Source organism: Paenibacillus mesotrionivorans (assembly GCF_046098205.1).
Lineage (GTDB): Bacteria > Bacillota > Bacilli > Paenibacillales > NBRC-103111 > Paenibacillus_AR > Paenibacillus_AR mesotrionivorans.
In genome coordinates, this window is record NZ_JBJURJ010000015.1 from 57,672 (window position 1) to 115,342 (window position 57,671).

Consider the following 57,671-nt stretch of genomic DNA (forward strand, 5'->3'; position numbering starts at 1 on the left):
GTATATGGAGTTTGCTTATATCAATAACGGCGTTATGGAAATCGATAAAGTACAGCATATGTCCCGGATCCGCCCATAAAGGCTAAGGGGGTATGTGACCAAAGGAGCGTGTTCACATGGGGGACGCAATTGTGATTACGTCCGGTAAGGGAGGCGTCGGCAAGACCACCACCTCCGCCAACATCGGCACCGCGCTTGCCCTGCAGGGCAAAAAAGTCTGCATGGTGGATACGGATATCGGACTTCGCAATCTGGATGTGGTAATGGGTCTGGAAAACCGCATCATCTATGATCTGGTAGATGTGGCCGACGGCCGCTGCAGGCTGAACCAGGCGCTGATCAAGGACAAGCGGTTCGCTGAGCTGTATCTGCTTCCCGCTGCCCAAACCAAGGATAAGAATGCCGTGACGCCTGAAGCAGTCCGCAAGATTGTCCTGGAGCTGAAGCAGGAATTCGAATATGTGATTATCGATTGCCCTGCGGGCATCGAGCAAGGATACAAAAACGCCGTAGCCGGAGCGGACAAGGCCATTGTCGTCACCACCCCCGAGAATGCGGCGGTGCGGGACGCGGACCGGATTATCGGGCTGTTGGAGCATGACGGCATCCGTTCGCCCAAGCTGGTGATTAACCGGATACGGCCCAATCTGATGAAGAAGGGCGACATGCTGGATATTGATGAGGTGTGCCAGGTGCTGGCCATCGATCTGCTGGGGATTGTCCCCGACGACGAGCATGTCATTAAAGCCGCCAATATGGGCGAACCGACAGTTATGAATCCCGCCTCCAAAGCGGCCATTGCGTACCGGAACATTGCCCGGCGTATCCTGGGGGATACCGTTCCGCTTCTGCAGCTGGATGATAAAGTGAGCCTTTTGGGCAAAATGAAGAAATTCTTCGGAGCAGGTTGATCGAGCATGCTGGCCAAACTGAAGCGTTATGACTGGTTTATTGTATTTCTGTTGATTTTGTTTGTGGTAATCAGCTGCTTTCTCGTTTACAGCGCCACTGTGGATATTGTCAAATACGGCCCGAATTTCTGGAAGAAGATACCGGTGAATGCCGCTATCGGCTTTATGGTGTTTTTTACCGTATCGTTGGTGGATTTCCGGCTTCTGATCAAAGCGGCGCCTTACGGATATATAACAGGCGTGCTGCTTTTGGCTGCGCTTTTTGTATGGGGGACCGAACGGGAAGGTGCGGTAGGCTGGTTCAGCCTTCCGGTCATTGGTGACTTCCAGCCTGCGGAGCTGATGAAGGTGCTACTGATTATCGCCATCGCCGCCTATGCCGCCCGCAAGAAGGGGGAGCGCCTGGAGTTCATGCGGGACGTGCTTCCCATCGGGCTTATTGCATTTTTGCCGTTTATGCTGGTGCTGGTTCAGCCCGACTTGGGCAATGCCATGATCTTCCTGGTCATTCTGCTGGGGATGTATTGGATCAGCAACGTCAAGTATACCCATGTGCTCATCGGCACCGCTTTGGTGGTTATGTTGGTGGGCGGTTTTGTTTATACCTTCAAGACCTATCATGAGGATATCGTCAAAATGGCCGGCACCAAATACAATCACTGGGTAGCCCGGATCGATACTTTTATTGATCCGGACAATGTGGACCCAGCCGTAGGCGGATACCAGTACTTGCGCTCCAAGATTGCCATCGGCTCCGGCGGCCTGAGGGGCGACGGTTATCTGCAAGGCAATTCGGTGCACAACAACTTTGTGCCGGTAGCGTATACGGACGGCATCTTCGTTGTGGTGGCCGAGGAATTCGGATTTATCGGGTCCTCGGCGCTCCTGCTGTTGTATTTCATCCTGATTTACAGGATGATCCTCATCTCCATTCAGTCCACCAATCTGGCGGGTTCGTATATGATTGTGGGCATTGTGTCCATGTATGTGTTCCAGATCTTCCAGAACATCGGGATGTTCCTGGGGCTGATGCCGCTGACGGGGATTACGCTGCCCTTCATCAGCTATGGGGGAACGTCTCTTTTGATCAACATGCTGTCCCTGGGCCTGGTGATGAGCGTCAAGCTCCATCAGGAGAAGGAGTCCATGTTCGGCGCAGAGGAATAGTCCGCGTGTAATAGAGAAGCTGTGCGGTATAATGCCGTACAGCTTCTTTTTGCTGCCGCGGGGCATTGGATAAGACAGTTCACAATGCAAAAGTGCAGCTATTTATACGATATTTTCGATTACGGCCATGACATCCTGCAAAAGTGCAGCTATTTTCGTTGCCGGACCCCTAATTGCCCCATTCAGCCTAGGATTAAATGCACATTTGCAGGATAAGCCGGTTATAACAGGCCATTCGCAGTAATGAACTGCACTTTTGCATTTCCCCCTTTCCAGGTTAAGGAGGAACGTCCCCTTCCGGCTTCCCAATGCACATACACGGCTCCCCAATGCACATACACGGCACGCCTTTGCACATAAACCTGCAGGAATGCGCTTACTTTCCACAGAACCAACCGATCCTCCAGACTATGAACGGATCCTCCATGTACCCGGAGCCCCCATCTATCCGCTCCCCTCCGCTGTAACCCGCCCCATCTATAGCCGTAACCAACCGATTCCTCTCATCCCACCCTTATTCGTGAAATCACGTATCGGCTCATTCCGCCGAGGAATGAACTATTGTCCGCCGGCTGCTGGGGCAGGTAAGATGACGGTACACAAAGCAAAGGAGGTTCGCGGCAGTGGCACAAGCTTACACTGAAATGGAGCAGAACAACCCACCCTCAGCCGCCGTCAAAGCCAAATCCGGTCAAAACCGCTATCTCACGAATGTGCGGAAGCATTGGATGCTCTATTTGATGGCGCTGCCCGGCGTGCTGTATTTTATCATCTTCAAATATGTACCCCTGGGGGGGAGCATGATCGCCTTCCAGGACTATCAGATTATGAAGGGGATCACAGGAAGCAAGTGGATCGGCTTCGACAACTTTACCTTCCTGTTCACGTATCAGGATTTCTACAATGTATTGAGAAATACGGCCGTTATCGCTTTCTACAAGCTGGTTTTCGGCTTCCCCGCTCCTATCATTCTGGCGGTGCTGTTCAATGAAGTCCGGCACATGCTGGCCAAACGGGTGATGCAAAGCCTGTTTTACCTGCCCCACTTCCTGTCTTGGGTAGTGGTCGGCGGCATCGTGTTCGAGCTCCTGTCCAACAAAGGTGTGGTCAACATATTCCGCGGTTGGATGGGAATGGAGCCCCTCCTCTTCATGCAGCAGGAGCGTTTCTTCCGCCCCATCGTGGTGCTGTCCGGCATCTGGAAGGAAGTCGGCTGGGGAACCATCATTTATCTGGCGGCAATCACGGGCATCAATCCGAATCTTTATGAAGCGGCTGTTATGGACGGCGCCAACCGCTGGAAGCAAACGGTTCATATTACGCTGCCTACCATGTTCCCTACCATCCTGACGCTGTTCCTGCTGAATATCGGCAATTTCCTGGAGCTGGGCTTCGATCAAGTGTATAATCTGCTGACGCCGATGACGTATTCGGTAGGCGATATCATCGAAACCTATGTATACCGGGCAGGGGTTCTGCAGGGCCAATACAGCGTGACGACAGCCATTGGCTTATTCCAATCGGTCATCGGTTTTGCCCTCTTGTGGACATTCAACCGGCTTGCCCGAAAAACAGAACAGGGGTTATGGTGATGAAGCAAACAAGCGGAGAAAAAATCTTTCAGGCGTTCAACTATCTGTTTCTGGCATTGGCCTCGGCCACGATGCTGTTCCCGCTGTTGAACCTGCTGGCTGTGTCCCTCAGCTCTCCCATTGCCGCTGATTCCAAGCAGGTCTTCCTGTTTCCGGTGGAATTCACCACCGCCTCCTGGGAGCGGATTTTTCAAAACATGGGGTTATGGACATCATTTGGGGTAACCATCTATATTACTGTGCTGGGCACCTTCCTGAGTATGCTGTTTTCGGTGGTTATGGCATACCCGCTGTCCCGCAAGGAGTTTCTGCTTCGTAAGCCCATCATGTTCGGCATTATCGTTACCATGATTTTCAACGCGCCGATGATTCCCTTCTTCCTGGTGATCCGGGAAATGGGCATGATGAACTCGCTCTGGGCCTTGATCCTGCCGGGCCTGATCAGCACCTTCAACATGATTATCATCCGTACCTTCTTCATGGGCATCCCCGGTGAGCTGGATGACTCTGCACGGATGGACGGCTGTACCGATGCCGGTATTCTGTTCCGCATCTATCTGCCGCTGTCCAAGCCGGTTATGGCTACCGTCAGCCTGTTCTATGCGGTAGGCTACTGGAACACCTTCCAGAGGGCGGTGCTGTTTATCCGGGATCCGGACAAATGGCCGCTGCAGATGAAGCTCCGGGCATATCTGACCTCGCCGGAGGAGCTGGCCTCCGCCAGCCTGCTGGCAGGCGATTACGATTTTAACACCACCACATTGAAAGCGGCTACGATTCTGTTTGCTACAGTGCCGATTATTCTGGTGTACCCGTATTTGCAAAAATATTTTGTCAAAGGCACCATGCTGGGCTCCCTGAAGGAGTAGTGCTTCACGGCTATAACAGCAAGAACGGTATTAGGCCGTTATAGCGGCTTGATATAGGAACAGATTTCCCACGGCATCTTCAATTAAAAAGGGAGGATTTATACATGACAAAACGTTGGCTTGGTAAATCTGTGCAGCTGACCGGACTGGCTTCGCTTCTGGCCGTAACGGCCTTGGCCGGATGCTCCGGCAAGGAGGACGCGGCCGGAGATCCGGGAGCGGCAGCCCAAAGCGGCAAAAGCGTACAGGTTAAGGTGTTTAAGAGCCACATGGGCGTAGGCACCATTCCCGATGCGAATAATCCCCATGTGAAATATGTGGAAGAAAAAACCGGGGTGCAGTACCAGCTGATGACCACCCCGCCGGGCTCCGAACCCACGGAATATCTCAATCTGCTCATCGCCTCCGCAGACATGCCGGATATTCTGCGCCCCATCGGCGGAATCGAGCAGACTCTGATCAAACAAGGCGGCGCTCTTGCACTGGATGACCTGCTTCCCAAATATGCGCCCAATGTATGGAAGAACATCCCCCAGGAAGCATGGGATGTAGTCCGTTCCGCTTCGCAGGACGGGAAAATTTATTACGTGCCCAAGGTATTCCTGGTGCCCGAACGGGCTCCGCTGATCCGCAAGGACTGGCTGGACAAGGTAGGACTGCCGCTGCCCAAAACCACAGCGGAATACAAGGAAGTGCTGAAGGCCTTCCGCGACAAGGACCCCAACGGCAACGGGAAGCCTGATGAGCTGCCCACCTCGGGCCGGGAGTTTGGCAAGTGGATGGACCACCTGTTCGCCATGTACGGCGTTGCCATGTGGGAAGGCAGCCCGGAGTGGGATGAATACAACGGCCAGATCCAATATGCCGGCGTGACTCCCAACATGAAGGCCGCCATCAGCTTTATCCGTGAGCTGTATGCGGAGAAGCTGCTGGACAACGAAACCTTCCTGAACAAAGGCGACATCTGGACAGCCAAAATCAACAACAACCTGGTGGGCAGCTGGTACCATCTTCCGGCCAACCTGCGCGACCGTTTTACAGCTATGCAGAAGAGCGCCCCTAATGCCTATATAATCGGTATGCCGCTGCCTAAGGCGGAGGGTTTCCAGGCCTTCGTCACCCAGAAGAGCATGGGCGAGCCGGAATGGATCATCCCTACCTCGGCCAAGGGGAAGGCGGAAGCGTCCCTGAAGCTGCTGGACTTCTTCTATGACACCAATAACGCCGAGTTTACCCGCTTCGGCATCGAGGGTATGCAGCATCAGGTGGTGGACGGCAAGAAGGTAATACTCCCGGCGGAGGACAGCCGTCCCTTGGGTCTTGGTATGCGCAACCTGACCACCAAGGATGACATGGATATCCGGATCAAGGAAACCATTCCGGAGAATATGCAGAAGATGGTATCCGACATTTTTGAGATCAGCACCGCGGACGCCCGCCGTATTGCAGGTGACGGCCTGCCCAACACCGTATACGAGGGTTTCCCGGACATCCAGTCCCACAAGCTGTTCCAGGAATATCTGACCAAGATCGTAATCGGCGAATGGCCGATTGAGAAATTCGATGAGTTTGTGGACCGGTGGAAAAAAGCCGGCGGCGAAACCGTCACCAAACGGGTTCAGGAATGGTATGCAAAAGTAAAAAAATAACATAACGGGTCTGTCCGGTGGGGAATATTTTCTCCTTCGCCGGGCAGATTTCCAACATACGGAAGGGAATGTATACTGTTATGAAAAAAAGATACGCCATCTGCGGCGTCAGCGGCCGTGCTTTGGGGATGTTCGTCAAGCCCATCTGGAGCACCTTCTCCGCAACCTGTGAGGTTGTGGGTCTGCTCGATGTGGACCCGGTGCGGTTCGATACCTACCGGACCCGGTTCCCCGAGCATGCGGACATCAACACCTACGGGGAGGATGAATTCCACCGGATGGTGGAGGAAACCCGCCCGGATTGCATTATCGTGGCAGGCCGCGACGATACCCATGCCCGGTACATCATCGCTGCTCTGGAGCGCGACCTGGATGTGATTACCGAAAAACCCATGGTCATCTCCGGGGAGCAAGCCCGCCAGGTGATGGAGGCGGAGAAGGCCAGCAAGGGCAAGGTGACCGTAACCTTTAACTACCGCTACGGCCCCGTTCACACCAAGATCAAGGAGATTGTGGCCAGCGGCAAGCTGGGGCGGATCACCTCCGTGGATCTCAACTGGTATTTGGACACCTTCCACGGCTCCAGCTACTTCAAACGCTGGAACCGGCAGCGGGAGCTGTCCGGCGGCTTGTCCGTGCATAAGAGCACCCATCATTTTGACCTGGTGAACTGGTGGCTGGACCAAAAGCCGGTAGAAGTGTTCGCTTACGGGGCGCTGAACTATTACGGCGCGGAAGGGGAGGCCAACCCCAAGAAGGAGGATGGGCGCTTCTGCGGCATCTGCGACTACACCAGCCAGTGCGAGTATTATTCCCGCTGGAATTCACGCAGCAAGAATATACGCGTTCCGGACGACCATCTGGGCAACATGGAAGCGGTGAAGAATGTATTCCCCTTTTCCGAATACCGTCCCGACCGGTGCATCTTCGATTCCGATATCAAAATTGAAGACACCTATACGGCCACCATCCGCTATAACGGCGGCGCTCTGCTGAGCTATTCGGTTAATTTCTCGCTGCCGTATGAAGGCTACCGGCTGGCCATCAACGGCACCAAGGGCCGCCTGGAGACAGTGGAATACCATATGCCTGCGCGGACTCCGTTCCCGACGCCGGTGCAGACTATCGACTACTTCCCGCTGTTCGGCTCCAAGGAAACCATCCATGTGGTGCACCGGGAAGGCGGCCATGGCGGCGGCGATCCGTTGTTGATCGAGGATCTGTTCCTGGGTGAGGATCAATACCGCCCCTACAAGATTTTGTCAGGGGCAGAGGACGGCGCTTATTCCGTAGCCACAGGCGAGGCCGTATGGCGCTCCGTCAAGGAGCACCGCCCCATCACCATTGAAGAGGTCCTGGGCGGGCATGGCTCTAAGGAAGCGGTAACCAGCACGGCAGGCAAAGGAGCGGCGGACTAATGACCCAATACTTCGATCCCCGTGAAAGTATGGCGGGAGAAAGCGCAGGCACCAGCATTCCCCATGTGCTGGAGACCATGGCGCAGCGTTATATCGGGGCCAACCCGCCTCATGGGCCCGTCTATCGGGTGACACGGAGGTCGCCCATCCACAAGCTGGAGAACCACATGTACACCTTTCCGCTGGCGGCGATGTATCCGTCCATGCGAGAAGGCCAGCTTGTGTATGCCTGGGCCAAACTATGGAGTGCAGAAGGGGAGGAATTCATCTTCCACCTCCGTCCCTCCGGCCCGGTGCGGCTTTATCACAATGGCCAGCAGCGTGTGGGCACCTCCCCCGAGGAGGAGTCCGCCGAGCTGCCGGTGCTTAAGCTGAAGGTAAACCTGGTGAAGGGCTGGAACCATTTTGTGCTGGAGCTGGGCAAAAACAGCGCCGGCGGCGCAGGAGCCGAATTCGGCACCGGCAACCGCAAGAACAAACCCCTGCATTTCCTTACTCCATCCTTGGAGCGGGAGGGCGAGGAGGGCTGGATCTACACGGCACCCCTGGATCAGCCCCTGAACCGCATTCCGGCCGCTGCTGAGCCGGAAGGTCATATCCACTCCGGGTGGCTACCGGAGCGTCAGGTTCCCGCCGGGAGCGGTGAATCTGCCGGGCGTAATACAAACCCCTGCCCGCTGGACTCCCTCTTCGGCAGTCGGCCGGGGCTTACCGCATATGCGTGGACCAGGCTGGTGAATCCGGCGCTTCAGCCCGCCCGGATCGCTGTAGCAGGCACCGCTTACGGTCCCCTGGAGCTGGAGTGGAACGGGAACCTTGTATATACGTCCGGGCAGCCGGGGGAGTTTGCCCTGGAGCTGGACGCTGCCCCCGGAAGCGGCGAGCTGGTAGCCCGCAGCACCTGCGGGAAGCTGTGCTGGGGCTTTACCCTCTCGCTTCTGACACCGGGGGCGGAGCTGGTACAGCCCTGCCGGGTGCACGGTTGGAGAGGGAACTGGCTTTATCTCGGTCCTTTTACCCCGGAGGCGGTTACCAATATAACTCCCTATCTGGCTATGGATACCGTAGCCCCCGGAATCGACGGGCCCTGCTTCTGGATGGCCGGGGAACCCGGGGCCCATGTGCGGCCCTTCCTGGAGAATGAGCTGTTCGGCCGCTGGAATTATCCCTTGGGCGTAACTCTCTTCGGCCTCCTGGAAACCTCCAGGCAGCTGGGCCGCGGTGATCTGGCGGATTATGTGGCCCGGCACGTGGAATTTGCCACCTCCACCTACGCCTATTCCCTCTGGGACCGGGAAACCTTCGGAGCGGCCGGCTTGAATAATCAGCTCTCCCATGTGGACAGTCTGGACGATTGCGGCTCCTTCGGGGCATTATCCATTCTGGCCTCCCGCCTCCGCCCCATTAAGGGAGTGGAGCAGGCGGCGGACGACATCGCCCGCTACATCATGGAGGAGCAGGACCGGATGCCGGACGGGGCGCTGTACCGCAAGGCAGGTGTATCCATCAGCATGCGCAACACCATGTGGTGTGACGACATGTACATGAGCGTGCCTTTCCTGTGCCGCTATGCGGAGCTTTCCGGGAACCCGGCTTATGTGGATGAAGCGGCCAGACAGCTCTTGCTGTATAAGAACTACCTGTATATGCCGGAACGGCAAATTATGAGCCATGTGTTCAATGTGTCGGAGAACCGGCAATCCGGTACGGCCTGGGGCCGGGGCAATGGCTGGGTGTTCTTCTCCCTGGCAGTGCTCCTGTCGGTGCTGCCTTCGGATCACCGGGATTATCCGGCGGTGCTGGCCTTCTACCGGGAGCTGGCGGAGGGGTATCTCCGGCTCCAGGGCCCTAACGGGCTGTGGCACCAAGTGCTGGTGGACCATGAATCCTATGAGGAGTCCTCCTGCACCTCCATGTTCATGTACGGCTTCTCTTTGGGCGTCCGGCATGGCTGGCTGGAGGAGCCGGAGCGTTATGCCCTGGCGGTACAGAAGGGCTGGCTGGGTCTGTGCAGCCGCACTATTGACCGCCACGGCAATCTCTACGGAGTCTGCAAGGGCTCCAGCTGGTCCCACTCCCATTCCTACTACAAGCATGATCTGGGCTGGAATCTCAACGATACCCACGGCATCGGCATTGTGCTGTTGGCCGGCATTGAGGCGGAGCGGATGAGGGAGTATCTGCGGGGATAGTCCCGTTCCTGCTCAGAATCGTCCGACGGAGTGTTTGGTAAATCCATATTCACTGGACAACATTCACTACCGGGATAGGCTTGGCTTGGAAGCTCAAACACGTTTTGTCGGCCTTGATTTGATTCGATTCTAAGGTGTCAAGGCCGCCAAAAAAACTCGCCCTCAAGCCAACCTATCCCTCCCGTTTCATGTTGATGAATATGGATTCACCCTTTTGCTTTCGTCGGACAGACCCCAAGGAGCGTGTCACGGGTGAGCGGCCGCGTTATAATGGGAAGAGGCACCCATGGTGCGGCACCTGCCGCACCGAAGAACGATGAAGTATCGAAGAAGGCCCTCAAATCGGCTGTGCCGATCTCGAGGCTTCAACAACACATCCGGCCTGCGGCCAGGACCGTGTTGCTTCAGGGTAGCATCCTGACTATAAGGTGGGCTTAAACCGTGACACAATCCTTCAAGAATTGGGTGAAAAGCAATTTTGCCCATACCCAGGCACGGCTCGTGCTGGTACAGACCGTAATCGTTTTCATCATCATTCTGGCGGTGAGCCTGACCTCCTACTACACCTCCAAATCGGTGCTGCAGGAGGAGCTCAGCGAGCCGCAGCGGCAGATGCTGCAGCTGAACATGAGTGTCATTGACGAATCCATCAAGGAAAGCGACAAGGTAGCCGTCCAGGTGGCGGTGAACAGCCGGATTTATGAGTTTCTGACCGCAGAGGTGCAGAACTCCTTCGCCAATATTTCCGAGCTGTATCAGCTTTTGTCCACGCTCATCGGCAATTCCCAGTATATCAAAAGCCTCTACGTATATGATTTGAACCGGGAAAGCTTCCTTGCCCTTCCCCAGGGCTACAGCTCCAGCAGGCTGACCTTCGTAGATTCGGACTGGGTCAGCGTCCAGCATGAATTCGGGGACCGCATGACCCTTATTAAGAAACGGCAGGTGCCGGAGGGAGCGGGGAGCAAGGGTTCGGAGATCACCCTGTTCCGCAAGATTATGATTCAAGGCCAATTCAAGGGAATTGTCGCCGTCAACCTGAAAAGCGACGACCTCTTCGCCCGGCTCAACCCGCCGGTGCTGAACAACCTCAACCGGATGCGCTACATCATTAACCAGCAGGATGAGGTGCTGTATTCCGCTTCCAATTACCAGGTGGACCAGGAGGCGATCCGCGAGGGTATCCGTGAAATCTCCGTGGACGGCACTTACGAGCTGCCGTATCAGGGGCGCAAGCTTCTGGTGAATCAGCTGGAATCCCCGGAGACGGGGTGGCGCTTCGTATCCATCATCGAGCAGGACAGCCTTCTGGCCAAGTCCAAAACAGTCCGGGATGCCGTGCTCCTGGTTTCCCTGGCGGCCATTCTCATCGGCCTGGTTACGATCTTTTATATCAACGCGGCTGCCTATCGTCCGATTCGGCGCTTGAAGCAGCTGTTCAATACCTACGACGGCAGCAGCAGCCGCAAAGGCGGTAATCCCGACGGGATTGACCTGGAGAAGCTGGCCGGAGAGCTGCTGAGCAACCATGCCCATCTGGCCCAGCTGATCCGGGAAACCATGTCCGAGGCCTCCTCCAAGCTGCTGTACGACATCTACATGGGCAATCTCACAGGCAAGCGGGATATCCGGGAAAAATGGGGGCGGTACTTCGGGGATTGGTCGGAGGCAGCCGTGACGGTTGCCATTCTGTCCATTGACCGGTTCGAGGAGTTCGAGCGGACCTTCCCCGCCGGTGACCGGTCGCTCCTGAAGTTTGCGCTGGCCAACATTGCCGCCGAGCTGTCCGAGCCCCAATGGAGAATCGTCTGCGCCGATTTCGGCTACGACAAAACCGCCATCCTCCTCCAGCCCAAACACCTGGAGGCGGAGTCCAAGACGGAGCATATTCTGGCGGAGGCCATCGAGGTGGTTTCCCGGCTCCTGAAGTTCAGTATATCTGCCGGCATCAGCACCCCCCAGACGGATGTTACCCGGCTGCGCCAGGGGATGCTGGAGGCCGAGAATGCCCTTACCTACCGGCTTTATCAGGGCTACGGGCAGGTCATTTCCTTCCGGGAGGTTTCCGGCCATGAAGTGATGGAGCCGTTGTCCGACGAGGAGACGATGGGGGAGCTGCTCCGCGCTATCCAGGCCGGTGACACGGAAGCGGCGGCAGGAGCGGTGGGCCGGCTGACGGCCTCCATCCGTTCCCGGTACGGGTATCCTACGGCTGCAGCAGCCCTTTTGCAGGAGACGGCGGAACGGATTGAGGAGCTGCGGACTACACCGCAGGATTCCACACCCGGCCACGGGTTTGAACGGTTCGATACGCTTACCCTGGAGGATATTGGAGGCGAGCTCTCCACCCGGGCTATCCGGATGGCGGAGGGGTTCCACCGGCTCATCGCCAGCAAGGATTTTATCCTGTGCCACCGGATGATCGACTACATGAAGCAGCGGTTAGGGGAGCCTATCGGCATTCCTGAGATCGCCGAATCCATCGAGATCAGCAGCAGCCTGGCCAGCCAGGTCTTCAAGCAGGAAACCGGCGAAACCATCTACAACTACCTCACCCGCCTGCGGATGGACCGGGCCGCGGAGCTGCTGCTCAAAACCGACTATAAGATATCGGATATCGCCCAGCAGGTAGGCTACCAGCACGAGAACAGCTTTATCCGCAGCTTTCGCAAATACAAGGACATTACGCCCGGCAAATACCGGGACATGATGAGAATCCGGACGGACGCCTTGCTGGAGTAGCTTCCGGCCAGGCGTTTCCGGCTTCCGCCACAAGGAGGAGCCATGGACAGACGCAAGATCGTAGAACGGCACCAGCCGGAATTGAAAAATTGGGACCCGTTGTCCCCCTTTACGGTAGGCAATGGAGAATTCGCCTTCAGCGCCGATATTACCGGCCTGCAAACCTTCCCGCAAGCCTACGAGGTGCCTCTGGGCACCCAATCCAATTGGGGCTGGCATTTTACGGGGGGTCACCGGAAATTCACCGCGGAGGATGCGGAGCTGCAGCAGTTCGATACCCATGGACGGATGGTGGGTTACCCCATGAAGCCCGGGAGTAAACCCGAGGCGTATCACTGGCTCCGCCAGAATCCCCACCGGCTGCAGCTGGGTCGGTTATCCTTCCGCTTCCTGCTGGAATCCGGAGAGGAGGCAGGCCCCGAGGATATCTCCGCGATCAGGCAGCGGATGGACCTGTGGACAGGTATTCTGCACAGCGAATTCAGCGTCCGGGGAGTGCCTGTCAGTGTGGTTACTTCCTGCCATCCCCAAGCGGATACCATTGGGGTACGCGTCCGTTCTTCCCTGATTGCTGCCGGACGGCTGCAGATCTTCCTTCGTTTCCCGGCACCGGATATGACGCATTCCGCCTGGGCCAAGACAGTGGATTTGGACTGGGGAAATGATGACCGGCATACGACCCTGCTTCTGGAAAAAAGAGCCACAGAGGGCCGCATCGGCCGGGTGATGGACGAGGACAGCTATGAGATTAAGCTGGAATGGAATGCCGGCCAGCTGGAGCAGACCGGGATTCACGAAATTACCCTGCTTCCGGAGCTGGAAAGTGAAAGCCTGGAGCTGTCCGTGGCTTTTGGTCCGGTGAAGCCGGATACGGCGACCGTTGTGGAGATTGAAGAGGGGAGCCGCCGTCATTGGGAGGCCTTCTGGCAAAGCGGTGCGGCCGTGGATTTCTCCGGCAGCACCGATCCCCGCGCCTTCGAGCTGGAGCGCCGGGTGGTTCTGTCCCAGTTTTTGTGCGCGCTGCACAGTGCAGGCTCCTTGCCTCCGCAGGAGACAGGGCTGATGTATAACAGCTGGTTCGGCAAGGCCCACCTGGAGATGCATTGGTGGCACGGTGCGCATTTTCCCCTGTGGGGCCGCGAGGACCAGCTGCTGAAAAGCATGGACTGGTACACCCGCATTCTTCCCATCGCCAAGGAGCTGGCGGAGTCCCAGGGCTACGAAGGCGCCCGTTGGCCGAAGATGGTAGGCTTTGACGGCAAACCCTGCCCCTCCCCGGTGGCGCCGGGCCTGATCTGGCAGCAGCCCCATCCTATGACCATGGCGGAGCTGATCTACAAAGCGGACCCGTCGCAGGCTACTTTGGAACGGTTCCGGGAGCTTGTATTTGCCTCCGCTGACTTTATGGTGTCTTACGCCCATTGGAATGACGAAACAGGAGCTTATGATCTGGGCCCGCCACTGATTCCGGCGCAGGAATGCCATCCGCTGCACAGCAGCAAAAACCCGCCGTATGAGCTGGAATATTGGAAATACGGGCTGGAGATTGCCATCCGCTGGGCGGAGCGTTTGGGTGTGGCCGCGGATCCGGGATGGGTGGAGGTAGCATCCTCCATGTCTCCTCCTCCCCAGGCGGACGGCGTGTATTTGGCCCATGCGCTGTGTGAGGATACCTTTACCGCCAAGAACCGTGACCATCCGTCCATGCTGGGGGCCTTGGGTATTTTGCCCGGCACGCTGGTGGACCGTGAGATTATGCGCAATACCCTCCTCAAGGTGAAGGAGGTCTGGATGTGGGATTCGGCCTGGGGCTGGGACTTCCCCATGTGCGCCATGACGGCGGCCCGGCTGGGCGAAGGGGATCTGGCCGTGGATTTCCTCTTATTGGATGCGGTGAAAAACACCTATCTGGTCAACGGCCACAACTACCAGCGCCCGGGGCTCTCCGCTTATCTGCCCGGCAACGGCGGCCTGTTGACCGCTATCGCCATGATGGCCTGCGGCTGGAGCGATGCCCCGGGACATAACCCCGGTTTCCCGCAGGACGGCAGCTGGACGGTGAAATGGGAGGGGCTAAAACCCCTGATGTAACCGGACGGAACAATAAAGTGCAAACGCGTTTATTTTGTCCGATTGCCCGCCCGCCGGCAGGGGTGTACAGTAGGGGCGGACGGTGGGGCCGGCCAGGTCCCAACCCTCAAAATTGAATAACCGCGGGAGGAATCGATGATGGGCAAAGGAACCGTGTGGCCAAGCGAGATGAAAACAGCCGTTGACCGGCTGACAGGTATAGAGGTCAAGCAGTTGACCGATTACAAAACCCACAGCCATCATCTGTATTTTACGGAAAATGGATGGTATGACCGTGAAGAAAGGCTGTTGTTCATTTCCGACAGGGGGAACAGCACCAATTTGTTCAGCCTTCATCTGGCAACGGGAGAAATGACGCAGCTGACGGATTACCCGGATAATGATGCTCTGAGTGCCTGTCTTTTGCCTGATGAGCGTGCAGCCATTGTAAAGCTGCAGCGCAGCCTGATCCGGCTGGACCTGAAGACGCTGGAGGAGAAGGTGCTGTATGAAGCCCCGGCGGGTTACCAGCTGGGCAATGCCAACGCTACCGCCGACAGCCGTTATGTGCTGACCTGCGTGCAGGAGGATCTGTCCGCGCGCATCCGGCTGGATTTGGGCAACGGCTACGTGGGCCACCGGGAGCTGATGGAGGCCGCCCCCCACAGCATGATCGTCCGTATTGACGCGGAGAGCGGCCAGATGGAGCAGATGTATGAGGACAGAAGCTTCATCACCCACATCAATGCATCCACCACGGAGCCCTGGCTGATGACCTTCTGCCATGAGGGGCCGTGGCATCTGGTGGATCACCGCATCTGGGGGCTGGACCTGCGTACGGGCCAGGCCTGGAAAATCCGCGAACGGCTGGAGCCGCTGGAGATGGTGGGGCATGAGTTCTTTTTCCCCGACGGTGTGACGGTGGGGTATCATGGCTTCCGGGCAAACGGCACCAATTTCTTCGGCAGCATCCGCTACGACAACACGGGGATGGAGGAAACGGACTTTTCCTTTGATACCTGGCACGGTTATGCCGACGGGCTTGGCCAGGCGGTGGTGGACGGCAGGGGGGATGTGCAAACTCTCACCATCTGGCGCAAAAACGGGGAGGGTTATGAAGCCCCCCGGACACTCTGCGAGCTGCGCTGCAGCTTCCACTCCCAGAAGGTGCATGCCCACCCGAGATTTGACGCCCAAGGCAAACGCCTGTTATTCACCAGCGACAAAAACGGCTACGCCAACCTGTACCTGGTGGATATTCCTGAGGATCTCAATGTACTGCCGCTGATGGAAGCGGACAGCTGCACCTTTTATAAACCATATATCAAAAAAGGAGTATGATGATGCAGGCGAAAACCAATGCGGTACAGACTAAATGCTTCTCCGTTCAGGTGGCCGATACGATTCTCTCCAAATCTCAGGACGGCTACCACCCAGGTATTGCTAACAAATGGGGTTATGTGGCGGGCATGGCGCTGACCGCCCTCACGCGCACCGGAGATTGGACAGGGGAGGCTCGTTATCATGATTTCGTGAAGCGCCATATGGATGTGTTTATCCCGGAGGATGGTACTATCAAGGGGTATTCTCTGAATGAATACAATCTGGATCATGTGAATAAAGGCAAGAACCTGCTGCGCCTGTGGCGGGAAACGGGCGAGGAGCGTTACGCCAAGGCAGCCCGGCTGTTGGCCGCCCAGCTCACCGGGCAGCCCCGCACCTCCGAGGGCGGCTTCTGGCACAAGAAAATTTATCCGTTCCAGATGTGGCTGGACGGGTTATATATGTCCTCGCCGTTTATGGCCGAGTTTGGGGCCACCTTCGGTGAGGAGGCCTGGTTCGATGAGACGGCGCACCAATTGCTGCTCGTTGAACGCCATACCCGCAACCCGGTGACCGGCCTGCTCCACCATGCCTGGGACGAATCCGGCGAGCAGCGCTGGTGCGACAGCAGCACCGGCCGCTCCCGGCACGTATGGGGCCGGGCAATGGGCTGGTATGCCATGGCTATGGTGGATGCGCTGGACTTTTTCCCGGTGCTGCATCCCAAGCGGGGGCAGCTGATGGGTATCTTCGAGCGCTTCGCCGAAGCGGCGCTGCGGGTTCAGGACCGGGAGACCGGCCTGTGGTATCAGGTAATGGACTGCAATGCCCGGGAGGGCAACTACCTGGAGGCCTCCGGCTCCTGTATGCTCACCTATGCCCTGGCCAAGGGTGTGCGGCTGGGTTATCTGTCCGGGATCGGACGTAAATCTGTGGAGCGTGCCTTCGAAGGCATCCGAACGCATTTTGTCACAGAGGATGCGGAGGGTGTGCATCTCCACCGCATTTGCCATGGAGCCGGATTGGGCAACCGTCCATACCGGGACGGCTCGTACACCTATTATTTGGGCGAAGCCGTGGTCAGCGATGTGCTGATGGGTGTGGCTCCGCTTCTTTTGGCCAGTGTGGAAATGGAACGGCTGGCAGCGGAAACGGAAGGTTGAACAGACGGGATAACGGCTGCGGACAGCATGAACCATGACGGCATAAAGGGGACAGGGACAAAAGATGCGGGAATCTTCGGAAGCAAGCTATGCGGATAAGCTGATCATGAGCTACCCGGCTGCCTGGTGGGGCAATATGTGGCGGGAGGCGCTGCCCACCGGCAATGGTGTGATCGGGGCCTCCGTTTTCGGCGGTGTCCAGGAGGAGACGGTGCTTCTTAATCATGCGGCTCTTTGGCACTGGGGGCAAAAGGATGAGCTGCCGGATGTGAGCGGCGTCCTGCCCCGGACCCGGAGGCTGATGGATGAGAAGCGGTACCTGGAGGCAAGCTGGCTGTTGGCCGATGCCTTGAAGGAGCAGGGTTATGGGACACGGCTGGCCTCGCGGTTTCCGCTGGCGGCCCTCCGTCTGGAGATGCCTTGTGACCATGCCTTCAAAAGCTACAGCCGGACCCTCCGGATGGATACCGGCGAGGTGGAGGTCAGCTGGAAGGACGGCTCCAAGAGCCTCCGGCGCAGACTGTTTGTTTCCCGGGCCGACGGGATGACGGTGTATGCCATCGACTGTGTGGGGGGAGGCGGTGACAAAACCGGTGTTGCCGGACGGCTGGGGCTGGTTCTCCACCCCAGCGACCGCTTCGGCGATACGCCGGAGTTTAAGGTGCTGGCGCAGTCCGTTGAAACGGGAGCGTCTGCCGGATACGCCTGGTATGCGGCCCAAAACGACGACGGAACCGACTTCGGCGCCGTGCTGCGGGTGATTCCGCAGGGCGGGCGATTGGAGGCGGCGGAGGGATTTGTCCATTTTGCGGAGACAAAGCGTGTGCTGGTTCTGGTAAAGGTGTTTGTGCAGGGGGAGCGCCATTCGGAGATTGCCAGGCTGAAGTCCGAGCTGGCCGGGCTGCCGGAGGAGCAGGCTTATGAGGAGCTTCTAGCTCGCCATGCGGCATTGCATACGCCTCTTTACCGTTCGGTATCCCTGGAGCTGGAGGACGGCGGCGGGGAGGATTTGCTTGAGCTGCCCAATGAGCGGCTGCTGCTGGAGGCCTATAAAGGCGAGGCGCCGGCTGCGCTGGTGCGGAAGCTGTGGTCCTTCGGCCGTTATCTGTTTATCAGCGGCACCTCCGGCGAGCCCCAGGCCCAGCCCTTCGGGTTGTACGGCTTATGGGGAGGGGATTACCGGCTGGTATGGAGCCATAATATGGCCAACGAGAACATCCAGATGATGTATTGGCATGCGCATACGGGAGGTTTGGGCGGGCTGGCGGAGGCGCTGTTCCGTTACTATGAAGGGCTGATGGAGGATTTCCGCAGCAACGCCCGCAAGCTCTACGGCTGCCGGGGCATCTATATTCCCGCAGGCACCACCCCGGGCAACGGTTCGCCCAACCAGATTGTGCCGGTGATCCTGAACTGGACGGGAGCGGCCGCCTGGCTCGCCCGTCATTACGACGAATATTACCGGTATACCGGCGATCGGGATTTCTTGCGGGATAGGGCGATGCCGTTTATGCAGGAGGCACTGGCCTTCTATCTGGACTTCCTGGTGACGGACGAAAACGGGATTTACAAGCTGTATCCGTCCGTGTCCCCGGAAAATACACCCTTGAACTACATGCCCGCCGACGGCAAACCGCTGGCCCATCCCATGCCCACCACCATCAATGCCACCATGGACGTGGCGCTCCTGAAGGAGCTGCTGTCCCATCTGATTGACGGCAGCCGTGCCTTGGGCGGGGACCCGGCGGAAATTGCCGAGTGGGGCGCCATGCTGGAGCGGCTTCCCGCGTACCGGATCAACGGCGACGGGGCGGTTTGCGAATGGATCCATCCGGATTTTGAGGATCGTTACACCCACCGGCATCTCTCCCATTTGTACCCGGTTTTCCCTGGCCACGAGGTAACCCGGGAGAAGAGCCCGGAGCTGTTCCAAGCCTTCGAAACAGCGGTGCAAAAGCGGGAAATCGGCGCCCAAACGGGCTGGTCCCTGGCCCATATGGCGGCGGTTTATGCCCGTCTGGGGGATGGCAGCCGGGCGCTGGAGTGTCTGGATTTGCTCACCCGGGCCAGCCTGCTGCCCAATCTGTTTACGCTGCACAATGACTGGCGGGGAATGGGCGTCTCCATGAATATGCCCACTGCCCCGGTTCAGATGGACGCCAACATGGGCGTGATCAACGCCGTACAGGAAATGCTGCTGCAGGCGTCGCCGGGCATGCTGAAGCTGCTGCCCGCTCTGCCGGATCGGTGGAGGCGGGGCAGATTGGCGGACTGGCGCTTCCATACCGGCCGGGTCACCCTGGAATGGGACTTGGATGCGGGAAGCTTCCATGCCGAGGTTACAGCAGACCGGGATACCGAGCTGGTGGTCCTGCTGCCGGATTGGGCGGTTTCTGCGGGTGTCGTGCTCGCTGGCCCGGAAGGGGCAGCTGCTGCTCTCGGACAGGGGTCGTTGGAACAAGGGAGCTCCGGACAAGGAGCCAAGGGGCAAGGAACCGAGAGACAAGGAACTGCCGGACAAGATATTTCGGGACAGGACGTCTGCGGACAAGGGGTCTCTGGGTACAAGCTGCTTCTGGCGCAGGGTTCTCCTCCTGTGGTATTCCGCACCGTCTCTGGTTCTTGCTAAAACCATATCAACACCGATGCCCCGGCAAATTAACGCCGGGTGTCGGTGTTTTTTTGGGGTTAGGGGGAAACAACAGCTGCATGTTTGCGAAAGATTCCGCGTTGGCACAGGTGTTTTCACCGCTGGGCGCTGGGCCTGGATAGCTGTTCTTCGACGGCTCTCCGCTGGCTCTCTGCCGGCTCTTCGACGGCTCTCCGCTGATTCTCCATTGGCTCTCAGTGGTCTAACGGACCGAGGAACCGCTATATGGTGCAAAAGCGTAAGTTTAGCGCGGCAAAGCCAGTAATAACATCTCTTGTGTCCGCGAAAACGGCAAACGGTCGCTTTGAAGCGAAATAGCAGCTCTCCTGTCCGTAAGAGTTTGTGAGGGTTCACCAACATTCCACGCAATCCCGTCCCAGTCATTCGCCCGCCCCACCAACACTATCCAGTCCCTTCCCAGCCATTCACCCAACCTGCCTGCCTTCGCCTCTCTACACCCCGCCACAGGCTTTTCCAGCCGGGTTTCCTTCTGTTCTCATAATGCTCCGGGGACAGGCATAGGATGAACTGACGGCTCATAGAAGGGAAGAGGCTTCTAAAGGAGGGCGAGGCAGATGGAGGTAAAGGCCAATGTGCAAAGAAGGCGGCAAAGCCGGTTAAGGGAGCTTCAAAGCCGCAACCAGGAACAGCCGGGAGCAGCTTCTGCTCCTGTGGCGGGGCAGGGGGCCTCACCGGCGGATCGATGGGTGGGACCACCCCCGGTGCCCGGCCAGTGGCCGGATTTACCCGCTTCCGCAGACGATGGTTCACGGGGCAGCAGCGGGGCGCATCCCGGTCTGCCGTTATATATGCGGGGTCAGCCGGAGAGCGGGCATGGCGGCGATCCGGAGCTGGCCTGGAAGGAGCGCCAAAAGCAGCTCTTGGCCTGGTATGCGGAGGAGGAGCGGAACGGGCCGGGCGGCGGCCCCTCTGAACGAGAACGGTATAACGGGCATTCACCGGGACGCGGGCCTTTCTTCCGATTGTTCCAGGCGAAGCTGGTATTGGCGGGGGTTCTTTTTGCGGGAGTATGGGGGATGTTCCAGTGGGATGCCGGCTGGACCCGCAGGGCTCAGGCAGTGGTAACGGAAGCGCTGACCCAAGAAATGGACTTCAGCCGGGCGGCGGCCTGGTACCAGAGCACCTTCAGCGGAGCGCCATCCTTCCTGCCCGCCTTCGGCGAACGCCAGAATGCGGTGAAGGTTCAGGCTCCCGGATCAGCATCGTTACTGGTGCAGCCGGTGCGGGGAACAGTAATCAAGCCTTTTTCCAATAATCAGGAGGGGATATGGCTGGCGGTTAAGCCGGACGCCCAGGTGGCGGCGCTGGATCAGGGCAGAGTGGAATTCGCCGGCCCGAAGGAGGGCTTCGGCTATTTGGTGACCATCCGCCATTCCGGCGGGCTGCGGGTTTCTTACGGCGGGCTGAAGCCGGCCCAGTGGCAAACCGGGGATTGGGTCAAGGCCGGAGAGGTCATCAGTCATGCCCTGGCAGAGATGGAGGCCGCTTCAGCCAATGTGTATCTGGCGGTTATGAAGGATGAGCGATTCATCGATCCCCTGGATGTGGTAACCTTTGATTAGATGGGGAGGTATTGTATACAGGCTTCATCCGTTGTTCCTCATCCTGATGCTGTTCTCCGTGTGGACGGGCTACTTCGCGGAAATGCTGACCTTATTCGGGGTAGTAACCATCCATGAGCTGGGCCATGTTGCCGCAGCAAAGGCCTACGGCTGGCGGATCAGGCGGGTTCAGCTGTTGCCCTTCGGCGGTGTGGCCGAGATGGAGGAGTCTGCCAATGTTCCGGCCAAGGAAGAGATGGTGGTGGCGCTGTGCGGACCTCTGCAGAATGCGTGGATGGCCGCTTTTGCCCTCTTGATGCTGGAATGGGGACCGGGACAATCGGCGGATTATTGGGCATATTTCCTGCAGGCAAACCTGATGATCGGGCTATTCAATCTGCTTCCGGTTCTTCCATTGGATGGCGGGAAGCTGTTGCTCGGCATGCTCAGCTATCTGCTGCCCTACCACAAGGTGTTGTCGGCGGTCCTGCATACCAGCCTGCTGCTGTCTCTGACTATGGTGATTGCAGCGCTGGCGCGTTATGCCGCAGGGGGCATCCATCTGAATCTGCTGGCTATCGGGCTGTTTTTGTTTTTCAGCAACTGGTACAGCATCAAGCATTTGCCTTATCAATTCTTCCGGTTTCTGGTTAGCCGGGAGGCAAGCTGCCTCAGGATGCAGCGGGCCGGTCACCCTCCCCAGATGCTGGTGGTGCCCTTCGACCAGGAGCCCGCCCATGTGCTGCGCCGCTTCAAGCGGGAGCGGCATCATCTCTTGTATATTGTGGACCGGACGGGAGACGTGCTGCAGGTATGCCCGGAGGACAGGCTGCTGCGGGCGTATCTGTCCCGGATGTCCGGCCCGCCGGGAGGCCGTGGGGGAATAGGACCCGGGCGAAGCCGCGGCAAGGGGGAAAAAATCGGTTAGTGTGGTCACATTCCTCTTATGCTACAATATCTACATGGAGAAACAGGCAATGAGGTGAATAGCGTATTGAAAAGGATTGTGGTTCGTTATGAGTCCGGCGCCAGCTCCGTTGCGTTGATGGAGGACGGAAGGCTGGCCGAGTTTTTCGTGGAGCAGCCGGCGGAAGGGGAACGGGCCGGCAATATCTACAAGGGCAAGGTTGTGAACGTGCTGCCGGGGATGCAGGCGGCGTTTGTGGATATCGGATTGCGCAAGAATGCGTTTCTCTATATTGATGATTTGCTGCCGGTTCACCTGGAGAAGAAACCCAAGGTCAAACCCTCCATCACCGAGCTGGTGCGGGAAGGCCAGGAAATCCTGGTCCAGGTGCGCAAGGAGCCGCTGGGCACCAAGGGCGCCCGGGTGACCACCCACTTTACGTTGCCGGGGCGTTGGCTGGTGCTTTTGCCACATGCGGATTATGTGGCGGTCTCCCGCAAGATTGAGTCCGAGCCGGAGCGGGCCCGGCTGAAGCAGATCGGCATGCAGATCAAACCACCGGAGGACGGGATTATTATCCGCACCGTGGCCGAGAATGAATGCCAGGAGTCCCTGCAAAAGGATATGGCCATCTTAAGCGACATCTGGGCCAGCCTGGTACGACGGGCAGACGTTGCTGAAGCGCCGGCGCTTTTGTACCGGGACCTGGGGATGATTCCCCGGCTTGTCCGGGATCTGTTCTCCGACTCTGTGGAGGAGCTCATTATTGATGACGGGCGTTCCGCCGACGAGATCGGCGCCCAAATCTGTGCCATGGCCCCGGAGCTCCAGGACCGGGTCAAGGTGTATGAGGGACCGGAGCCGGTGCTTTCGCATTACGGGATTGAGGAGCAGCTGGAGCGGGCCTACAAGCGTAAGATCTGGCTGGAGAACGGCGCTTATCTGGTGATTGACCCTACTGAAGCCCTGACGGTGATTGATGTGAACACCGGCAAGTACACGGGAACCGTGGATTTGGAGCAGACGGTTTTCGAAACCAATATGGAGGCCGCGGAGGAAATTGCCCGGCTTCTGCGCCTGCGGGATATGGGCGGTATGGTGATTGTCGACTTCATTGATATGGCCGAGGAGAAGCACCGCCGCCTGGTGACGGACAAGCTGGAGACCTGCATGAAGAAGGACCGCACCAAGGTGCAGGTGGTGGGCTGGACCAAGCTGGGGCTGGTGGAAATCACCCGGAAGAAGGTCCGTCCGGCGTTGGACGAGCTTCTGACGGAAACCTGCTCCTGCTGCGGAGGAACGGGTCGGGCGCCGATTAAGCACAGGCCCGGTCACGCGTAAGCCGCACGTTTCAATTGCCAACCGGTCGCCTATCCGGTATAGTGGATGTAACTGAATATATGTTTACGGGGGCTGGATATAGTCCGGCTGAGATTGGAACCGATTGTTCCTGACCGTTAATCTGAACCAGGTAATGCTGGCGTAGAGAATACAACGAAACCACACCCTTCGTCTATTCTCGGAGGGTTTTTTCTTGCGCCAAGAATCCATTTTTTTGGAAAAAATAGGTCGAAGGGGGCGTACATATGGGAGAACCGGAAGCACGGCAAAAGGCGGAAATCCTGGACGGGGCAAAGCTGCAGCATGCCGTTCAGCGGATCAGGGGAAGCAGAGACGAACTGCTCGCTATACTGGAGCGGCTGGTGGGATATGCCACGGTCAGCCCTCCTGCCCGGAATACGGCCGTTGCCCAGGATTTTCTGGCTAATGAGCTGGAGGCGGCGGGTTTTGGCATCAGCCGCTGGGAGCTTTATCCAGGGGATCCGGTGGTGGTCGGGATCAAGCCGGGAGCCCGGCCGGACAGCTGCCGCAGCCTGATCCTGAACGGGCATATGGATGTGGCCGAGGTGGGAAAGCCCGGGGAATGGTTGGGTGATCCCTTCAAGCTCCATGTGGACGGTGATTGGGCCGTTGGCCGGGGCACGGCGGATATGAAGGGCGCTTTAGCCGCCGCCTTGCTGGCCATCCGCATCTTGAAGGATGAAGGCATCCTATTGGGAGGTAACCTCCAGTTCCAAAGCGCCGTAGGCGAAGAGGCGGGCGAAGCCGGCACACGCTCCATCACGGAGCGCGGACTGGCCGACGGGTATGATTATGCGGTGGTGATGGACACCAGCAATCTGGCCATCCAGGGCCAGGGAGGCGTTATCACCGGCTGGCTGACGGTTCAGAGCCCCCAGGTGCATCATGACGGGATGCGGGCTAGCATGCTTCATGCCGGAGGCGGTGTGTTCGGCGCCAGCGCCATCGAGAAGATGGCGAAGCTCATCGGCTGCCTCCAGGAGCTGGAGCGCCACTGGGCGGTAGTGAAGCAGTATCCCGGCTTCCCGCTGGGAGTCACCACCATCAATCCCGCCGTAATCGAGGGCGGGCGGCATGCCGCTTTTGTGGCGGATAGCTGCCGGCTGTGGATCACGGTGCATGTTTATCCGGATGAGGATTACCAGGCAGTGACCCGGGAAATCGAGGAACATATCCGCTATGCGGCCATGGCCGATCCGTGGCTGAGGGAGCATCCCCCTACATTCCAGTGGGGCGGGCGTTCCATGATTGAGGACCGGGGGGAAATCTTCCCCTCGCTGGAGCTGGACCGGCAGCACCCGGGCTTGGACTGTCTGGCTGGATGTCATGAGGAGGCGGCTGGGCGGAAGCCGGAGATCAGCATGAGCCCATCCGTTACTGACGCAGGCTGGCTGGCGGAAGCGGGTGTGCCCGCGGCGATCTACGGGCCGGGGCTTCTGTCGGAAGCGCATGGAGTGAACGAGGGTGTGTCCGTGGCTGAGCTGTTAACCTTTGCCGAAAGCCTGCTCCGTTTTATTGCCGTCTGGTGCAACAGCCCCAAAACCGAAGGGAGAGAAGATCAATGACACGGTTTACCGATACGCTGCATGACGCAGCCTATACCATCTGGCAGGCCAGCCATCAGCATCCTTTTTTGACGGAGCTGCGGGACGGGACGCTGGCTACCGAACGGTTTGCCTTTTATATGAAGCAGGATTACGCCTATCTGAAGGAATATGCCAAGATGTTCGCCTACGGCAGCATCAAAGCCAAGGATCTTGCCACCATGGGATTGTTTGCCAAGCTTCTGGACAGCACGCTGAATGTGGAGATGGAGCTGCACCGCCAGTATGCGGAACGGCTGGGCATTCCCCGGCAGGAGCTGGAGGATACCAAGCCCGCACCTGTCACCACAGCCTATACGTCCTACCTGCTGAACGCAGCAGCGGCGGGCAATCTGGCGGAGCTGACCGCCGCGCTCCTGCCCTGTACATGGAGCTATTGCGAGATTGGCACTGCCATCGCTGCCCATCCGGGGTCATTGGAGCATCCCTTCTACGGAGAATGGGTGGAGATGTATGCCTCCGAGGAGTTCGCCAAGCTGAATGAATGGTGTATGGAGTTGATGAACCAGCTGGCCGAGGGGCTTCCAGAAGGGGAGCTGGCGCTGCTGACGGAGCGGTTCGTAACCGCCTCGCGCTTTGAGTATCTGTTCTGGCAGATGGCCTACCGGATGGAGGAGTGGCCGGTATGACCGATTGTGATCAGGAAGGCAAGGCAAGGTCTTCGAAGGCTGCGTATACGGAGGGTCCCGGAGCGGCGGCTCTCGATGTGCGGGGGCTGACCTACCGGTTTGACCCGGACAGCCTGTTGTTCGAAAACCTTTCCTTCACCATCCAAAAAGGGGAGTTCGTCTCCCTGCTGGCTCCCAGCGGGGTGGGCAAAACCACTCTGTTCCGTCTCATCGCCGGGCTGTTGGAGCCGGATGCCGGAGAAATTCGGTTATCCGGCGGGGAGCCGGGTTTACCCGGTGCCGGGGCTGGGGTTGCATCCCAACCGGCACCCGGAACAGGCTCAGGTCTCACCGCTCCGCCGCGCGGCAAGCCGAAGCGGCTGGGCCTGGCGGGCTACATGCCCCAGCGGGACGGGCTGATGCCCTGGCGCACCGTGCTGGACAATGCCGCCCTGGGCCTGGAGGTAGGGGGAATGCCGAAGGGTGAAGCCCGGCGGCGGGTAAGGGAGCTTTTGCCCTCCTTCGGCCTGGAGCAAAGCGCCGACCGCCTGCCCGCCGAGCTGTCCGGCGGTATGCGGCAGCGGGTCTCCTTCCTGCGGACGCTGCTTGCCGGCCAGGAGCTGCTGCTTTTGGATGAGCCCTTCAGCGCTCTGGACGCCATGACCCGACTGGATATGCAGGAATGGCTGCTCCAGGTATGGGAGGAGCACCGGAAAACCATTCTCTTCATCACTCACGATGTGGATGAAGCGCTGTTTCTCTCCGACCGTGTGCTGGTGGCCTGCACCTCGCCGATTGGCCGCCTGGAGGAATTCAGGGTGCCCTTGGACCGGCCCCGGAAGAGCGAGGCGATGCTGGACGCCAGCCTGCTGCCGGCCAAACGGGAGATTCTGCGGCTCTTAAGAGCGGGCAAATCAGGCGGGCAGAACCCCGGAGAGCCGGAGGAAGGGGGCGGACGCGTATGAAGCCTTGGCTCCGTCAATACGGCCCGGCTATTCTTTTTGTGCTTATCCTGGCGGGGGTATGGGAGGCGGCAACCGTTTGGTTGGACATCCCCCGCTACATTATTCCGCGGCTGTCCCGGGTGCTGGTATCCGTCTGGGATACCCGGGATTTACTGTGGCGCCATTCTTTGTACACCCTGCAGGAGGCGCTTCTGGGACTATTCCTGTCGGTGCTGTTCGGGGTGCTGCTGGCCTCTCTCATGGAAGGCTCCCGGCTGGCCAAACGGACTCTGTATCCTCTGGTTATTGCCTCCCAAACGATTCCCATCGTGGCGCTTTCGCCGGTTATGGTCATGTGGTTCGGCTACGAAATCTGGAGCAAGGTGGCGGTGGTGATTCTGTTTACCATCTTCCCTGTCACCGTGGGGGCTGTCGACGGCTTCCGCCAGACCGATCCGGGCACGCTGGAGCTGATGAAAACCATGGGGGCCAGCAACGGCCAGATTTTCCGCAAGCTCAAAATCCCCTCGGCTCTGCCGTCCTTCTTCACCGGCCTCAAGGTGGCCGCCACCTTCAGTATCGGGGGAGCCACCATCGGAGAGTGGCTGGGCGCCGACTCCGGGCTGGGCATGTACACCAAACGGGCCTCCAGTCAAATGCGGTCGGAGGCGCTGTTTGCGGGTGTGCTGGTGCTGTCCTTCTTGGGCATAGCCATGTTTTTGGCCGCACTGCTGCTGGAGAAGCGGGTGGTGCGCTGGCAGAACCGCAGGTGAGAAAACCGGCGCAGGACGCCGTTTATTAACTTTTAGAAGGAGACGAAAAACATGCTATTATCCGGTAAAAAAACCGCCCGCCTCGGCAAGCTGCTGGTGCTGGCTCTGACTCTGGCTCTTACGGCTGTTGGCTGCGGCAAAGCCTCCAATTCCGCCTCCGGGCAGGAGCAGGAGCTGACCGTGCTGCTTGACTGGTACCCCAACGCGGTGCATTCCTTTTTGTTCGCTGCGGAAAAAGAAGGCTACTTCAAGGAAGCGGGGCTGAAGGTGAAGCTGGAGACCCCGGCGGGCACGGATGACGCCGTGAAGCTGCTGGCCGCAGGCAAGGCCGATCTGGCTCTGAGCTACCAGACGGTTATCGCCATCTCCCGGGCGGAGGATATCCCCGTGGTGTCCCTGGCGGCCATTGTCCGCCATCCCTTGAACCAGCTGTTTGCCCTGGAGCAAAGCGGCATCAAACGCCCCAAGGATCTGGAGGGCAAAAACATCGGCTACCCCTCCATTCCCCTGGATGAGGCGATTGTGAACACCATGGTGAAGACGGACGGAGGAGATCCGGCCAAGGTGAAGTATACCGATATCGGCTGGGACCTGATTCCCGCCATGACCACCAAGAAGGTGGACGCCATTATCGGCGGTTATATCAACCATGAGAAGCTGCTGCTGGAGAAGGAGGGTGTGAAGCTGAGCACCCTGGATCCGGTGAAATACGGGGTTCCCGATTTTTATGAGCTGGTGCTGGCATCCAGTGAGGACGGCTTGAAGAAAAACCGCGAGGTGTACAAGAAATTCTGGGAGGCGGTCGCCAAAGGCTACGATTATACCGTGAAAAATCCCGAGGCTTCTCTGAAAAACCTGCTGGACCAGCAAAACAAGGACTTCCCGCTGGACCCTGAGGTGGAGAAGAAGAGTCTGGATATCCTGCTTCCCTTGATGGATGCGGGCAAGGACTCCTTTGGCTCCCAAACGGAAGCCTCCTGGCAAAGGATCATCGACTGGCTGAATAATGCCGGGCAGCTCAAAAAAGCCCCTGCCGCCAAGGATGCCTTTACCAATCTTCAATAATAGTAGGATTCTCTTCACAAGCCGGCAGCTGTTCGCCGGCTTTTTCCATTTCCCAGGCAATATATATTGTGGGACGTAAGTCCAGGAGAGGCGGCAGGCCGTTTATGCTATAATGATAGACGGTTTTGTGAAAATGTGATGCCGGGCAATCGGCTGCTATGTGTCCGCGGGCAGCGGTGTTATATTGCTAACGGCGGTGAGAGACGCTATTTGCCCCAAAACGGGAGTCTGCCAAACCTAACGGAAGCAGGAGACGCTATTTGTCCAAAATAAGGCTTGCGTCGGGGTCATTTGCCCCAATAGAGGCTGTGGCCGCCGTTAGATTTTCTGAAGGAGCATTTTCGCTGAAATAAGGGCTCTCATGTCCGTTAGATTCCAGCGTGGCCTGACGGCCATCTCCCCTGGTGAAAGCGGGGGCGAAAAGATGACACTTTCGTATCAAATAAAGGAGGATACAGCCCATGCCCCGTCCCGCCAAAAAGCGGCAGCTGTCCCTGGAGCTGTCCATTACCTGGACCGCCGGCTGTGTACTGCTGCTTGTGGCCAACATGACCATCTTCCGGCAGCTGGATGCCAGTGTCGGCGATCCGTGGTTTAACTATATCCTGGGCGCAGCGATTCTGGTCCAGAGCATCTATATCGGCATCCGTCTCTACCGCCTCCACGGCGAAATCGTCTACGCCAACTCGCAGATTGAACGGGTGGATGCCCTGGATGACACCAGCTTTGCGGAATACATAGCCCATGTGTGCGAAGGAGAAGGCTGGAGCAGCCAGGTTGGCCGCTCCGCAGATGCCGGTACTGTTCTTTATCTGGAAAAATCGGGCACCTGCCTGCAGTTGATTCTGCATACGGCCCGGCGGCGGTTGACCGGCGAGTATGTGGCCATAGCGGCGAACACCCTGAACGAATCGCCTCATCCCTTGGGAGAGGCCGAGCAGTGGTGTTTGGCTAACACCAGCTTTACGGACCGGGCACGGAAGGCGGCGGCTGACTACGGACTGCGCCTGGTGGACCGGAAGGAGCTGATCCGGCGGCTGGCCAAAAGCGGCTCGGCGCCGTTCCTTCATAAAGCGGGCCGGCGGAAATAGCGGGGTCTGTGATGGACTTCATAGCTGTGAAGCGGCCAAGCATGGTTGAATGATGATTATTTCGCATCCGGGAGGAGGCAGCCCATGACGGATTTCGAACACTCCGAACATAAGCCCGGTCAGGCTGCAGACAACAACCGCAAGCAGGTTTCCCTGAAGGGAACCTTCGTTTCGGTTATGCTGCTGGGAGGATTTTTGGCCCTCACATGGCTTTTGGTTTTTATTCTGTTTTTATCGCAGAACGGGTGATGGCTCTTCTTGCCGTAGCCCAACCTGCCGCGCAGAAGAAGGGAGCTCAATAGATGCCCATCCACCGTCTGGAGAAAATCTGGTTAACCTTTGGCATTGCCATGCTGGCCGTTTTTCTGGCGGTGCTGGGCATCGGCGCTTTTGCCATGGGGATGGAGCCGCCCGGAAGCCATGGAACCCATGCTGTGGACCCGGTAACGGTCAGCTCGGAGCCCCCTTTTGACACGCCGGGGCTGGTCCAGATCGGGGAGAATGAGTACAATGCCTATGTGCTGGCCTTTGCCTTCGGCTTTAGCCCGGTGGATATGGAGGTGCCCCGGGGTGCCCGGGTGCACTTTTATATTACCAGCCAGGACGTGGTGCACGGCTTCTCCATTCCCCGCACCACCGTGAATTTGATGGCAGTGCCCGGTGAAATTAACCACATGACCTATACCTTCGACAAACCGGGAGAATATCTGGTGCTGTGCAATGAGTATTGCGGGATCAGCCATGAACAGATGGCCACCCGGATTGTGGTGAAATAGATGGGGGTGCCGTCGTGAGTTCCACCGTCCATAAGGGATCGATTGACCGCAGGGATGCTTCTGTTGTCCTTGCGTTTGTGCTGACCGCCTTTATAGCCCTTCTTATCGGAGGCTTCGCCGGGCTTCTCCAGGGGATGGCCCGGGGGATGAATCTGACGCTGCCCTTCGGCATGAGCTATTATCAGCTGCTGACGGCACACGGCGTGCTGATGGCGCTTATTTTCACCACTTATTTCATTATCGGGTTTCTGCTGGCGGGCTGCTCGAAGGCGTTGGGCGGGGTTCTGCCCTCCCCGGCGCGGCGGCTGGCCTGGACGGGCTTTGGCCTGATGACGGCGGGAACCGTTCTTGGCACGGTGCTGATCCTGCTGGATCAAGCGACGGTGCTCTATACTTTTTATGCGCCCATGCAGGCTTCCCCTTGGTTCTACATCGCCCTGGTGCTGCTTGTAGCCGGAAGCTGGCTGCCGGCCTTTAGCGTGTTTTATTGCCTGCGGGTCTGGAAACGCCAAAATCCCGGCGGGATTACGCCACTCTTCATGTTTATGTCGGCGGTTACCATGGCCTTGTGGATGGTGGCGACGCTGGGGGTCGCCTTCGAGGTTATCGCTTTGCTGATTCCCTGGTCCTTCGGCTGGGTCGACCGGGTGCATGTGATGCTGTCCCGGACACTGTTCTGGTATTTCGGCCATCCGCTGGTCTATTTTTGGCTGCTGCCCGCTTATATCTGCTGGTACACGGTCATCCCGAAGGTGATCGGCGGACGAATTTTTAGCGATGCGCTGGCCCGGCTTTCCTTTTTGCTGTTTCTTGTATTCTCCGTTCCTGTGGGCTTTCATCATCAGCTGATGGAGCCGGGTATTCCAAGCATTTGGAAGTACATTCAGGTGGTACTCACCTTTATGGTCATCATTCCTACATTGACTACGGCCTTTTCCACCTTTGCGGTGTTTGAGCTGCGCGGCAGGGAGCTGGGGGGTAGGGGGCTGTTCGGTTGGCTCCGGCTCATGCCCTGGCGGGATGTCCGGTTTTTCGCTCCGTTTATGGGCATGCTGGCCTTTATCCCCGCGGGTGCAGGCGGCATCATCAATGCCTCCAACCAGATGAACGCAGTGGTTCATAACACGCTGTGGGTGACGGGACATTTGCATCTGACTGTGGCCACAACGGTCGCCCTGACCTTTTTCGGCATCACCTATTGGCTGATCCCTTCTATTCTGGGGAAGACGCTCACGCCGGGTATGCACCGGCTGGGTTTGATCCAGACCGTACTATGGCTGGTGGGTATGGTGTTTATGTCCGGCTCCATGCATACGGTGGGCCTTCTGGGCTCTCCCCGCCGCACGGCGTATACCACCTACGGGGATCATCCGGACAGTGTCCTTTGGATGCCTTATTATGTAGCAATGGCAGTGGGCGGCACCATTCTATTCGCAGGTGTGCTGCTGATGATGGTTAATGTGGTCCGGCTGCTTAGGGCGCCAACCGGAAGCACTGAATTTCCCGTGGCCGAACCTGCGGAGGGAGCCGCGCCTGCACCCCGGCTGTTTGAACGCTGGGGCGTATGGATGGCCGTGGTGGTGGCGTTGATCCTGGCAGCCTATGCCGTCCCTGTTATGGATATGGTGGTCAATCCGGTGCCGGGTTCACCGCCTGTAGTGACTTGGTAATAGTAACGGATCCATCCCGTGAAAAAAAAGGCTCCGGCTTGCCTTGTTTTTGAAGGCGGCTGGAGCTTTTATTTTGCCGGTGGCTGGTGGACGCTAGTACGGCGTTTGCCTTGCGGACCGACGATCCGTTAATTCCCACAAAACGAGTATTTTCCGGACCCAACGGACCGTGAATCCGTTATTCGGTGCAAAAAGAGTGGTATGCAGATGATGCGGGCACAATAACGCCTTCTGTGTCCGTGAAATCTGCAAAAGCGCGAAAAAAGTAGAAATAAGGGAGCCTCAGTCCGTTAGCAACAAGCTAACTCTGGAGCAGCAGATTCCTCACCCTACCCGATAGTGCTCTTCCATACAGCCGAAGTACACCCCTTCTCCATTCATCTCAAACTGACCCTGAGGGAAGGGGATAATGGACGTAAAGGAGCAAACAACATGTCCCAAACCCTGCAAAATCCATGTGCTAGTGCCATTTCCATTAATTTCAAATCCACTCAACTTAGGAAAGTATTTTGCAACATTTAGACATTATTTCAACCCAAATCCGAACATTCGGAGCGAAGATCACAAAATAGTCAAGAATTAACGCAACGCGTCACATTTCGGACAAAGTTTCACGTGAAAATTGATTATGAAAACGTAATCAATTGTCAAAATAAAATCTTTTTAATGTAAGCGTTTGTACACTCTTTACGAATGCAAAAAGTTTAGCTATAATCAGAATCAATAAAGGGTTGTGAAATTATTCACGTAAAAGATGTGAAATTATTCACGTAAAATCGTTACAAACTTCACACTAGTTATTACCAGTTCAATATGATACTGTGATAAGTATCATACTAACGTGAAGCATTCGACATAACCCAGAATATAGCTCTAGGAGGCGGAGATTAACATGGCAGTTAAAGAAACCAAGTTAAAAGAGCAGATGTCAGTTCAAGAACAAGTGGATCTTCTGGTTTCCCGCGCAAAGCAAGCCTATCAAGAGTACATGAAGCTGGATCAGGCGCAAATCGACAAGATCGTTCAAGAAATGGCTCTTGCCGGGCTTGACAAGCATATGTATCTGGCTAAGCTGGCAGTGGAAGAGACCGGCCGCGGCGTGTATGAAGACAAAATCACCAAGAACATCTTTGCAACGGAATATATCTATCATAGCATCAAGTACGAAAAAACCGTCGGTGTTATTGAAGAGAACCCGTACGAAAACTTCAAGAAGGTTGCTGAGCCTGTAGGTGTTGTTGCAGGTGTAACTCCCGTAACCAACCCGACTTCGACTGCCATGTTTAAATCCATTATCTCTGCCAAAACCCGTAACCCGATTATCTTTGCCTTCCATCCCTCCGCTCAAAAATGTTCTTCGGCAGCGGCTAAGGTGCTTCTGGATGCAGCAGTGGCTAACGGCGCTCCGCAGCACGCGATTCAATGGATCGAAGCTCCTTCCATTGAAGCTACCAACCTGCTGATGAACCACCCGGGTGTGTCCCTGATCCTGGCTACCGGCGGTCCTGGCATGGTAAAGGCTGCTTACAGCACAGGCAAACCGGCTCTGGGCGTAGGCGCAGGCAACGTGCCCGCATTCATCGAGAAAACAGCAAACATTGCGCAAGCAGTTAATGATATTATCCTGTCCAAATCCTTCGACAACGGCATGATTTGCGCATCCGAGCAAGCGGTCATCATCGAAGAGCCGATCTATGAAGTAACCAAGAAGTGCTTCGCCGACCAAGGCTGCTACTTCCTGAACCCGCAAGAAATCGAGCAGCTGACCAAGCTGGCCATCAACCTTGAGAAGTGTGCCGTTAACCCGGTTATCGTTGGCCAATCCGCTGTGAAGATTGCCGAAATGGCTGGCCTGAAGGTTCCTGCCAACACCAAGATCCTGATCGCCGAGATCAGCGGCGTAGGCACCAAGTTCCCGCTGTCCGCTGAGAAGCTGTCCCCGATCCTGGCTTGCTACAAGGTTAAGACTGCAGAGCAAGGCATCGAACGCGCGGCTGAAGTTGTTGCATTCGGCGGCATGGGCCACAGCTCCGCGATCCATTCCAATGACCAAGACGTGATCACTGCTTTCGCTAACCGTCTGCAAACCGGCCGTGTTATCGTCAACTCGCCTTCCACACACGGCGCTATCGGCGACATTTACAACACCAACCTGCCTTCCTTGACTCTGGGCTGCGGCTCCTACGGCGGAAACTCGACTTCCTCCAACGTAACTGCAGTTAACCTAATCAATGTGAAAAGGGTGGCGTACCGTACTGTGAATATGCAATGGTTTAAGGTACCGCCGAAGATCTACTTCGAAAAAGGTGCAACTCAATACCTGTCCAAGATGCCTGACATTTCCCGCATCGCAATCATTACTGACCCGATGATGGTGAAATTCGGGTATGTAGAGAAGATCGAATACTACCTGCGCAAGCGTCAAAACCCGGTTTATGTGGAAGTGTTCTCTGAGGTTGAGCCCGATCCTTCCGTAGAAACTGTAGAACGCGGCCGCGCTATGATGGAACGCTTCCAGCCGGACTGCATTATCGCACTGGGCGGCGGCTCCGCAATGGACGCAGCTAAAGCAATGTGGCTGTTCTTCGAATATCCGGACACCGACTTCTCTGCTATCAAGCAAAAGTTCATGGATATCCGCAAACGGATCTACAAGTACCCCCGTCTGGGCAAAAAGGCCAAGTTTGTGGCCATCCCGACTACTTCGGGTACCGGTTCCGAGGTAACCTCCTTCGCGGTTATCACCGACAAGAATGCAGGCAACACCAAGTATCCGCTGGCTGACTACGAGCTGACTCCGGACGTTGCCATCATCGACCCGGAATACGTGCTGACACTGCCGAAGGGCCTTGTTGCCGACACCGGTATGGACGTTCTGACTCACGCCATCGAAGCTTATGTGTCCATCATGGCTAACGATTACACCGACGGCTTGGCTATGAAGGCTATCCAGCTGGTATTCGAAAACATCGAGAAATCCTATGCCGGTGATCCGGTTGCCCGTGAAAGAATGCATAATGCATCCACCATCGCAGGTATGGCCTTCTCCAATGCCTTCCTGGGTATCAACCACAGCTTGGCTCACAAATGGGGCGCAGAATTCCATACGCCGCACGGACGGACCAACGCCATCCTGATGCCGTATGTAATCCGCTACAATGCAACCAAACCGACGAAGTTCGCTTCGTTCCCGAAATATGATCACTTCATCGCCGACCAACGCTATGCCGAAATCGCGCGTGTTCTGGGTCTGCCTGCTGCAACCACTGAGCAAGCTATCGACAGCCTGATCAAGGCTATCCAAGACCTGAACAAGAAGCTGAACCTGCCTGCAACCTTCCAGGAAGCCGGAATTGATGCCAAGGAATTCGAAGCCAAGGTTGACTACCTGGCCGACCGCGCCTTCGAAGACCAATGCACCACAGCTAACCCGAGAATGCCGCTGGTTATCGAACTGGCCGACATCTACCGCAAGGCTTTCTACGGCAAGGAGTAATCAATGTCCCCCAAAAGTAAAGAGAAGCTTTGCAGCATAATCCGATTACTTTTGGGGGAGCCCCCTATAAATAATTACCGCAGAGGGACAGGGAAACCTGTCTCTTTGTTTTTTTGCGGAGAAGGGATTGGGTTGCTAACGGACACAGAAGCCCTTATTTGGCTAAGTGTCGCCGAAATTGCTAGGATTTTGACTAAATAAAGGCCTGTGAGTCCGCGAAAATCCGAGAAACAGGGAAACGGGGGGAATAAGGGTTCTACGGTCCATTACACTAGCGGAGAGCCGCGGCGGATATCCATGTTAATATCGTAGGTGACGCCGGATAACCCGTGCGGGAACAGAGCCGCCACACGCAAAAAAACCGGAATGCGTGGGATCGCATCCGGTGCAAAAGATAAGTATAAAGAAAGTTCAAATCCGGCAAATTTCCGGAGGGCAATTAGGGCAATTCACAATACTTTTCAAATAGAGCAGATCATGAATGATAATCTGGCCTTGTTCGTAGCTGATCACGCCTTCTTCCTTATAGGTGCTCAGAAGCCGGTTGACGCTTTCGCGGGTAGTGCCGATCATGTTGGCCAGGTCGGTATTGGTCAGCTTGATGGCGAGCTTGATGCTGCCGTCCTCGACTTTTTCGCCGCAGGTATTGGTCAGCCGGATCAAGGTGGAGGCAAGAGCGCCGGTTTTGCCGAAAAGCATCAAATCCCGGAATTTGGACTGGGTGGTGCGTTGCATGAGTCCCATCCACTTCATAAATTCAACCGCAAAGTCCCCGTGCTGATAAATCAAAATCTCCAGGTCCTTCTGCTGGACAACGCCGATGACACTGTCCTTAATGGCTTCACCGTTGTAGCCGTAATGCATGTCGCCGTAGCCGCCGAATTCGCCAAAAAAATCTCCCTTTTGAAGGATGTTAAGGATCAGTTCCTTGCCGTCTTCAGTGGATTTGGTGATTTTCACCTGGCCTTTTCGGATATAAAACAGCTTCTCCGCCTTGTCGCCTTCCCAAAAAACATGGGAGCCTTCGGGCGCATTCTGGGGATACATAATATTTTCCAGACGGGACACGTTCTCCGGAGAGAGAAAATGCCCGATTTGATAGCTGCTGGGGGTAAATTCCGGACGGGTATCCAATGAGCTCATAGATCTGTCCTCCTTCCAGATTAAATTTTGGCGATAGTGACTTTTTTCATATCTTTATTGTACACGAAATTTTTTTGCCTTCCAATGAAATTATTATGTCGTTTTGTCCACGCCGCTCAAATAACGGGCATATCCCAGCGGATTGCGGTACACCGCCCTCCAAACCTCGTGCATCCCCGCCTCGCCAAAGCTGTAGCGCTGGTCTCTTCCGTTGGCCTCAATAAAGATCAGATGGCCATCCTCCATAATGCCCATGTCCAATCCCAGATCCGCCAGGCCGGGCAGCCGTCCGCCTAAAAACTCCGCAATTTGCACGGATAACTGACCGATTCTGTCTTGAAGCTCCGCGCCGTTCCAGCCGGGAAAATCGGCAAATACCTGCTCCATGGTCGCTACCTTCCCGCCTTGAGCCACATTGGTCAAAAAAGCACCGGTACGGGCCACCTTCGCCACCATTCCCGTTGTCTGCCACAAGCCCGATTCATTCTTTTGCACGGATACCCGGATATCGAAGGGACGCCCTTGATATTTGGCCAGCGGCAAAAAATACTGAACCAGAAAGCTGCGCTTCCTGAGCCTCCGGACCAGCTCTACGGGCAGGCGGCTGCCAAAAAATTGTGAGCGCCAGGCGCCTGTTTTGGCGGAGCGGTATTTCCAGCGCCATTTGCCCCCTTCCGACAGGCTGAGCAGCATGATGCCTTGTCCTACACTGCCATTGGAGGGTTTTACGATAAGCGCGGGATATTCCCGCATCAGCCGCTCCAGCACCTCCGGCCTGGCTTGCTCTGTTAAGGGCAGATGGGGCCGGATCACCGGACTTTGCTCCAAAAGCCGGTGCAGCATCAGCTTGTCGTAGCGGGTATGCAAATTAAAAATCTCCAAGCCTTCCCTGGAGAGAGCCTCCAGTCTGGCCCGGGAGCGGGAATCCAAATGGATGGCGCGGTTATGAATCACAGCAGGCGTTTCCACCACCCTCCGGGCATACCGCCCGCCTTGGCGCACCAGCGCAGGTACATGGCGTTTAGGACGCCCCGGCGCTAAGCTTGACAGCTTCAGGTAACACAGCGCGAGACCATGGGCGGCAGCCGCTTCTTCATAAAAGGATATTTGTTCATGGCCGGTTTTTCTTCCTTGGCACATGCGGTCGTACACGGAGGCATTCAGAAGAATGCCGACATACCGGTTTTGCGTCATGATCCACCCTCCTCTCCAACAGAATATGGCTTCCGGGCGAATCCGCATGGATGTTTGTCTAAGCCGCCATTCCTTTTTACGCATAAGCTTGTAGAAGAAGCTACTGCAAAAGGAGGTGCCGATCGTGATGATTAAACCGAAGGTTGCCTTGATCTCCCCCGGTTCCTTCATTATTCCCTCCGGCGTCAGCAGCTCTGTGGAGCAGGTGATGGAGGAGCTGGCCAACCGCCTCGGTGTGCGTACGGACTGCACAGTATACGGGATTCGTACTCCGGGTATACCTGCACGGGAAATCCGGGGGCCGGTCCGGTATCTCCGCCCGTCGGGCAGAAGGAACTATCTGCCTGCGGTCATCAAAAGCCTGAGGCAGGAGAATTATGACTTAATTCAAGTGGACAACCGCCCGAGAATGGCCAGAGCGGTCAAAAAAGCGCTGCCCGGAAGCCGGGTTTGGCTGGCGCTGCATTCTTTGACCTTCGTTTCCCGGCGGCATATCGGAAGACAGGAGCTGGCCAACTGCTTCCGTCATGTGGAGCGGATTTTGGTTAACAGCCGCTACTTGGAGGAAGAGATTGCGCGGCTGGTTCCCGAAGCGGCATATAAGCTGCAGGTGCTGTATCCCGGTGTGAACACCGGCCTGTTTTTGCCCAGGTGGGAGGGGGAAGGTGCGCGGCTGCGTGAGGAAAAGCTGCGGGTTATGGGCTATACCGGCAAAAAAATCATCCTTTATGCAGGCAGGCTCCGTGAGATCAAAGGGGTCCACCATCTGCTGGAGGCCATGCCCAGGCTGGCGGCACAGTATCCCGACGCCGTCCTGCTCGTAGTCGGAGGCGCCTTCTACGGCTCGAAACGGACTACGGATTATGTGCGGAAGCTCCACCGCATGGCCCGGTCTTTGCCCAGGAATGTGCGCTTCGTACCCTACGTCCCGCATGAGCAGATGCCGGAATGGTTCAGGCTGGCGGATGTGGCAGTGATGCCCTCCCCCAGACGGGAGGCCTTCGGCCTAGTCAACGTGGAGGCTATGGCCTCCGCTGTCCCCGTGGTGGCGGCAGATTCAGGCGGCATGCGGGAAATTATCCTTCATGAGGAAACGGGCTATCTGGTTCCTGTGGGATATTTAAGCGGAGGGATAGCCGACGCGGTAGGGAGGCTGTTGGCCGATCAAGAGCTGGCCAGACGTATGGGGGAGCAGGCAGCCTTGCGTGTGCGGGAGCAGTTTACCTGGGAGAGCGCGGCTGTCCGCTGGCTGATGCTGGCCGGCTTCGGCTTGGTTTTTTAATTTGATTCATGGGTATCCGCCTATTTTCCGGAGGTTCCAGGAACCTGCATCTGGGTGTTTGGCATATGTTACAGATGACTAGTTCTGTAAGCATTCGCCCATAGCACAAATGGAAGGGAAGAGCCCCATGAAACCTAAAAAACTGCCCGTCGGCAGGGAACGCAAGGATGCGGGTAAAGGCACCATCATCAACGCTCACCAGTCTGAGTTGCGGTGGCTGGATGAACAACCTGCGGAAGCCAGAATCACTAGAGACAGACGGCAGCAGCCGGAACGGGCTCCCGGAAATGATGCGGAAGCAGCACCGGCGCCGTCATCCCGGGCTGTGCCGGAAGCGCCCAGGCTCGTTGTGCCGGAAGGAACGCTGCCGGCTGCACTTGCAACGCCTCCCGCAACTGCTACAGTAGACATCCGGGAGCAGCCACCCGAACTCCCGGCTCCGCCGGTGCAGACCCCGGCTGTCCAGGAGACGGTGAGCATCCACAAGGCCATCGCACCCGAACGCCCGGTCCGCTCTGCCAAGGAAGCCGTCATCCGGAATGTGTCCGCCTCTCCCTCCAAACCCCGGCAAGCCGACGCAGGCAAGCTTTTGGAGCGGAAAGTGGAAATTCCCCAGGCTCCCGTCATTTATACGGATGACATTACCGATCAGGCTGTAACCGGAAGCAAGCTGGCGGATCATTCCGTCACATCGGATAAAATTGTTCCGGGCTCAGTGGGGACCAGGGAACTGGAGGATTACTCTGTTACGGAGGGGAAGCTTTCCATAGGGGCGGTTACCTCCAATAAGCTGGCGGATGAATCCGTAGGGGAGGAGCACCTCCGCGATGGGGCTGTAACGGCCAACAAAATCGGATTATACAGCATTACCGCAGACAAACTGGTGGACGGCTGCGTGACCCGGGAGAAGCTGGCAGATAAAATCATCGGCGGCATGCAGGTGGAGGACGGTGCAATCGAAGGCAAACATCTGGCCGGGGGCATTGTCGGGCCGGAGCATCTGCGCAGCCAATCCATCGGACCGGATCATATTGCCGTGGCTTCCATCGGGGCATCCCAGCTGCTGAACGGAGCGGTCAATTCCGCCAAGCTGGGGAATGGCTCCGTGTTGGAGGAGAAGCTGGCAGATGGGGCCGTCACCTCGGAAAAGCTGCGTTCCGACAGTGTGGAAACCCGTCATCTTAAGGCGGATTCGGTGCAAAGCGGGCATCTGCAGCCGTTCTCCGTCACGTCCCGCCACCTGGAGGATGGATCGGTTACCGAAGGAAAAATCGGGAAGGGTGAGGTTGGCCCTGCCCAACTGCGCCAAGGGGCGGTAGGCCAGGAGCATCTGGATGATCAATCGGTCACAACCCGAGCCCTGCAAAAGGAGGCGGTCACCGGCGAGAAGCTGGCCGCTGAGGCGGTCCGCGGGACGCATATCGGAGCGGATGAAATCCGCACCGCCCATCTGCAGGCCGGATCCGTAACGGCGGAGAAGCTGGCGGAAAGCAGCGTAGGCACCTCCGCTATCCGTAAGCGTGCCGTGATCCTGGGCCAGCTGGCTATCGGCTCCGTAGGCGCCGAGGAAATTCTTCCGGGTGCCGTAGGGGCAGCTGCTTTGGCCAACGAAGCGGTAACCCGGGAGAAGCTGGCGGCGGACTCCGTCGTCGGGGCCCACATTGCCGCGGATGAAATCCGCACCGTACATCTGGCCAGCGGCGCGGTGACGGCAGATAAACTGGCGGCGGACAGTGTAACGGCATCGGCCCTGGCCAAAGGCTCCGTGACCGCCGATAAGCTGGCGGCGGACTCCGTAGGCGCCGAGCAGATTCAAGCCGGCTCCGTAGGCGAGCAGGCCTTGGCAGCCAACTCCGTCACAAGTCACAAGCTGGTGAAGGGCAGTGTAACGGAAGATAAGCTGGCGGTGGATATTATCGGCAGCGATCATTTGAAGCAGGAAACGGTAAGAGGCTATCACATTACCAAGGGTGCCGTGCACGGCTACCACCTGGAGCAGGATGCCGTTACCAACGACAAGCTGGCTGATGAATCCGTATACGGCGCCAAGCTCCGCGCGGCCTCTGTCACCTCCCGTCACCTGGCGGACGGGACCATAGGCTTCCGTCATCTGGCTCCTTCCTCTGTAGGCGGGGAGCAGGTGATCCAGGGCAGTCTGCAGGGAAAACATCTGGCGGACGGCGGCGTAGGTCCTAATCAGATCGCACCGGATTCTATCGGGGAAGCCCATCTCCATAACCGGGCTGTGACCACCGACAAGCTGGCCTCCGGTGCAGTCACCGGCGACAAGCTGGCAGTGGAGGCTGTAGCCAGCAAACACATGAAGCCCGGCGCGGTTCATGGCTTCCATCTCCAGCCCAGCTCCATTGGCGCCAGCCATTTGGAGAAGGGGATTCTGAAGCAGGAGCATTTTGGAGCGGGCTTTATCGACGCTTCCATTCTGGCGCCCTCCAGTGTCCAAGGGCTTCACCTGGCGGACGGCACAGTCACCGACGGCAAGCTGGCCGCCCATTCCGTAGAGGGACGCCACCTCCGCGACGGTGCTGTGGCCGCACGGCATCTCGCCCCCGGCAGCGTAAGCGGGCTGAATATTCTGCCGGGCAGCATTACCACCGCGCATCTGGGTGCAGTGGAGCTGGATGCGGGCAGTATCGTCAATCTGCAGGTAGGAGCAGAGGAGCTGGTCAACGGCAGCGTCACCTCGGAGAAGCTGCTTCTGGATTCCGTTCACAGCGGCCATATCCAGGAGAAATCCATTCTTGCCGGGCATATCGGCCCCGAATCCGTGCTTACGGAGCATCTGCAGGATGGGACGGTTACCGGAGCGAAGCTGGCGGAGAAAACAGTCACCGGCAGCCACCTGACGGAAGGGACTATCGACGGCACTCATTTGGCCGAGAGTTCGGTTAGCGGCCGTCATGTACGTGACGGCTCCATTGCCTCCCGGCATCTTCTGCCCGGCAGTGTGGGCGGCGAGCACCTGAAGCCGGCCAGCATCACGACGGCCCATCTGGGGAATGTGCAGCTGGATGCGGCCAATATTGTGAATCTTGTGGCCGGCACAGAGCAGTTGGGCAACGGAAGTGTGACAGGGGAGAAGCTGGCTGCGGATTCGATCTACAGCGGTCATATCCGGGCAGGTGCCATCAGTGCGGAGCATATCGGCGCCCGGGTCATCCAAGAAGGGCATCTGCAGGATGGAGCGGTGAATGCCGCGAAGCTGTCGGCAGGGGCTGTCGGCGGAATTCATTTGGGAGACGGCGCTGTAACCTCCCGCCATCTGCTTCCGGGGAGCGTGGCAGGGCGGCATCTTCAGCCCGGCAGCATCACCACGGAACATCTGGGTGCGGTAGAGCTGGATGCGGCCAATATCGTCAACCTTGTGGTAGGCAGCGAACACTTGGGCAATGAGTGCATCACGTCGGAAAAGGTGGCTCTTGCCTCTATCCGCAGCGAGCATATCGACAATGATGCCATTTTTTCGGAGCATATCAGCACCCTTGCCGTGCAGGAGGAGCATTTGCAGGATGGCGCCATAACGGCGGCGAAGCTGTCGGAAGGGGCTGTGCACGGGGTGCACCTGGCTGAGGAAACCATCGGCAGCCGCCATCTGCGTGACGGCATCATCGGCATGCGGCATTTGTCTGCGGAGGTTTCGGGCATGCTGAAGCAGGCTTATACATGGGTGGAAGAGGCAGGCAACACCCTTCAAGCCATAATCGATAGCACAGGAATTGCCGACGGAGCGGTAGACGGCAGCAAGCTGGCGGACGGAGCGGTAGACAGCGGTAAGCTGGCAGACGGAGCGGTAGACAGCGCCAAGCTGGCAGATGGAGCGGTAGACGGCAGCAAGCTGGCAGACGGAGCGGTAGGCGGCGCCAAGCTGGCGGATGGTGCGATAGTCGGCAGCAAGCTGGCGGACGGAGCGGTAGACGGCAGCAAGCTGGCAGACGGAGCGGTAGACGGCGCCAAGCTGGCGGATGGTGCGATAGTCGGCAGCAAGCTGGCGGACGGAGCGGTAGAAGGCAGCAAGCTGGCAGACGGAGCGGTAGACGGCGCCAAGCTGGCGGACGGAGCGGTAGACGGCAGCAAGCTGGCGGACGGAGCGGTAGACGGCAGCAAGCTGGCGGATGGAGCGGTAGACAGCGCCAAGCTGGCAGACGGAGCAGTGGACGGCAGCAAGCTGGCGGATGGAGCGGTAGACAGCGCCAAGCTGGCAGACGGAGCAGTGGACGGCAGCAAGCTAACGGACGGAGCGGTAGCCGGAAGCAAGCTGGCGGACGGAGCGGTAGGCGGCAGCAAGCTGGCGGACGGAGCGGTAGGCGGCGCCAAGCTGGCAGACGGAGCGGTAGACAGCGCCAAGCTGGCAGATGGAGCGGTAGACGGCGGCAAGCTGGCGGACGGAGCGGTAGGCGGCGCCAAGCTGGCAGACGGAGCGGTAGACAGCGCCAAGCTAGCAGATGGAGCGGTAGACGGCAGCAAGCTGGCGGACGGAGCGGTAGTCGGCAGCAAGCTGGCAGACGGAGCGGTAGACAGCGCCAAGCTAGCAGATGGAGCGGTAGACGGCAGCAAGCTGGCGGACGGAGCGGTAGTCGGCAGCAAGCTGGCAGACGGAGCGGTAGAAGGCGGCAAGCTGGCGGACGGAGCGGTAGTCGGCAGCAAGCTGGCGGATGGAGCGGTAGGCGGCAGCAAGCTGGCGGACGGAGCGGTAGAAGGCAGCAAGCTGGCAGACGGAGCAGTAGACAGCGCCAAGCTGGCCAAAGAAGCCGTAAGCGAGGAGCATCTGGCGCCTTCCCTGCGCAAGAAATTGCAGCAGGTTACCGTAGGACCGCAATGCGGCGCATTCTCCTTCCGGTTTCCGGCAATGCAGGAAATCTGCCAACTGGAGATTACGCTGGGCCTTCCTTATCCCGACACCAGCTACGTTTTGGTAGCCATGACTAATCATCCGGCCTGCTACGCCGTGTTGAAGGAGCTTCATCCTGACCGGGCCATCGTCGAGCTGGTACGGACCAAAATCAGCGGCGATATATCCGGCGCAGTCAGTTGGATTGCTACTTCCATGAGTTAAGCCATCTTCGTGGGCATTGAAAAACAGGACTGCTTCTGTACGGATATTCATCCGTGCAGGGCAGTTCTGTTTCCTTCCGGCGAAGGGGTTAGGCACGCGAGCGCACTTGCTTATTTCTAACGGCGGCTAAAGACGCTATTTTGCCAAATTATCCACCTTTTTAATTCTAACGGCGGCCAGAGCCGCTATTTGGTCCTTTCGGCCGGTTTGGGGCCCGAATCGAGGCGAATAGCGGCCGTGGCTTAAGTTAGATTTTTGGGACAGGCTTTTAAGCAGGAATAACGGCGCTCACCGCCGTTAGAATTTTGAAGGTTACTGGAAACCCGCGCCGCCTATTCTCTCAGCTTCGATCCCGCGTCTGCCGTTCCACTAACCCAGGTTTTCACTCCTGCACCCCATACTCTTTACACTCGCCTCCCCATCCGCATCATCCGATCGGCCAGAGTCGAGTCCGCCGTTGCGCTCCATAGCTCCTTGTCCCGGCGATCCCCCTGGAAACTTGTATAGGTTTGTTGAACATGTCCCAAGGCAGCTGCGGAAGCCCGATTGCTGCAGCGGAGAAGGCAGGTGTCCCGGTTTTGCCTACGCCCGCCCGCGCCCGCAGTGTGCAAGAGCCGTTACACTCTTTTCCCGGTTACATACTATAGGATGAAACCAAGGACATTCGGAGGTGGCATATTTGGTCCAAGTTAAGCGAACCCGAAAAGGAAAAGCTCCGTTCCGGCGGAAAACCGCCGCTTTGGACGTCCCGGCAGGGGGGCGGCCGCTGCCTATCCAAAACGCCGACCAGCCTAAGGTTTCCGTGATTATACCCGTCATGAACGAACGAAGGTCCATTCAGGCGGTGATCCGGGCGGCAAGAAGCGTACATCCGGAAGCCGAGGTCATTGTGGTGTCCAACGGCTCCACCGACGGCACCCGCCAATTGGCGGAGGCGGCCGGAGCGCGTGTGCTCTTTTTTCCGGAGCCGCTGGGCCATGATGTGGGCAGAAGCATCGGCGCTCTTCATGCCAAGGGCGAGATTCTTGTATTTACAGACGGGGATATTGTCATTCCGGGCAGCCAGCTGCGTAGCTTTGTGACGGCGGTTGAAAATGGGGCGGATATTGCCTTGAACACCTATTCCGGGGCTGTGGAACGAATGCAGGTGCACAGTGTGGTGCTGGCCAAATACGCACTGAACGCTGTGCTGGATAAACCTGAGCTCAAAGGAATGTCGCTGACCGCTATTCCGCATGCCATGAGCCGGGAAGCAGCCAAGCGGATCGGTTTTGAACATCTGGCGGTTCCTCCCTTGGCCCAGGCCATCGGCGCCGTTTCGGGCTTGAAGCTGGTACCGGCCTGTTATGTGGAGGTAGGCAGCACCAATCCTGCAAGGCGGAGAAGGCGGAAAAACGGGCAGGACCCGCTGGAGCATCTGATTCTGGGTGACCATCTGGAGGCCATCGGGTGGCTGCTGGAGCAGAATGGTCCCCGTGGCCGGTTTCCCGACCCGCCCAAACGAAGGGATGTGATCCGGTGAAACCTGTAATCCCTATAATTCCTGCACTCCCCTCTGCATTAACCCGGGAGAAGACAGCCGCTCCAGGCTCCGCCGGAGACAGCCGCCCGGTGCGCATATCCGCTGCCGGCGGCAAACCCCGTGCCAAAGCGGGACGTGCCCGTGGGCGCCGGCCCCAACCCTCCGCCGGAGCCCGGGGCAAGGCCCGCCGCCTTCCGGCTAAGTCTCGGCGACTGGGCGCCCGGGCGGCAGGAGCTGCCGCCGGCCGCTCCGCTGTCCGGGGCCTCCACGCCGCCGGAAAACAGGCTGCGGCGGCCAGCCGGGCTTGGGCCCGCTGGTGGAACGGCCGGTCCCGCAGCGGGCCGGGAAAAGCATACCTCCAGCAAGCCCGCAGCTTTATGCTGGGGTATGCCAAGGCCTCCGGCCTGCCCGTTGGCCGGAAGCTCCCGCTGCCGACGGAACGAAGCGTTGCCGCCGTGATTCACGCGGCCTCCGGCCATCCGTCCATAAGTGCGGTACTGGAGCAGCTGGGCCGGCTGGCGTTGGATGAAATCATTGTTGTGGCGGGCAGCCTGCCGGATGAAAAAAGACGGCTCATCCGGGAGCACCCCGCCGGTCCCGTGCTGGTCCATTATCCCGAGCCCTTGGGCTATGGGGCCGGCAGGGCGGCGGGCGCCAGATTCGCCGCATCGGATATTGTGATGTTCCTGGAGGAGCATGACCCGGTCCAAGCAGAACAGCTCCTGCCCTTCATCGCCTCCATTGCCAAAGGCAATGATCTGGCGGTATCGGCCATGCCCGGCCAGCAGGGGCCCTTCGGAGGCCGCGATCCGGCTGCCATGCTGAAGGAATTCATGAATTTGACCCAGGGACGGCGGGATCTGGGGACCGCTTCACTGGAGCATTGTCCCCATGCCCTCTCCCGGAGAGCACTTGACCGGCTGGGAGCAGCCAGCCTGGCTGTGCCGCCCGTGGCACAAACCGCAGCTCTTCTCCAAGGGCTGCGAGCCGCTGTAGTGCCCTTGCCCACCTCTCCGTTCAGAAGGGCCGGCATCCGGCAGGAGCTGTATCCCTTCGGCGCCGGGCCTGAGGTGCTGATGGGGGACCGGCTGGAGGCGTTGCACGAGCATCTCCGCGCCACCGGGCCGCGCTCCCGGTATCCGGACCGTCTGCGCAAGCGGGAAGCGGCGAAGGGGGCAGCCACATGCGAATGACCAGCATCGTCATTCCAACCCGCAACGGGCTGGAGCTTCTGGTTCCCTGTGTGGAGGCCATCCGTGCTTATACGTCCACACCGTATGAAATCATTGTTGTGGACAACGGCTCCACCGACGGAACGCTGGACTATTGTGTGAGGGAGAAGCTGGCCTTTGTTTCCTATCCGGACAATGCCGGCTTTCCCGCTGCCTGCAATGCCGGCTTGAAAATAGCGATGGGAGATGCGCTTCTGCTTCTGAACAACGATGTGGTGGTGACCCACCGCTGGCTGGACAATATGCTGGACTGCCTGGACGCAAGCCCGGATATCGGCGCCGCCGGCCCCTGCTCCAATTACGTCAGCGGCCGCCAGCAGGATGCTGCGCCCTATAACACGATGGAGGAGTTTCATGCCTGGTCCTCCCTGCGCAACACTCCGGACCTCTCCCGGCGTATTCCTCTCGAACGGCTGGTGGGCTTCTGCCTGCTGTTCAAGCGGGAGGTCATGGAGCGGATCGGCTATCTGGATGAACGGTTTTCGCCGGGGCATTACGAGGATGACGATTACTGCTACCGGATCAGGCTGGCAGGCTTCCGGCTGATGATGGCCGGGGATACTTTCGTGCACCACCACGGAAGCGCCAGCTTCCGGAAGCAGGATAACGCAGCGCTCATATCGCTGATTGAAACCAACTACCGCAAATTTATGGATAAATGGGGGATTGATCCCCGCCAATATATATGAGCACCTGAAGGAGGAGAAGGCCGGTGAAGGGAGTTATTCTTGCGGGCGGCAAAGGCACGCGCCTTTATCCGCTGACGCGGGTTATTAACAAGCACCTGCTTCCCGTCGGGCAGCTGCCCATGATTATGCACGGGATCAACAAGCTGAAGGAAGCCGGCATCACAAGCATATGCATTGTCACGGGCAAAGGGAGCGCCGGACAATTTGCGGAATTGCTGGGGAGCGGCTCCGAATGGGGAGTTGCACTCCATTATTGCATCCAGGATGACGCAGGGGGAATCGCCCAGGCATTGGGTCTGGTGGAATCCTTCGTCCGTCCGGGGGAATCCTTCGTGGTGATTCTGGGCGACAATCTCTTCGAGGCTTCCCTGTCGCCCTTTATACGCGCCTTCCGGGGCAAGTCCGGCCAGGCGGCGGTGCTGTTGAAGGAGGTAGAGGACCCCAGGCGCTACGGAGTCCCCCATCTGACAAACGGCCGCATCAGCCGGATCGAAGAAAAGCCCGAGCATCCGCCGTCCCAATACAGCGTAACCGGGATTTATTTTTATGACGACGCCGTTTTCGAGATCATCCGGTCCATTCATCCCTCCAAACGGGGTGAGCTGGAAATCACCGATGTGAACAATGTGTACGCGGCCCGGGGGACGCTCTCCCATCATATTCTGGAGGGCTGGTGGATGGATGCGGGAACCTTCGAATCGCTTGCTGCGGTCAACGGGCTGGTCACAAGCACCGGCGGTGCGGGAAAATAACACGGAAGTAGCCGCTTTTGCTGCGGCAGGAACCCTGTTATTTCAGGTTAGCATGCGCGGACATTTACCAAGGAATGGAGGGATATGGCCATGAAGCGGTCATTGAAGCGGCAGGTCCGGCGGCGGTTGCCTGTCCGGAAAACCAGACGGAGCCCTGTGCCTGCAGGCTCCCCGGCAGCGGTAACGACATCAGCTGTTGCACTGGAGGAGAAACGGGCGGCCGGCTTCCGGCTGGGCTTCGACTACGGCTACAGCTGGGGAAGGAGCAATTCGGTTTTGATTCAGGCGCCTCCCCAGGTGACGAACGTATGGGATATCCGGGTGTTGTTCGTTATGTCCGGCAAGGGCGTCCCTTATTCTCCCATTGATCAGGCGGTATATGAGGCCCTGCAAGCCAATGCCAGAGAGTGCATTGCCGTATCACCATTCGGGCCTATTCTGGAGCTGGTGGATCAGATGAGACCGGAGCTGGTGCTGGTTCTGGAGGGAATGGAGCTGCCGGTGCAGGTGGTGGATGCGCTGCGGATGCGGGGGGTCCGGACGGCGGTCTGGTTCACTGACGATCCGTACTACGTGGATGTGACGGAGAAGATTGCGGTGCATTACGACGATGTGTTCACTCTGGAGCTGAACTGCGTACCCTTTTACCAATCCATCGGCTGCCCCCGGGTCCATTATTTGCCCTTGGGGGCCAATCCGGGTGTGTTCCGGCCGCAGCCTGTTGAAACCACCTACCGCCGGGATGTTAGCTTTATCGGCTCCGCCTATTGGAATCGGGTTTCCTTCGTCAGCAGAATTCTGCCGGCATTGGAGAGCTGCAACTCCATGATCTCCGGATGGTGGTGGGAGCGCCTGCCCGCCTTCACACGGCTGGGTCCCCGGATCCAGTCCGGCGTATGGCTTACCCCTGAGGAAACAGCCAAGTTTTATTACGGCTCCCGCATTGTGCTGAATGTACACAGAGCCTATGATGACGAGTCCTACAATTGCAATGTCCGCAAAATTCCGGCCCTTTCGGTAAACCCGCGGACCTTCGAGATTGCCGCCAGCGGCGCATTCCAGATGACCGACGAACGTAGCGATCTGCTGAACTATTATAAGCCTGGCGAGGAAGTGGTCACCTTCGCTTCCCCCGAGGATTGTATGGAGAAAATCCGGCATTACCTCAACCACGAGGATGAGCGGCGGGAGATTGCCCTGCGCGGGCTGCGGCGGACATTAGCCGACCATACGTACCACAAACGGATTCAATCGCTATTGAGCAGTGTGTTTGCAGACGAAACTCCATAAAGACACGAGGTGGTGATCGTGATGAAGCTGTGCATTTTGGGCGGCAACGGTATGGCGGGCCATATGCTGGTGGATTATTTCCGCAGCAAAGAGGGGTGGGAGGTTACCTATACCTCCCGCGACAGGAAGGATCCCCATGCTCTGTACCTGGATGCCGGGGACGAGGGGCAGGTTTTGGCACTGTTGGACCAGCTGCGTCCCGATGTGGTGATGAACGCCGTAGGCATCCTGAACCGGGACGCGGAAGAGCATGAAAGGCTGGCCTACCAGGTGAACGGCCTGTTGCCCCATCTGCTCCGGCGGAAGCTGGAGGAGTGGGCAGGGAAGCTGGTGCATATCAGCACGGATTGTGTGTTTTCCGGGGAGCAGGGGGACTATACGGAGTTTGACCTGCCGGACGGAAGCACCGTTTATGCCATCAGCAAAGCCATGGGCGAGGTCCGCCATCCTCCGCATTTGACAGTCCGGACCTCCATTGTCGGACCGGAAATCCGCAGCACCCGGATCGGCTTGTTCGACTGGTTTATGTCGCAGCAGGGCGAGGTCAAAGGGTTTACCCAGGTCTATTGGAACGGGGTGACGACGCTGCAGCTGGCTAAATCCGTAGAGCAGATGCTCGCCGCCGGCACCTCCGGGCTGGTCCATCTCACCGCCCCCCAGAAGGTCAGCAAATACGAGCTGTTGGGTTTGTTCCAAGACATGTTCGGCAAAACCGATGCGGTTATTGTGCCCGACGACCACTTCCGCCAGGACCGGACGCTCCGCTGCACCAGAACAGAGGCTGCCCTTCTGGTTCCGGAGTACCGGACCATGCTTGCCGAGATGCGGGATTGGATGAGGGCCCATCCGTCCCGGTACATCTGATGGAAGCGGGGGATCCACATGAGCATACGAAACGGGCGGCGGAAATCCAGGCAATCCGCCTTGAGCTATGAAACCGGTTATGCCGCCGGGCGGTCCCACGGTTACCGGACCGGATGCTGCCAAACCGTCCTGCAGAGCGTCAGTCCGCCGGTCTACCCGGTTTTGCCTCTGCGGGTGCTGTACATCCGGCAAGGATTCGAAGCCATTGACCGGGGAGTGGAGGAGGCGCTGTCCGCCTTGGTCAGCGAGCCGTATACAGGCAATCCCGGGGATCTGTACCGCCTGGCCTCCGAGCTCCGTCCCGACCTGGTGCTGGTCATGAACGGTCTTCATGTGTTCCCCGAGAATCATCTGGAGATGGTCGCCCAGATCCGCGCCCAAGGCATCCGGACGGCGGTTTGGTTTGCAGACGATCCCTATTTTACGGATTGGACCCCTTCGGTGGCCGTCCAATACGATTATGTATTTACCCATGAGCTCAGCTGCGTGGAGCTCTACCGTCAAGCCGGTAATCCCCGGACCCATTATTTGCCCTTGGCCGCCTCCACCGCCATCTACCGCCCCATGGCGGTGGAGAACCGATACCATAGCGATATCTGCTTCATCGGCAACGGCTTTCCCAACCGGATCGGTTTTTTCAATGAAATCACCCCCTTTTTGACCCGGCACAGGATTGTGATCATCGGAGCTTTATGGGAACGCCTGGCCGGCTATGAAAAGCTGGCGGAGAGCATACGGCTGTCATGGACGCCGGTGGATGAAACCGTCAAGTTCTACAACGGAGCCAAGCTGGTGATCAACATGCACAGGGGGGCCGTGGACCCCGTCTACAGCAAAAATGCGAGGAATATCGAAGGCCGCTCCATCAATCCCCGCACTTACGAAATCGCCGCCTGCGGGGCGCTTCAACTGACGGATATCAGGGAGGATCTGGCCCTGTACTATACTCCCGGCCAGGAAATCGTCCCTTATGCTTCTGCCGCCGAATTTGTGAATCTGGCCGATTACTATCTCCATAACGAGGCGGAGCGCAACCGGGTTGCCGTCCGCGGGTTACACCGCACCCTTCGGGACCATTCCTTCCGGTCCAGACTCTTCCAACTGCTGAATACCGTATTCCCGGGAGAATCCATATAGGAGACCAAGCGCCTTTTTCCAGCCATGTGGATAAAAATCCATTCCTTCCAATTCACCCTGCATATGTTGTAGAAGTAATAGGGAAGGAGGTGGAACTATGGCCATTCTGTTAGATCAACAGGTATCGCAAAACGCCAGCACCGCTAACGCCATCGCAATTCCGCTCAGCGCTACGCCGGCATTGTTCGGCACATTGGGCTTGAATGTCAGCGGGGCAGGCACAAACCTTAGGGTGCATTTTACCGCTACAGTGACTGCAGCTGCATTGGTTGCAGTCCTGACGCCTGTTACTATTGACATTTTCCGGGTAGTAGGCGGTGTATCTACCTTAATCTTCTCTGTGACGGAGAACCTTCCGGTTGGTACACTCGTATTGTCGCAAACTGTTGTTACCGCCAACGGTATCGATTACAATCCGCCTAACGACGGCTTTATCGTCTATCAGGCATTTGTAAGCGCCCCTGGACTTCTGGAAGTATTCCCCACCAGAGTCGGGCCGGAGAGCTTCAATGCCGAAGCTTATTCCGACTAATGTATGGCAGAGGTCCCGCCAACGGGTTATCCCGGGCGGGGCTTTTTTTTGTTGGAACAAAGGGCGTAAGCGGAGGGATTGCTGTCCCTTCGGGCATAGGATAAAGTACGCATCGAATAATGGTTATGCGCTGGCGGTCCTTCGGGCCCGGCAGTCCTATACCTGGAGGTAGACGCATGAAAGCCAAACGCCACAAACAGGGTCTCGGCGCCAGACCGAAAAAGCCTCTTGCCGCGAAGAGGAGAACCAAACGGAGCAAATCGGCCGCCAAGGCTCCGCGTGCTGGAAAAGCGGCCAAAAGGCGCCAACCGGGCGGGATGTCCCGCCAGGCGCTCGCGGCCTTCAACAACGGGTATGATACCGGCTTTAACCAGGGCTTCGCCCAGGGCATGCAGGATGGGCAGAACTTCCTGGCACAGTGAAGCGGGGCCGGTCCGCCCATTGTCAGACCGCCTTCCTGGGGCGGCGAAGCAAGGAATAATGGAAGCGGCCTTCCCTATTCCCGTTTCGCCGCCTTTTTATGGGAAAATCCGGCTTCCCCATTTTGGACAAAACCGGCCATTCCAAAATTTGTACGAATGCCGGAGGGTCAACTGTCGTGCCCAGTAGGTTGTCTCCCTAATATATTGTACTATTCGCAGAACACCCGCCAAACGCCGATGGGGTCTGTTCGTCGAAGGGGCTGCGGCCGGTGGAGGCCGGATTACCGGTCTTCCCCGGCCTGCAAAACTCTTAGGAGGTGATACGCCAAACATGACCGCCATCCGGTTGAACATCATGTTGTTTTCCCACATTTGCTCAGACACGCATATTACCGGAGCGGAGAAGCTTCTGCTGTTTTTTGCCACCGAGCTCCGGGGCAGCCATGACTGCACGCTGGTTGTACCCAGCGAAGGGCTGCTTGCAGCGGAGGCAAGAGCAAGAGGCATCTCCACCATCGTGATTTCGTATCCCAACTTTTACGAAGTATATGCGCCCGGGCCTTATTTCCGCCAGGAGCTGGAGGGATTCATCCGGGATAACGGAGATGCGGTCCAGTCGCTTCTGACTCTCATGCTGGAACGGCGCCCGGACCTGGCCATTGTCAACACCTGTGTCAATCTGATGCCTGCCTGGATTTCCCGCTCCTTGGGGATTCCCGTAGGCTGGATGATGACCGAGCAGATTCAAAGCAACCGCTACACGTCTTATTCGACGGAAATCATCAACGCGTATTCGGATTGGATCATCGGAATATCCCATGCCTCACTCCAGCCCTTCCGGGGAACCCCGGGAGAGAAGAAAATCCGCATTTTGTACCCCTCCTGGAATGACCACGAGCTGGAGCGGGAGCTGTGGCCCGTCTACCGCAGCGTCAAACGGGAGGAAATCGGCTGGAATGACTCCCACCGGGTCATCGGATATGTATCCTCCGATATTTATCCCAACAAGGGTCTGGAGCATTTTATCCAGATGGCCATTGATTTGGGGGCAGCTTACCCCGATCTCCGGTTTATGGTAGCAGGCAAAATGACAGATGTGGGCTATTACGCCAAATGCCTGGAGCAGATTCGGCTGTCCGGGCTCCTGGGGCGGTTTTACTTCCAATCGTTCGAAATGCAGGTCCAGCAGATTTATCCGGCCATGGATATCCTAGTTATCCCCAGCCTAATTGAAGAGGGCTTCGGCATGACCGCGCTGGAGGGACTGATCTTCAGCAAAATGGTGGTGACGTACAACTCCGGCGGGCTGGGTGAAATCATGACGCTGACTGGCAACGGCAGTTATCTGGTGGAGAAGGGCAGTATCCGGGGTTTAGTCGACACCGTAGGCTCTCTTCTGGTCAAAGGCGCCTTTATCCAAAGCTGGGGTGCCCGCAACAGCATTGCGGTGGAGAAGGCCTTCGGGATCGATTCCTACCGGCTGAGACTGGGAGATTGGCTGCAGGAGGCCGCCGGCACGCTTCCGGCACTGGGTCCCCGTCCGCTGCCCCAAGAAGCGCTTTTGCAGAAGCCTGCCCTGCTGCTGAAGGGCTCAGCCCCCGCCGTTTATTTGCTGGAGTATGGCTGCCGGTATCTCTTCTCCGAAGAGTCCGTGTTCCGTGCCAAGGGCTTCCGGTTTGACGAGGTGCTTACCCTGGATGACGGCTATATGGGCCGGATTCCCATGGGCGGTGTTCTGGGCACGGGCCAGCCCTTGCTTGGGAGACGGACTGCCCGCCGGGGTGGGCGTAAGGCTAAGGCCGGCTCCCGCCGGTTCAGGGGGCGCCGCCGCACGCTGAAGACCTGGAAGGGCAAGGGGCAGCGGCTCCTGGCCCGGAAGAAAAGGTCCGCTCCGCCCAAAGGCAAGCGGGTCTCCCCCAAAGCCGCCGGGCGCAAGGGAAGGAGCGCTGCGGTCTCCAGACGGAGCAACGGCCACGGCAAACGGAGGAAAATCAAAAAAAGCGGGTGATCGTATGAAAATCGTGACGGTTCTGGGCACCAGACCGGAAATTATCCGGCTCTCACTCGTAATGAAAAAGCTGGATCAGCTTGCAGCCAAACACACCGTTATTCATACGGGGCAAAACTTCACCTATTCCTTAAGCGAGGTTTTCTTCAAGGAGTTGGGGCTGCGCAAGCCGGATTATGTGTTATCGGAAAAACAGGAATCGCTCGGCAGCCAGATGGCGATTATGTTCCAGCGGATCGAAGAGATTCTCCGGGCGGAGAAACCCGACAAGGTGCTTCTTCTGGGAGACACCAACAGCGCGTTGTCGGCCATTCTGGCGGAGCGTATGGGGATTCCGGTGGTGCATATGGAGGCGGGCAACCGCTGTTATGATCTGTCCGTTCCCGAAGAGAAGAACCGCAGGGTGATTGATGCCATCTCCTCGTACAATATGCCGTATACCCGGCAGAGCAAGGATCATTTGGTCCGGGAGGGTTTTCCCAGCCACCGGATTATCCTCACCGGAAATCCCATATACGAGGTTCTGTCCCATTACCGGGACCGGATCGAAGCAAGCACGGTTATGGAGACACTGGAGCTGGCCTCCGGGCATTATCTCCTGGCTACCATCCACCGGGCCGAGAATGTGGACCGGGCGGAGCCGCTCATGGAGATTATGGAGGGCCTGAACCGCATCGCCAAAAACACCGCACTCCGGATCATTCTCTCCGTTCATCCTAGGACCCGGTCCAGGCTGGCCGCTCTGAGCGGCCTGAAGATTCATCCGCTGGTGGAATTCCACGAGCCCTTCGGCTTCTTCGACTTCGTCAAGCTGGAGCAGCATGCGGCCTGCGTCCTGACGGACAGCGGGACCGTTCAGGAGGAATGCTGCATCTTCCGTGTACCGACGGTGACGGTGCGCAACAGCACCGAACGGCCGGAGACGGTGGACTGCGGCAGCAATGTGGTATCAGGGGTGGATGCGGACCGCATCGAAAGCGCCGCCCAGGTAATGATGGCCATGCCGACGGATTGGGATTGCCCGCAAGGGTATCTGGATACGGATGTATCTGCCAAGGTTGTCAAATTCCTATTAGGAGGGAAAGGGTATGTTTCGTGATAAGAGAATTTTGGTGACAGGCGGCACCGGCTCCTGGGGGTATGAGCTGGTCAGGCAGCTGCTGGATTTTGAACCAAAGGAGGTCATCATCTTCTCGAGGAACGAATCCAGCCAGGTGGCCATGATGCGCACCTTCGAGGACCGCAGACTGACCTTCGTCATCGGGGACATCCGGGATAAGGAAGCGCTGGTCCGGGCGTGCGCACAAATTGATTATGTATTCCATCTGGCTGCGCTGAAGCATGTACCGGTATGCGAGGAGCAGCCCTACGAGGCCATGAAAACCAATGTGCTGGGCACCCAGTATGTGATTGAGGCCGCCATTGAGAATAAGGTGAAGAAGGTCGTCTACATCTCCACCGATAAAGCCGCCAATCCCTCCAACTTCTATGGCATGACCAAGGCGATCGGCGAAAAGCTGATTATCCACGCCAATCTGCTTCAGGGGGACACGGAATTCGTCTGCGTCCGGGGCGGCAATGTGCTGGGTACCAACGGAAGCGTGATCCATCTGTTCATGAAACAGATCCGGGAAAAAGGACGGGTAGGCATTACCGATATGGCGATGACCCGCTTCTTCCTCACCCTGCAGGAGGCCATCAGCCTGCTGTTCAAGGCAACGGAAGCCAGTATCGGCGGCGAAACCTTCGTCATGATGATGCCTACCTGCAAAATTACCGATCTGGCTCTGGTATTGGGTGAAGCTATGGGCAAGCCGGAGGTGGAAATGGTGGAGCTTGGCGTCCGTCCGGGCGAGAAGATCCATGAAATTCTGCTGACCGAATTCGAAAGCCAGACCACAATTCTTTTTGACGAGCAATATCTGGTGATCCTGCCTACCCTGGATATTCCCGGCATCAAGGGTCGGTACGCTTCTTATCCCAAGGCCGAAATCAGCAGCTTCTGCTCCAGCCAATCCCTCATGGACAAAGATCAAATCCGGGAGCTTCTGATTAAAGGAGGCTTCCTTCACGAATGAAGGAGAGTACGATTTTGATTACGGGGGCAGGCGGCTTTACCGGCCGCCATGCCTGCCGGCATTTTGCCGCCCACGGCTATTCGGTGGCAGCAGCCGTCCGGAGGGAGGACGGGGAACCGCCTGAGGGCCGTCTCTATGTCTGCGATCTCACCAATAAGGCGGAGGTCAGGCGGCTGGTGGAGGAAACGAAGCCCCGCTTTGTGCTGCATCTGGCCGGAAGGAATGCCGTGGCCGATTCGTGGAAGGATCCGCTGGGGTGTATGGAGGCCAATCTCCTGTCCACCCTGTATTTACTGGAGGCTCTGCGGGGGCTTGCCAACTGCCGGCTGCTGGTGGCCGGCTCCATGCTGGATTTTGACTTGAGCAATTCCCCCCAGCCCCTGCACCCGTACAGTTTGGCCAAAACCATGCAGGTGCTTACCGCCCAGGCCTGGAGCTTCCTGTACAGCCAGGAGGTGCTGGTAGCCAAACCCTCCAACCTGATCGGCCCCGGCCGCTCCAACGGAATCTGCGGGCTTCTGGCCGCACGGATCGCACGTTGGGAGAAGGGCACGGATGCCTCCGTCTTCCGTCTGTCGTCGTGGCATGAGAAGAGGGATTATCTGGATGTCCGGGATGCCGTAGCCGCTTACCGCGCCATTCTGGAAGCAGGCCAATCCGGCACCGTCTACCCGGTCTGCTCCGGCACCATGCGTTCGCTTGGAGACCTGGTGGTTACGTACCGGGGATTGACCCCGCTTACGCTTCCCATCGAGGTTGGTCAAACTGAGCCGCTGCCCCCGCCCCTGCCCATGGATGCCGCTGTGACCCAAAGCCTGGGCTGGTCGCCGTCCATCCCTTTTGCCCAATCG

Annotated in this window: 43 protein-coding genes and 1 riboswitch (2 of these 44 cut by a window edge); of the genes, 41 read left to right on the top strand and 2 right to left on the bottom strand. The window is 57.8% G+C overall.

Annotated elements, in window-relative coordinates:
- The 26 genes from minC to adhE form a co-directional block, all read left to right on the top strand.
- A protein-coding gene (gene minC, locus ACI1P1_RS21335; RefSeq protein ID WP_416218467.1) for a septum site-determining protein MinC crosses the window boundary here: on the top strand, positions 1 to 79 show its 3' portion. 560 nt of this gene lie to the left of the window's left edge; only the last 79 of its 639 coding nucleotides appear in the window; its start codon lies off the left edge, out of view; its stop codon occupies positions 77 to 79.
- Between the two features lie 37 nt (positions 80 to 116).
- Positions 117 to 911, top strand: a complete 795-nt coding sequence (gene minD / locus ACI1P1_RS21340; protein WP_416218468.1) for a septum site-determining protein MinD — start codon at positions 117 to 119, stop codon at positions 909 to 911.
- Between the two features lie 6 nt (positions 912 to 917).
- A complete protein-coding gene (locus ACI1P1_RS21345) occupies positions 918 to 2,078 on the top strand; it encodes an FtsW/RodA/SpoVE family cell cycle protein (protein ID WP_416218469.1) in 1,161 nt (386 codons plus the stop codon).
- A 728-nt stretch (positions 2,079 to 2,806) separates the two neighbouring features.
- On the top strand, positions 2,807 to 3,670 hold the full coding sequence (locus ACI1P1_RS21350) for an ABC transporter permease (RefSeq protein WP_416218592.1): 864 nt from the start codon (positions 2,807 to 2,809) through the stop codon (positions 3,668 to 3,670).
- The gene (locus tag ACI1P1_RS21355; protein ID WP_416218470.1) at positions 3,670 to 4,539 is read left to right on the top strand and encodes a carbohydrate ABC transporter permease; all 870 of its coding nucleotides are present in this window, start codon (positions 3,670 to 3,672) and stop codon (positions 4,537 to 4,539) included. The genes ACI1P1_RS21350 and ACI1P1_RS21355 overlap by 1 nt, the downstream gene beginning before the upstream one ends.
- A 104-nt stretch (positions 4,540 to 4,643) precedes the next feature.
- The gene (locus ACI1P1_RS21360) at positions 4,644 to 6,188 is read left to right on the top strand and encodes an extracellular solute-binding protein (RefSeq protein ID WP_416218471.1); all 1,545 of its coding nucleotides are present in this window, start codon (positions 4,644 to 4,646) and stop codon (positions 6,186 to 6,188) included.
- Positions 6,189 to 6,268: 80 nt separating this feature from the next.
- Positions 6,269 to 7,606 carry a Gfo/Idh/MocA family protein gene (locus tag ACI1P1_RS21365; RefSeq protein ID WP_416218472.1) on the top strand — a complete coding sequence of 446 codons (1,338 nt, stop codon included), beginning with the start codon at positions 6,269 to 6,271 and terminating at the stop codon, positions 7,604 to 7,606.
- Positions 7,606 to 9,798 (top strand): glycoside hydrolase family 88/105 protein, encoded by a 2,193-nt coding sequence (locus ACI1P1_RS21370; RefSeq protein WP_416218473.1) that lies wholly within the window; start codon positions 7,606 to 7,608, stop codon positions 9,796 to 9,798. Before ACI1P1_RS21365 ends, ACI1P1_RS21370 begins: the two co-directional genes overlap by 1 nt.
- Before the next feature lie 441 nt (positions 9,799 to 10,239).
- Positions 10,240 to 12,540 (top strand): AraC family transcriptional regulator, encoded by a 2,301-nt coding sequence (locus tag ACI1P1_RS21375; RefSeq protein ID WP_416218474.1) that lies wholly within the window; start codon positions 10,240 to 10,242, stop codon positions 12,538 to 12,540.
- 42 nt (positions 12,541 to 12,582) lie between these two features.
- On the top strand, positions 12,583 to 14,631 hold the full coding sequence (locus tag ACI1P1_RS21380) for a glycoside hydrolase family 65 (protein ID WP_416218475.1): 2,049 nt from the start codon (positions 12,583 to 12,585) through the stop codon (positions 14,629 to 14,631).
- Positions 14,632 to 14,766: 135 nt separating this feature from the next.
- Positions 14,767 to 15,951, top strand: coding sequence for an oligogalacturonate lyase family protein (locus tag ACI1P1_RS21385; RefSeq protein ID WP_416218477.1), 1,185 nt, complete (start codon positions 14,767 to 14,769; stop codon positions 15,949 to 15,951).
- Positions 15,948 to 17,096 carry a glycoside hydrolase family 88/105 protein gene (locus tag ACI1P1_RS21390; protein WP_416218478.1) on the top strand — a complete coding sequence of 383 codons (1,149 nt, stop codon included), beginning with the start codon at positions 15,948 to 15,950 and terminating at the stop codon, positions 17,094 to 17,096. The genes ACI1P1_RS21385 and ACI1P1_RS21390 overlap by 4 nt, the downstream gene beginning before the upstream one ends.
- A gap of 64 nt (positions 17,097 to 17,160) precedes the next feature.
- Positions 17,161 to 19,725 (top strand): glycosyl hydrolase family 95 catalytic domain-containing protein, encoded by a 2,565-nt coding sequence (locus tag ACI1P1_RS21395; protein ID WP_416218479.1) that lies wholly within the window; start codon positions 17,161 to 17,163, stop codon positions 19,723 to 19,725.
- A gap of 596 nt (positions 19,726 to 20,321) precedes the next feature.
- A complete protein-coding gene (locus ACI1P1_RS21400; protein WP_416218480.1) occupies positions 20,322 to 21,329 on the top strand; it encodes a peptidoglycan DD-metalloendopeptidase family protein in 1,008 nt (335 codons plus the stop codon).
- Positions 21,322 to 22,236: a M50 family metallopeptidase gene (locus ACI1P1_RS21405; protein WP_416218481.1), complete on the top strand. Its 915-nt coding sequence runs from the start codon at positions 21,322 to 21,324 to the stop codon at positions 22,234 to 22,236. The genes ACI1P1_RS21400 and ACI1P1_RS21405 overlap by 8 nt, the downstream gene beginning before the upstream one ends.
- 66 nt (positions 22,237 to 22,302) lie before the next feature.
- Positions 22,303 to 23,556 carry an Rne/Rng family ribonuclease gene (locus ACI1P1_RS21410; RefSeq protein WP_416218482.1) on the top strand — a complete coding sequence of 418 codons (1,254 nt, stop codon included), beginning with the start codon at positions 22,303 to 22,305 and terminating at the stop codon, positions 23,554 to 23,556.
- A 55-nt stretch (positions 23,557 to 23,611) separates the two neighbouring features.
- A riboswitch (TPP riboswitch) is annotated at positions 23,612 to 23,721 on the top strand.
- Positions 23,722 to 23,801: 80 nt separating this feature from the next.
- Entirely contained in the window at positions 23,802 to 25,142 is a 1,341-nt protein-coding gene (locus tag ACI1P1_RS21415) for an acetylornithine deacetylase (RefSeq protein ID WP_416218483.1), read from the top strand.
- Positions 25,139 to 25,810, top strand: a complete 672-nt coding sequence (gene tenA, locus ACI1P1_RS21420) for a thiaminase II (protein WP_416218484.1) — start codon at positions 25,139 to 25,141, stop codon at positions 25,808 to 25,810. The genes ACI1P1_RS21415 and tenA overlap by 4 nt, the downstream gene beginning before the upstream one ends.
- On the top strand, positions 25,807 to 26,754 hold the full coding sequence (locus ACI1P1_RS21425) for an ABC transporter ATP-binding protein (protein WP_416218485.1): 948 nt from the start codon (positions 25,807 to 25,809) through the stop codon (positions 26,752 to 26,754). The genes tenA and ACI1P1_RS21425 overlap by 4 nt, the downstream gene beginning before the upstream one ends.
- The gene (locus ACI1P1_RS21430; protein ID WP_416218486.1) at positions 26,751 to 27,506 is read left to right on the top strand and encodes an ABC transporter permease; all 756 of its coding nucleotides are present in this window, start codon (positions 26,751 to 26,753) and stop codon (positions 27,504 to 27,506) included. Before ACI1P1_RS21425 ends, ACI1P1_RS21430 begins: the two co-directional genes overlap by 4 nt.
- Before the next feature lie 51 nt (positions 27,507 to 27,557).
- The gene (locus ACI1P1_RS21435; protein WP_416218487.1) at positions 27,558 to 28,571 is read left to right on the top strand and encodes an ABC transporter substrate-binding protein; all 1,014 of its coding nucleotides are present in this window, start codon (positions 27,558 to 27,560) and stop codon (positions 28,569 to 28,571) included.
- 461 nt (positions 28,572 to 29,032) lie between these two features.
- Entirely contained in the window at positions 29,033 to 29,662 is a 630-nt protein-coding gene (locus ACI1P1_RS21440) for a restriction endonuclease (RefSeq protein WP_416218488.1), read from the top strand.
- Positions 29,663 to 29,746: 84 nt separating this feature from the next.
- Positions 29,747 to 29,911: a cytochrome c oxidase subunit 2A gene (locus ACI1P1_RS21445; protein ID WP_416218489.1), complete on the top strand. Its 165-nt coding sequence runs from the start codon at positions 29,747 to 29,749 to the stop codon at positions 29,909 to 29,911.
- Between the two features lie 53 nt (positions 29,912 to 29,964).
- A complete protein-coding gene (locus ACI1P1_RS21450; protein ID WP_416218490.1) occupies positions 29,965 to 30,438 on the top strand; it encodes a cytochrome c oxidase subunit II in 474 nt (157 codons plus the stop codon).
- Between the two features lie 14 nt (positions 30,439 to 30,452).
- Complete coding sequence (locus ACI1P1_RS21455) at positions 30,453 to 32,108, top strand: b(o/a)3-type cytochrome-c oxidase subunit 1 (RefSeq protein WP_416218491.1); 1,656 nt, start codon at positions 30,453 to 30,455, stop codon at positions 32,106 to 32,108.
- A gap of 892 nt (positions 32,109 to 33,000) precedes the next feature.
- Entirely contained in the window at positions 33,001 to 35,604 is a 2,604-nt protein-coding gene (adhE, locus tag ACI1P1_RS21460) for a bifunctional acetaldehyde-CoA/alcohol dehydrogenase (protein ID WP_416218492.1), read from the top strand.
- A gap of 411 nt (positions 35,605 to 36,015) precedes the next feature.
- Here the strand turns inward: adhE and ACI1P1_RS21465 are convergent, their stop codons facing one another.
- Both ACI1P1_RS21465 and ACI1P1_RS21470 read right to left on the bottom strand, forming a co-directional pair.
- Entirely contained in the window at positions 36,016 to 36,747 is a 732-nt protein-coding gene (locus ACI1P1_RS21465) for a Crp/Fnr family transcriptional regulator (RefSeq protein ID WP_416218493.1), read from the bottom strand.
- A 93-nt stretch (positions 36,748 to 36,840) separates the two neighbouring features.
- Positions 36,841 to 37,941 (bottom strand): YheC/YheD family endospore coat-associated protein, encoded by a 1,101-nt coding sequence (locus tag ACI1P1_RS21470; RefSeq protein ID WP_416218494.1) that lies wholly within the window; start codon positions 37,939 to 37,941, stop codon positions 36,841 to 36,843.
- 127 nt (positions 37,942 to 38,068) lie between these two features.
- On the opposite strand from ACI1P1_RS21470, the gene ACI1P1_RS21475 reads away from it, so the two are divergent.
- From ACI1P1_RS21475 to ACI1P1_RS21545, 15 genes are all read left to right on the top strand, one after another.
- Positions 38,069 to 39,223 (top strand): glycosyltransferase family 4 protein, encoded by a 1,155-nt coding sequence (locus ACI1P1_RS21475; protein ID WP_416218593.1) that lies wholly within the window; start codon positions 38,069 to 38,071, stop codon positions 39,221 to 39,223.
- A 127-nt stretch (positions 39,224 to 39,350) separates the two neighbouring features.
- The gene (locus ACI1P1_RS21480; RefSeq protein ID WP_416218495.1) at positions 39,351 to 44,294 is read left to right on the top strand and encodes a WIAG-tail domain; all 4,944 of its coding nucleotides are present in this window, start codon (positions 39,351 to 39,353) and stop codon (positions 44,292 to 44,294) included.
- A gap of 670 nt (positions 44,295 to 44,964) precedes the next feature.
- On the top strand, positions 44,965 to 45,816 hold the full coding sequence (locus tag ACI1P1_RS21485) for a glycosyltransferase family 2 protein (RefSeq protein WP_416218496.1): 852 nt from the start codon (positions 44,965 to 44,967) through the stop codon (positions 45,814 to 45,816).
- Entirely contained in the window at positions 45,813 to 47,009 is a 1,197-nt protein-coding gene (locus ACI1P1_RS21490; RefSeq protein WP_416218497.1) for a glycosyltransferase, read from the top strand. The genes ACI1P1_RS21485 and ACI1P1_RS21490 overlap by 4 nt, the downstream gene beginning before the upstream one ends.
- On the top strand, positions 47,000 to 47,737 hold the full coding sequence (locus ACI1P1_RS21495; RefSeq protein ID WP_416218498.1) for a glycosyltransferase family 2 protein: 738 nt from the start codon (positions 47,000 to 47,002) through the stop codon (positions 47,735 to 47,737). Before ACI1P1_RS21490 ends, ACI1P1_RS21495 begins: the two co-directional genes overlap by 10 nt.
- Before the next feature lie 23 nt (positions 47,738 to 47,760).
- The gene (locus tag ACI1P1_RS21500) at positions 47,761 to 48,489 is read left to right on the top strand and encodes a sugar phosphate nucleotidyltransferase (RefSeq protein WP_416218499.1); all 729 of its coding nucleotides are present in this window, start codon (positions 47,761 to 47,763) and stop codon (positions 48,487 to 48,489) included.
- A 90-nt stretch (positions 48,490 to 48,579) separates the two neighbouring features.
- Positions 48,580 to 49,779, top strand: coding sequence for a CgeB family protein (locus tag ACI1P1_RS21505; protein ID WP_416218500.1), 1,200 nt, complete (start codon positions 48,580 to 48,582; stop codon positions 49,777 to 49,779).
- Between the two features lie 21 nt (positions 49,780 to 49,800).
- Positions 49,801 to 50,643, top strand: a complete 843-nt coding sequence (locus ACI1P1_RS21510) for an SDR family oxidoreductase (RefSeq protein ID WP_416218501.1) — start codon at positions 49,801 to 49,803, stop codon at positions 50,641 to 50,643.
- Between the two features lie 18 nt (positions 50,644 to 50,661).
- Positions 50,662 to 51,780, top strand: coding sequence for a CgeB family protein (locus tag ACI1P1_RS21515; RefSeq protein WP_416218502.1), 1,119 nt, complete (start codon positions 50,662 to 50,664; stop codon positions 51,778 to 51,780).
- Positions 51,781 to 51,877: 97 nt separating this feature from the next.
- A complete protein-coding gene (locus ACI1P1_RS21520) occupies positions 51,878 to 52,312 on the top strand; it encodes a hypothetical protein (RefSeq protein ID WP_416218503.1) in 435 nt (144 codons plus the stop codon).
- 176 nt (positions 52,313 to 52,488) lie between these two features.
- A complete protein-coding gene (locus tag ACI1P1_RS21525) occupies positions 52,489 to 52,734 on the top strand; it encodes a hypothetical protein (RefSeq protein WP_416218504.1) in 246 nt (81 codons plus the stop codon).
- A 331-nt stretch (positions 52,735 to 53,065) separates the two neighbouring features.
- Positions 53,066 to 54,742, top strand: coding sequence for a glycosyltransferase family 4 protein (locus ACI1P1_RS21530; RefSeq protein WP_416218505.1), 1,677 nt, complete (start codon positions 53,066 to 53,068; stop codon positions 54,740 to 54,742).
- A 4-nt stretch (positions 54,743 to 54,746) separates the two neighbouring features.
- A complete protein-coding gene (gene wecB, locus ACI1P1_RS21535; RefSeq protein ID WP_416218506.1) occupies positions 54,747 to 55,841 on the top strand; it encodes a non-hydrolyzing UDP-N-acetylglucosamine 2-epimerase in 1,095 nt (364 codons plus the stop codon).
- Positions 55,831 to 56,820 carry a polysaccharide biosynthesis protein gene (locus ACI1P1_RS21540; RefSeq protein WP_416218507.1) on the top strand — a complete coding sequence of 330 codons (990 nt, stop codon included), beginning with the start codon at positions 55,831 to 55,833 and terminating at the stop codon, positions 56,818 to 56,820. The genes wecB and ACI1P1_RS21540 overlap by 11 nt, the downstream gene beginning before the upstream one ends.
- On the top strand, positions 56,817 to 57,671 hold the 5' portion of the coding sequence (locus ACI1P1_RS21545) for an NAD-dependent epimerase/dehydratase family protein (protein ID WP_416218508.1). Its footprint extends 42 nt past the window's final position; only the first 855 of its 897 coding nucleotides appear in the window; its start codon is at positions 56,817 to 56,819; its stop codon lies off the right edge, out of view. The genes ACI1P1_RS21540 and ACI1P1_RS21545 overlap by 4 nt, the downstream gene beginning before the upstream one ends.

Coding starts and splice junctions, on each gene's coding strand:
- tenA (WP_416218484.1), top strand. CDS start 25,139: ATGACACGGTTTACCGATACGCTGCATGACGCAGCCTATACCATCTGG.
- adhE (WP_416218492.1), top strand. CDS start 33,001: ATGGCAGTTAAAGAAACCAAGTTAAAAGAGCAGATGTCAGTTCAAGAA.
- ACI1P1_RS21540 (WP_416218507.1), top strand. CDS start 55,831: ATGTTTCGTGATAAGAGAATTTTGGTGACAGGCGGCACCGGCTCCTGG.
- ACI1P1_RS21475 (WP_416218593.1), top strand. CDS start 38,069: ATGATTAAACCGAAGGTTGCCTTGATCTCCCCCGGTTCCTTCATTATT.
- ACI1P1_RS21425 (WP_416218485.1), top strand. CDS start 25,807: ATGACCGATTGTGATCAGGAAGGCAAGGCAAGGTCTTCGAAGGCTGCG.
- ACI1P1_RS21385 (WP_416218477.1), top strand. CDS start 14,767: ATGATGGGCAAAGGAACCGTGTGGCCAAGCGAGATGAAAACAGCCGTT.
- ACI1P1_RS21350 (WP_416218592.1), top strand. CDS start 2,807: ATGCTCTATTTGATGGCGCTGCCCGGCGTGCTGTATTTTATCATCTTC.
- ACI1P1_RS21345 (WP_416218469.1), top strand. CDS start 918: ATGCTGGCCAAACTGAAGCGTTATGACTGGTTTATTGTATTTCTGTTG.
- ACI1P1_RS21395 (WP_416218479.1), top strand. CDS start 17,161: ATGCGGGAATCTTCGGAAGCAAGCTATGCGGATAAGCTGATCATGAGC.
- ACI1P1_RS21400 (WP_416218480.1), top strand. CDS start 20,322: ATGGAGGTAAAGGCCAATGTGCAAAGAAGGCGGCAAAGCCGGTTAAGG.
- ACI1P1_RS21470 (WP_416218494.1), bottom strand. CDS start 37,941: ATGACGCAAAACCGGTATGTCGGCATTCTTCTGAATGCCTCCGTGTAC.
- wecB (WP_416218506.1), top strand. CDS start 54,747: ATGAAAATCGTGACGGTTCTGGGCACCAGACCGGAAATTATCCGGCTC.
- ACI1P1_RS21415 (WP_416218483.1), top strand. CDS start 23,802: ATGGGAGAACCGGAAGCACGGCAAAAGGCGGAAATCCTGGACGGGGCA.
- ACI1P1_RS21430 (WP_416218486.1), top strand. CDS start 26,751: ATGAAGCCTTGGCTCCGTCAATACGGCCCGGCTATTCTTTTTGTGCTT.
- ACI1P1_RS21505 (WP_416218500.1), top strand. CDS start 48,580: ATGAAGCGGTCATTGAAGCGGCAGGTCCGGCGGCGGTTGCCTGTCCGG.
- minD (WP_416218468.1), top strand. CDS start 117: ATGGGGGACGCAATTGTGATTACGTCCGGTAAGGGAGGCGTCGGCAAG.
- ACI1P1_RS21495 (WP_416218498.1), top strand. CDS start 47,000: ATGCGAATGACCAGCATCGTCATTCCAACCCGCAACGGGCTGGAGCTT.
- ACI1P1_RS21445 (WP_416218489.1), top strand. CDS start 29,747: ATGACGGATTTCGAACACTCCGAACATAAGCCCGGTCAGGCTGCAGAC.
- ACI1P1_RS21520 (WP_416218503.1), top strand. CDS start 51,878: ATGGCCATTCTGTTAGATCAACAGGTATCGCAAAACGCCAGCACCGCT.
- ACI1P1_RS21515 (WP_416218502.1), top strand. CDS start 50,662: ATGAGCATACGAAACGGGCGGCGGAAATCCAGGCAATCCGCCTTGAGC.
- ACI1P1_RS21380 (WP_416218475.1), top strand. CDS start 12,583: ATGGACAGACGCAAGATCGTAGAACGGCACCAGCCGGAATTGAAAAAT.
- ACI1P1_RS21465 (WP_416218493.1), bottom strand. CDS start 36,747: ATGAGCTCATTGGATACCCGTCCGGAATTTACCCCCAGCAGCTATCAA.
- ACI1P1_RS21450 (WP_416218490.1), top strand. CDS start 29,965: ATGCCCATCCACCGTCTGGAGAAAATCTGGTTAACCTTTGGCATTGCC.
- ACI1P1_RS21435 (WP_416218487.1), top strand. CDS start 27,558: ATGCTATTATCCGGTAAAAAAACCGCCCGCCTCGGCAAGCTGCTGGTG.
- ACI1P1_RS21365 (WP_416218472.1), top strand. CDS start 6,269: ATGAAAAAAAGATACGCCATCTGCGGCGTCAGCGGCCGTGCTTTGGGG.
- ACI1P1_RS21355 (WP_416218470.1), top strand. CDS start 3,670: ATGAAGCAAACAAGCGGAGAAAAAATCTTTCAGGCGTTCAACTATCTG.
- ACI1P1_RS21370 (WP_416218473.1), top strand. CDS start 7,606: ATGACCCAATACTTCGATCCCCGTGAAAGTATGGCGGGAGAAAGCGCA.
- ACI1P1_RS21530 (WP_416218505.1), top strand. CDS start 53,066: ATGACCGCCATCCGGTTGAACATCATGTTGTTTTCCCACATTTGCTCA.
- ACI1P1_RS21360 (WP_416218471.1), top strand. CDS start 4,644: ATGACAAAACGTTGGCTTGGTAAATCTGTGCAGCTGACCGGACTGGCT.
- ACI1P1_RS21510 (WP_416218501.1), top strand. CDS start 49,801: ATGAAGCTGTGCATTTTGGGCGGCAACGGTATGGCGGGCCATATGCTG.
- ACI1P1_RS21390 (WP_416218478.1), top strand. CDS start 15,948: ATGATGATGCAGGCGAAAACCAATGCGGTACAGACTAAATGCTTCTCC.
- ACI1P1_RS21440 (WP_416218488.1), top strand. CDS start 29,033: ATGCCCCGTCCCGCCAAAAAGCGGCAGCTGTCCCTGGAGCTGTCCATT.
- ACI1P1_RS21525 (WP_416218504.1), top strand. CDS start 52,489: ATGAAAGCCAAACGCCACAAACAGGGTCTCGGCGCCAGACCGAAAAAG.
- ACI1P1_RS21480 (WP_416218495.1), top strand. CDS start 39,351: ATGAAACCTAAAAAACTGCCCGTCGGCAGGGAACGCAAGGATGCGGGT.